General features: G+C 44.1%; 53 protein-coding genes (2 of these 53 cut by a window edge). 4 read left to right on the forward strand and 49 right to left on the reverse strand.

Going from position 1 to position 57,671, the window contains the following annotated elements; all coding sequences use genetic code 11:
• The 3 genes in view from NYE58_RS33600 to ftsE are tightly spaced (at most 28 nt apart) and all read right to left on the reverse strand, a layout consistent with a single transcriptional unit that may run on beyond the window.
• Positions 1–422, reverse strand: the start of a protein-coding gene (locus NYE58_RS33600; RefSeq protein WP_076123826.1) for a murein hydrolase activator EnvC family protein. 877 nt of this gene lie to the left of the window's left edge; only the first 422 of its 1,299 coding nucleotides appear in the window; its start codon is at positions 420–422; the stop codon falls past the left edge of the window.
• Positions 423–450: 28 nt separating this feature from the next.
• On the reverse strand, positions 451–1,365 hold the full coding sequence (gene ftsX / locus NYE58_RS33605; RefSeq protein WP_076182150.1) for a permease-like cell division protein FtsX: 915 nt from the start codon (positions 1,363–1,365) through the stop codon (positions 451–453).
• Complete coding sequence (ftsE, locus tag NYE58_RS33610; protein ID WP_036678556.1) at positions 1,355–2,041, reverse strand: cell division ATP-binding protein FtsE; 687 nt, start codon at positions 2,039–2,041, stop codon at positions 1,355–1,357. Before ftsE ends, ftsX begins: the two co-directional genes overlap by 11 nt.
• 342 nt (positions 2,042–2,383) lie before the next feature.
• On the opposite strand from ftsE, the gene NYE58_RS33615 reads away from it, so the two are divergent.
• Entirely contained in the window at positions 2,384–3,811 is a 1,428-nt protein-coding gene (locus tag NYE58_RS33615) for a VanW family protein (RefSeq protein WP_341004045.1), read from the forward strand.
• A gap of 153 nt (positions 3,812–3,964) precedes the next feature.
• The gene (locus NYE58_RS33620) at positions 3,965–4,372 is read left to right on the forward strand and encodes a CBS domain-containing protein (RefSeq protein ID WP_076221077.1); all 408 of its coding nucleotides are present in this window, start codon (positions 3,965–3,967) and stop codon (positions 4,370–4,372) included.
• 37 nt (positions 4,373–4,409) lie between these two features.
• Here NYE58_RS33620 and NYE58_RS33625 read toward each other — a convergent pair whose 3' ends face one another.
• The 8 genes from NYE58_RS33625 to NYE58_RS33660 form a co-directional block, all read right to left on the reverse strand.
• On the reverse strand, positions 4,410–5,012 hold the full coding sequence (locus NYE58_RS33625) for a DL-endopeptidase inhibitor IseA family protein (protein ID WP_076221075.1): 603 nt from the start codon (positions 5,010–5,012) through the stop codon (positions 4,410–4,412).
• Positions 5,013–5,207: 195 nt separating this feature from the next.
• Positions 5,208–5,807, reverse strand: a complete 600-nt coding sequence (gene pilO / locus NYE58_RS33630) for a type 4a pilus biogenesis protein PilO (protein WP_341004046.1) — start codon at positions 5,805–5,807, stop codon at positions 5,208–5,210.
• Complete coding sequence (gene pilM / locus NYE58_RS33635; RefSeq protein ID WP_076276897.1) at positions 5,791–7,392, reverse strand: pilus assembly protein PilM; 1,602 nt, start codon at positions 7,390–7,392, stop codon at positions 5,791–5,793. The genes pilO and pilM overlap by 17 nt, the downstream gene beginning before the upstream one ends.
• 15 nt (positions 7,393–7,407) lie before the next feature.
• On the reverse strand, positions 7,408–8,157 hold the full coding sequence (locus tag NYE58_RS33640) for a prepilin peptidase (RefSeq protein ID WP_076221059.1): 750 nt from the start codon (positions 8,155–8,157) through the stop codon (positions 7,408–7,410).
• 108 nt (positions 8,158–8,265) lie between these two features.
• Positions 8,266–8,748, reverse strand: a complete 483-nt coding sequence (locus NYE58_RS33645) for a type II secretion system protein (RefSeq protein WP_341004048.1) — start codon at positions 8,746–8,748, stop codon at positions 8,266–8,268.
• Between the two features lie 190 nt (positions 8,749–8,938).
• A complete protein-coding gene (locus NYE58_RS33650; protein WP_036678542.1) occupies positions 8,939–10,144 on the reverse strand; it encodes a type II secretion system F family protein in 1,206 nt (401 codons plus the stop codon).
• On the reverse strand, positions 10,144–11,193 hold the full coding sequence (locus NYE58_RS33655) for a type IV pilus twitching motility protein PilT (protein ID WP_076220376.1): 1,050 nt from the start codon (positions 11,191–11,193) through the stop codon (positions 10,144–10,146). Before NYE58_RS33655 ends, NYE58_RS33650 begins: the two co-directional genes overlap by 1 nt.
• A 43-nt stretch (positions 11,194–11,236) precedes the next feature.
• The gene (locus tag NYE58_RS33660; protein WP_076099665.1) at positions 11,237–12,901 is read right to left on the reverse strand and encodes a GspE/PulE family protein; all 1,665 of its coding nucleotides are present in this window, start codon (positions 12,899–12,901) and stop codon (positions 11,237–11,239) included.
• Positions 12,902–13,264: 363 nt separating this feature from the next.
• Here NYE58_RS33660 and NYE58_RS33665 point away from each other — a divergent pair, with 363 nt between their 5' ends.
• Complete coding sequence (locus NYE58_RS33665) at positions 13,265–17,836, forward strand: DUF5057 domain-containing protein (RefSeq protein WP_341004050.1); 4,572 nt, start codon at positions 13,265–13,267, stop codon at positions 17,834–17,836.
• A 76-nt stretch (positions 17,837–17,912) separates the two neighbouring features.
• Here the strand turns inward: NYE58_RS33665 and NYE58_RS33670 are convergent, their stop codons facing one another.
• The 3 genes from NYE58_RS33670 to NYE58_RS33680 form a co-directional block, all read right to left on the reverse strand.
• The gene (locus tag NYE58_RS33670; RefSeq protein WP_341004051.1) at positions 17,913–19,634 is read right to left on the reverse strand and encodes a hypothetical protein; all 1,722 of its coding nucleotides are present in this window, start codon (positions 19,632–19,634) and stop codon (positions 17,913–17,915) included.
• Positions 19,635–19,698: 64 nt separating this feature from the next.
• The gene (locus tag NYE58_RS33675) at positions 19,699–20,220 is read right to left on the reverse strand and encodes a PulJ/GspJ family protein (protein ID WP_076220211.1); all 522 of its coding nucleotides are present in this window, start codon (positions 20,218–20,220) and stop codon (positions 19,699–19,701) included.
• Entirely contained in the window at positions 20,204–20,731 is a 528-nt protein-coding gene (locus tag NYE58_RS33680; protein ID WP_076220210.1) for a type IV pilus modification PilV family protein, read from the reverse strand. The genes NYE58_RS33675 and NYE58_RS33680 overlap by 17 nt, the downstream gene beginning before the upstream one ends.
• Positions 20,732–20,919: 188 nt before the next feature.
• On the opposite strand from NYE58_RS33680, the gene NYE58_RS33685 reads away from it, so the two are divergent.
• Positions 20,920–21,708: an alpha/beta hydrolase gene (locus tag NYE58_RS33685; protein ID WP_076123851.1), complete on the forward strand. Its 789-nt coding sequence runs from the start codon at positions 20,920–20,922 to the stop codon at positions 21,706–21,708.
• Between the two features lie 113 nt (positions 21,709–21,821).
• On the opposite strand, the gene NYE58_RS33690 is transcribed toward NYE58_RS33685, so the two are convergent.
• The 35 genes from NYE58_RS33690 to NYE58_RS33860 all read right to left on the reverse strand — a co-directional run.
• Positions 21,822–22,658 carry a phosphoenolpyruvate hydrolase family protein gene (locus tag NYE58_RS33690; RefSeq protein WP_038573568.1) on the reverse strand — a complete coding sequence of 279 codons (837 nt, stop codon included), beginning with the start codon at positions 22,656–22,658 and terminating at the stop codon, positions 21,822–21,824.
• 43 nt (positions 22,659–22,701) lie between these two features.
• Positions 22,702–23,910, reverse strand: a complete 1,209-nt coding sequence (locus tag NYE58_RS33695) for a Tm-1-like ATP-binding domain-containing protein (RefSeq protein ID WP_076220518.1) — start codon at positions 23,908–23,910, stop codon at positions 22,702–22,704.
• Positions 23,911–24,010: 100 nt separating this feature from the next.
• Positions 24,011–25,210, reverse strand: coding sequence for a phosphoenolpyruvate hydrolase family protein (locus NYE58_RS33700; protein WP_076220519.1), 1,200 nt, complete (start codon positions 25,208–25,210; stop codon positions 24,011–24,013).
• A 136-nt stretch (positions 25,211–25,346) separates the two neighbouring features.
• A complete protein-coding gene (gene argH / locus NYE58_RS33705) occupies positions 25,347–26,762 on the reverse strand; it encodes an argininosuccinate lyase (protein ID WP_341004054.1) in 1,416 nt (471 codons plus the stop codon).
• Positions 26,763–26,856: 94 nt separating this feature from the next.
• Complete coding sequence (locus NYE58_RS33710; RefSeq protein ID WP_076305768.1) at positions 26,857–28,092, reverse strand: argininosuccinate synthase; 1,236 nt, start codon at positions 28,090–28,092, stop codon at positions 26,857–26,859.
• 292 nt (positions 28,093–28,384) lie between these two features.
• On the reverse strand, positions 28,385–29,353 hold the full coding sequence (argF, locus tag NYE58_RS33715; RefSeq protein WP_076220547.1) for an ornithine carbamoyltransferase: 969 nt from the start codon (positions 29,351–29,353) through the stop codon (positions 28,385–28,387).
• Entirely contained in the window at positions 29,350–30,636 is a 1,287-nt protein-coding gene (locus NYE58_RS33720) for an acetylornithine transaminase (RefSeq protein ID WP_076220546.1), read from the reverse strand. Before NYE58_RS33720 ends, argF begins: the two co-directional genes overlap by 4 nt.
• A 69-nt stretch (positions 30,637–30,705) precedes the next feature.
• Entirely contained in the window at positions 30,706–31,536 is an 831-nt protein-coding gene (argB, locus tag NYE58_RS33725) for an acetylglutamate kinase (protein WP_076220545.1), read from the reverse strand.
• A gap of 41 nt (positions 31,537–31,577) precedes the next feature.
• The gene (gene argJ / locus NYE58_RS33730) at positions 31,578–32,810 is read right to left on the reverse strand and encodes a bifunctional ornithine acetyltransferase/N-acetylglutamate synthase (RefSeq protein ID WP_036678517.1); all 1,233 of its coding nucleotides are present in this window, start codon (positions 32,808–32,810) and stop codon (positions 31,578–31,580) included.
• Between the two features lie 20 nt (positions 32,811–32,830).
• Positions 32,831–33,880 (reverse strand): N-acetyl-gamma-glutamyl-phosphate reductase, encoded by a 1,050-nt coding sequence (gene argC, locus NYE58_RS33735; RefSeq protein WP_341004331.1) that lies wholly within the window; start codon positions 33,878–33,880, stop codon positions 32,831–32,833.
• Positions 33,881–34,063: 183 nt separating this feature from the next.
• Complete coding sequence (locus tag NYE58_RS33740) at positions 34,064–34,948, reverse strand: YitT family protein (protein WP_341004055.1); 885 nt, start codon at positions 34,946–34,948, stop codon at positions 34,064–34,066.
• Between the two features lie 102 nt (positions 34,949–35,050).
• Positions 35,051–36,164 (reverse strand): peptide chain release factor 2 gene (gene prfB, locus NYE58_RS33745; RefSeq protein WP_139330096.1). Its coding sequence is split into 2 segments (ribosomal slippage): positions 35,051–36,091 and positions 36,093–36,164, totalling 1,113 coding nucleotides; the frame shifts between segments, so codons are not numbered across the junction.
• A 365-nt stretch (positions 36,165–36,529) separates the two neighbouring features.
• The gene (secA, locus tag NYE58_RS33750) at positions 36,530–39,037 is read right to left on the reverse strand and encodes a preprotein translocase subunit SecA (RefSeq protein ID WP_036678509.1); all 2,508 of its coding nucleotides are present in this window, start codon (positions 39,035–39,037) and stop codon (positions 36,530–36,532) included.
• A gap of 269 nt (positions 39,038–39,306) precedes the next feature.
• Complete coding sequence (gene hpf / locus NYE58_RS33755; RefSeq protein WP_036678506.1) at positions 39,307–39,855, reverse strand: ribosome hibernation-promoting factor, HPF/YfiA family; 549 nt, start codon at positions 39,853–39,855, stop codon at positions 39,307–39,309.
• Positions 39,856–40,084: 229 nt separating this feature from the next.
• Complete coding sequence (locus NYE58_RS33760) at positions 40,085–41,521, reverse strand: S-layer homology domain-containing protein (RefSeq protein ID WP_076276901.1); 1,437 nt, start codon at positions 41,519–41,521, stop codon at positions 40,085–40,087.
• Between the two features lie 317 nt (positions 41,522–41,838).
• Positions 41,839–42,036 carry a cold shock domain-containing protein gene (locus NYE58_RS33765; RefSeq protein WP_019915069.1) on the reverse strand — a complete coding sequence of 66 codons (198 nt, stop codon included), beginning with the start codon at positions 42,034–42,036 and terminating at the stop codon, positions 41,839–41,841.
• A gap of 235 nt (positions 42,037–42,271) precedes the next feature.
• The gene (locus NYE58_RS33770; protein WP_341004056.1) at positions 42,272–42,607 is read right to left on the reverse strand and encodes a flagellar protein FliT; all 336 of its coding nucleotides are present in this window, start codon (positions 42,605–42,607) and stop codon (positions 42,272–42,274) included.
• Positions 42,600–42,998, reverse strand: coding sequence for a flagellar export chaperone FliS (gene fliS, locus NYE58_RS33775; protein ID WP_076276903.1), 399 nt, complete (start codon positions 42,996–42,998; stop codon positions 42,600–42,602). Before fliS ends, NYE58_RS33770 begins: the two co-directional genes overlap by 8 nt.
• A gap of 28 nt (positions 42,999–43,026) precedes the next feature.
• Positions 43,027–44,526, reverse strand: a complete 1,500-nt coding sequence (gene fliD / locus NYE58_RS33780) for a flagellar filament capping protein FliD (RefSeq protein WP_256719004.1) — start codon at positions 44,524–44,526, stop codon at positions 43,027–43,029.
• A gap of 16 nt (positions 44,527–44,542) precedes the next feature.
• Positions 44,543–44,932, reverse strand: coding sequence for a flagellar protein FlaG (locus NYE58_RS33785; protein WP_076276904.1), 390 nt, complete (start codon positions 44,930–44,932; stop codon positions 44,543–44,545).
• Positions 44,933–45,148: 216 nt separating this feature from the next.
• A complete protein-coding gene (locus NYE58_RS33790) occupies positions 45,149–46,381 on the reverse strand; it encodes a flagellin N-terminal helical domain-containing protein (protein WP_076276905.1) in 1,233 nt (410 codons plus the stop codon).
• Positions 46,382–46,623: 242 nt separating this feature from the next.
• A complete protein-coding gene (gene csrA, locus NYE58_RS33795; protein ID WP_076276906.1) occupies positions 46,624–46,866 on the reverse strand; it encodes a carbon storage regulator CsrA in 243 nt (80 codons plus the stop codon).
• Between the two features lies 1 nt (position 46,867).
• Positions 46,868–47,314 (reverse strand): flagellar assembly protein FliW, encoded by a 447-nt coding sequence (gene fliW, locus NYE58_RS33800; protein WP_076276907.1) that lies wholly within the window; start codon positions 47,312–47,314, stop codon positions 46,868–46,870.
• A gap of 131 nt (positions 47,315–47,445) precedes the next feature.
• A complete protein-coding gene (locus NYE58_RS33805) occupies positions 47,446–48,012 on the reverse strand; it encodes a DUF6470 family protein (protein ID WP_076276908.1) in 567 nt (188 codons plus the stop codon).
• Between the two features lie 15 nt (positions 48,013–48,027).
• Positions 48,028–48,945: a flagellar hook-associated protein FlgL gene (flgL, locus tag NYE58_RS33810; protein ID WP_076276909.1), complete on the reverse strand. Its 918-nt coding sequence runs from the start codon at positions 48,943–48,945 to the stop codon at positions 48,028–48,030.
• Positions 48,946–48,960: 15 nt separating this feature from the next.
• Complete coding sequence (flgK, locus tag NYE58_RS33815) at positions 48,961–50,544, reverse strand: flagellar hook-associated protein FlgK (RefSeq protein ID WP_076276910.1); 1,584 nt, start codon at positions 50,542–50,544, stop codon at positions 48,961–48,963.
• 54 nt (positions 50,545–50,598) lie between these two features.
• Positions 50,599–51,099 (reverse strand): flagellar protein FlgN, encoded by a 501-nt coding sequence (locus NYE58_RS33820; protein ID WP_036678457.1) that lies wholly within the window; start codon positions 51,097–51,099, stop codon positions 50,599–50,601.
• A gap of 12 nt (positions 51,100–51,111) precedes the next feature.
• The gene (gene flgM / locus NYE58_RS33825) at positions 51,112–51,399 is read right to left on the reverse strand and encodes a flagellar biosynthesis anti-sigma factor FlgM (RefSeq protein WP_036678454.1); all 288 of its coding nucleotides are present in this window, start codon (positions 51,397–51,399) and stop codon (positions 51,112–51,114) included.
• Between the two features lie 103 nt (positions 51,400–51,502).
• Complete coding sequence (locus tag NYE58_RS33830; protein ID WP_036678678.1) at positions 51,503–51,913, reverse strand: TIGR03826 family flagellar region protein; 411 nt, start codon at positions 51,911–51,913, stop codon at positions 51,503–51,505.
• Between the two features lie 170 nt (positions 51,914–52,083).
• Positions 52,084–52,938 carry a ComF family protein gene (locus tag NYE58_RS33835; protein ID WP_076276911.1) on the reverse strand — a complete coding sequence of 285 codons (855 nt, stop codon included), beginning with the start codon at positions 52,936–52,938 and terminating at the stop codon, positions 52,084–52,086.
• Entirely contained in the window at positions 52,935–54,947 is a 2,013-nt protein-coding gene (locus NYE58_RS33840; protein ID WP_341004060.1) for a DEAD/DEAH box helicase, read from the reverse strand. Before NYE58_RS33840 ends, NYE58_RS33835 begins: the two co-directional genes overlap by 4 nt.
• A gap of 138 nt (positions 54,948–55,085) precedes the next feature.
• Positions 55,086–55,529 (reverse strand): glycosyltransferase family A protein, encoded by a 444-nt coding sequence (locus tag NYE58_RS33845; RefSeq protein WP_076123908.1) that lies wholly within the window; start codon positions 55,527–55,529, stop codon positions 55,086–55,088.
• A gap of 135 nt (positions 55,530–55,664) precedes the next feature.
• Positions 55,665–56,387, reverse strand: coding sequence for a response regulator transcription factor (locus NYE58_RS33850; RefSeq protein ID WP_036681509.1), 723 nt, complete (start codon positions 56,385–56,387; stop codon positions 55,665–55,667).
• A gap of 4 nt (positions 56,388–56,391) precedes the next feature.
• Positions 56,392–57,552: a sensor histidine kinase gene (locus NYE58_RS33855; RefSeq protein ID WP_036681511.1), complete on the reverse strand. Its 1,161-nt coding sequence runs from the start codon at positions 57,550–57,552 to the stop codon at positions 56,392–56,394.
• A gap of 57 nt (positions 57,553–57,609) precedes the next feature.
• Positions 57,610–57,671 carry the end of a stalk domain-containing protein gene (locus NYE58_RS33860; protein WP_081387502.1) on the reverse strand. It continues 2,671 nt past the right edge of the window, so only the last 62 of its 2,733 coding nucleotides appear in the window; the start codon falls outside the window, past its right edge; the stop codon is at positions 57,610–57,612.

Below are 57,671 nucleotides of genomic sequence, written 5' to 3' on the forward strand. Positions count from 1 at the left end.
AGCAAAACATCTAGGTAAGATACCGCTCCATCCGTGTACATCAACCGGACACGGGATCCTAAGAGTTCTTCTCTTGAGGCCACTCGTGCCTCTGCTTCATCCAATTCCGTTGCTGTAACATTAAGAGATTCTTCTGTGTCGGAAATTTTGTTAGAGATTTCGGTCATTTTGCCTTTAACTTGATCCACTTGCTGCAATACATATTGTAAATTGATATTTGTCTTATTCTTATAGTGCTGCGCTTCCTGCGTTTGGGACTCCGCTTTCTCTTGCTGCGCCTTAGCTTCCTGCACCTCTTGTTGCAGCTGCTTTAATTGCTTATCGATTTCGGCAACACTTGTTTTTTTGGCATATCCATCAGAGGGTTGGAATATAGTGACAGCTAGTAACATTACGGCTAGTCCGGCGGCAATCTTCTTCAACTCGCACTCCCCATCCTTCACTCTTAAATTAAACTTTCAAAAACTTACGAATAGAAACCGTACTTCCCCAGACGCCGATCAACACACCTAGTCCAACTAACAGACCTACGAGCAGCAGCCAAATATCACTGAAAGGGATCAGCTGCAATCCGAGCATTGGATCTCCCTGTATCGAAGATTCCAAACCCTTGTAACCGGCATATAAAACACCCGAAGTAATCAATGATCCAATGAGTCCAATTAATGCCCCTTCTATAAAGAAAGGCCAACGAATAAAATAATTTGTCGCGCCTACCAGCTTCATAATCCCAATCTCTTTACGCCGGGCAAGAATCGTTACCCGAATAGTATTGGAGATGAGGAACATAGACATAAGTGCCAGCCCCGCTACAAAAATAAAGCCAATGTTGCGTACGGCACGCGTGATTTTAAACAATGTTTCTATCGAGCCTTTGCCATATTTCACTTTGTAGATAGGCTGCTCGGTATGTGTCTTGTTAAGGGCTTGAATCTTCTCAGCCACAAAAGCAACGGTAGTAGGTTCAATAACCTCTACCTGAAGGGTATCTGGAAGCGGGTTATTGTCTTCATCGAACCCTTCCAGAAGCTCTGCTGCCTCCTCGCCCATATCTGCGCGAAGATCTTTAAGTCCCTGTTCCTTGGAGATGAACGTAATCTTGCTGACCTCCGGCATATTGCCAATTTCAGTCTGCAGGGTCTCGCGCATCTTCTGATCTGTATTCAAAGCTAGATGCACTTTGATCTGTACCTGACTGTCTGCCTCATCAGCTACAGAATTTACGTTAAGAACAAGAAGAATAAATACACCTAGAACAAAAAGAGAAACAACAATCGAAGTGATTGAGGCGATCGACATCCAGCCATTACGGAATACGCTTTTGAAGCCTTCCCGCACATGTCGCAAGAAGGTTTTAAAACTCATAACCATATTCCCCTCTCGCTTGGTCTCTGACAATGTTTCCATTCTCAATCGCAAGCACCCGTTTGCGCATTTTGTTCACAATATCTCTGTTATGGGTAGCCATTACAATCGTTGTTCCACGAAAATTAATCTCGTCAAGCAGCTGCATAATGCCCCATGAAGTCTCGGGGTCTAAGTTACCTGTAGGCTCGTCCGCAATAATAACAGAAGGATTATTGACGATAGCCCGTGCAATAGCGATCCGTTGCTGCTCACCACCAGAAAGCTGTGAGGGCTCACGATTCGCTTTACTTCTCAGCCCAACCAAATCAAGAACCTCATTCACACGTTTCTTGATGACTTTTTTCGGCGCTTCAATAACTTCCATAGCAAAAGCTACATTCTCGTATGCCGTCATTCTGGGCAAAAGCCGAAAATCTTGAAATACAACGCCGATATTACGGCGGACATAAGGGATTTTGCGTGGTTTTAGCTTTCCTATATTGAAACCTCCCACCGAAATCTGTCCTTTGGTAGGCACTTCTTCTCTATAAATCAATTTCATAAAAGTAGATTTACCCGCGCCGGAAGGGCCGACAACGTACACGAATTCATTGCGGTCGATTTTCACTGAAACTCCTTGCAGTGCGTGAGTTCCGTTAGGGTACGTTTTCCATACATCTTGCATTTCAATCATTTTCTCACTTCCCAATTATGACATTTTCCACTTGTGCGAATCGACATTGTCCACCTCAAGTTTCCATAAACTTCAATATTTCCGCAATGTATCTATTGTAACAAATCTGTAACTGATTGAGTACCCCGTAACTGCACGACTATTCGAAAGTTTTGTAGTGACTGGACATATACATATAAAAAAGCACCTAGCGGTGCCTGTTATCAGATGTCCTAACTCCCTTTATTAGAGACTACTTATTTCTTACTAATTTATTATCGGTATCCCACGAAGTGTTCTTTAAGTTCTGTTACAGGGCCGCGCCTGCTTAGCGCAATCCAAATCCCCAAAAGGAGATTAATCATGAAAAAAATCCATGCTGCCCTCATAGTGGTCATCGCACTCGTCCTTATCGGCTCCTGTATTTACGGAGGGCTTCATCTATATGGCAGCAAAACCACGCTTCCAAAGGGTACAACCCTTGCCGGCTGGCAGGTCGGAGGCATGACTCTCACCGAGGTCCGCTCCCAGCTGGATAAACGGCTGCATGCCCTCGAAACCGTCCCTCTAGTGCTAAAAGTGGAAGGCAATGCAGATCTCTCCCTAACCCTTAATAAGACTGGGTTGAGCTATGAAGCCTTTGCTTTTCAGCAGGGCTTAAAAGAGCTTGCCGAAGGAACGCTTTGGGAGCGGGTAAAGGCACGCTATAACTTCCCTAAGTTGTGGAAGCTTGAAACCCATCTGGAAATCGCACAATTTCAAAAGATTCTAAGTCCCACTTGGGAGAAGGAGTCCTTTGGTGAACCAGTGGACGCTACGCGACGAATTACAGGCGATGACCGAATCGTATATACTTCTGAGAAAACTTCCCTGGAGGTTGATTGGACAGCTCTGGAGACTTCCTTAGGAGCAGCTGCCCCCACCAGCTTTACTCATCTGAATGCCCTGCTGGAGAAGGGAATCACGATGGAGGTCCCTTTGTTAATCCTGCAGCCTGACATAACTTTAAAGAAATTAAAGGAACAAGGTATCGAGCGAAAAGTAATGCAGTTCAGCACCTCTCTAGGTGCAAGTGGACCTGGACGAAGCTACAACGTGGAAGCTGCTGCCAAAGCTGTGGATGGAACCATTCTCCCGCCTGGAGCCGTCTTTGATTATGGAAAAGCTATAGAAAAAGCAAAGGTAAATTACGGCTTCCGTGAAGCGCCGGTGATTGTGAACGGCAAGCTGCAAGCAGGTGTTGGTGGAGGGATCTGCCAAGTGTCGAGCACTCTTTACAATGCCGCACTGCGTATAGGGCTAGAAATTGTGGAACGCCGTAATCATTCCTTGCCCGTCAACTACTTGCCCAAAGGTCAGGACGCAACATTCGCTGAAGGTTATATCAACTTTCGTTTTCGCAATACGACTGGCAAATATCTCATAATTAAAGCAGCTGTGCAGGGTAAATCACTGACCATAAAGCTCTTCGGCACGTTTCCGCAAAATGTCACTTACAAAGTTCATTCAAAAACAGTAGAGGTGCTCCCACCAGTCGATAAATACGTAAATGATGCCTCACTGCCTCGTGGCGGCTCACGCGTTATTCAAAATGGGAAAACCGGATATATTGTAGAAACCTACATTACAAAGTATGTTGACGGTAAATCCACTGAGGTGAATAAACTGTCCCGCGACGTATATTACGCACAAAAACGATTAATCGCCATTAATCGTGGAGGTGTGAGCAAATCCATAATCCCGGATGTCCCCCGAAAGCAACTGGTGGAGGACGGCGTCCGCAGTGAATAGCTAACAACAAATAACCGGTCAGAGCCCCTAAGGTCTGATCGGTTATTTGTTCCAGCAATCTATTTTACCTGTAGCTTACGTTATCCGGCTTTGAAATTTACGATTCAGGGGTACATTAGAAATAGACCCATAATCAGAAAGGATGAACATCCTATGACAACAGCTCTTGTAAATGATCTTACTGGTATTGTCCGCTGTGCTCCTGCTATTTTTGCCTCACGCACTTGCAGAGAAGCTCTTCGCGTCATGTTTCAGCATCCAGAATCCAAATGTATCGTCGTCTGCAATGCTATGAATGAACCTCTCGGACTGTTGATGAGCGAACGTTTCTTTTTGAAAGCTACAGGAAGATCCGGAGTAGATCTGTTCTACAGAGAACCTGCCATGAAGCTTATGAACAAAACCCCGCTCATTGTTGACATCTCCACTCCACTCGATACGGTATTGAGCCTCGCTATGAACCGCCCAGATCCTATGAAAAATGATTGTGTCATTATCACTCGCAAAGGTAAGTTCGCTGGTGTTGCTTATACCTCTGACCTTATCCGCTCCCAAGCGTAGAACCTCTTTACCTTTCCTCTTCTACCCTAACCTTACCTCAAAAAAGAATATCCGGTGAAGTATCTATTCTCCAGTATCCATTCACCTTTTTCAGCTTCACATACACCGACTCACTGCCTTCCTGCCCGCTCGCATAAGGAACGGTTAAATCAAATTCAGCGGTTGTTGCAGTTTTGGAGAGCATTCGGGCGGTGGCTTTCTCATACATTAATGAGTTTCCAAGATCCGCATTCACTTGTGACATTCTACCTTCATGTTCCAAAAATTGAGTCTGCACATAATAAGCTGCTGCATTGTGCGTGTAGGCTTTTTTTATGTAATTCATCAGCTTCACCTTTGTCCCAATATCACTGGAAAGGTAACGGTACTCTTGCGTTTTGTACATGAAGGTTTCAATCGGAAAAAAGTTCCCTCCACGGTTAGTATAGAAATAGATTGCTCTAGCATGTACAACAAGCGGAACAACACTTTTTACCGTCAAATTGTTAATAGTAGCTGGACCTTCTTTTCCCGTGCCAATCACAGCCACATTTTTTATTGCCGAACTTCCCACTGATGATGAAGCTGCCATAACTCCACTACCTGCTGATAAAAGGCCTATGGAAAGGGCCAACGAACCAAGCATCCATTTTTTGTTCATCTAATGTTCCTCCTCTTTCATCTGAAAAATACAGGCAATAGCCACTGTTTCAGCTTATGCACCCCGCAAGCTAAAATACCCAATAAAGAGAGGAATGAAAACGTATTACAACTCTTTTGAAGTATAAAAAAACTCCACCCTCCTGATTTACAGGAAAAGCGGAGTAATATAATTAAACAAACTTGCACGAGAACCCTAATTGGATGCTGGTGCGGTGGTCTCATAATACGCTGTAAAAGCTACGTTAGCAGTCAAAATACTCTCCGTATTGTCCTTAGTACGCTCCTCGGAGGATTGCTGAAAATTGAAAGAGTCTACATTCACAATACGAGGTAAGGTTTGTAGTTCATCCATCCATTGTCGTATACCCGAATAAGTCCCCTCCACCACTGCAGTCATTTTGATCTGTTTAACCGCCGGGAATAACACCTCCGCTGAACCTGTCATTTGCTGAATCGGATTAGCCTCATCCAAAACAAAACTAAGATCCTTTAGCCGCGCTTGTGAGGACGTGCTAACTTCCTGCAAATCAAGAATCAGACCTTCGCTGTCATCGCCTTTTGGGAGTTCACCCAGTAATTCCTTCTGTTCTCCCTCAGTGCCGCTGCCCTTCAGCTCATTGATTTTGGTTTGGAGCATTTCTGCTTCCTTTTCCAACTGACTGATCTCGCTGCTCTGTGCGGAAATTTCCTTATTGGTCGGCTGAACACCCAGCATATAGAACGCAAACAATATCAGGAATAGAATTAACACCCCTAGTACGATGGGAGAGCGATATTTATTGATCTGTTCCATCGCTGCTCACCTCCCCATGGCTGGCATCCGTTTCACTGTTTTGCTGCTTAGCCGCTGCTAAGTTCACTTTATAAATAGCCGTATACGTATTGTATGAAATGGCATCTGCGGCTCCTTCAGTAAGCTTTTGAATAGAGGCATCAGCCGTAAAAGACATTTGGCGAAGTTGTCTTAAATAGTTGGACGCATCCTCCATAGTGGATACATTTACAGTCAGATCTATAGATGTCCGGTAGGTATAGTTAATATCACGGATTAGTGCCTCCTTAGGCAATCCTTCCACTAATTCGTCCAAGATAGGGACTGCAATCACCTTATTGTCCTGAAGCACTGTGATGGCGGCTTTCCGATCTAGCTGTCCAGGTCCGCTGTTCTTAAGCTTCGCGAGCTCTACTTGGAGCATTAAACTGCGATCCTGCAGGCCTTGCAGCTCTTCTTTACCATTAGAAATCTGACCCTTATTGGCTGAAAAATAAATCCCCGTTCCGATCATCCCCAGCAGCCAGATCGCTACAAGCCCCATCGTGACATAAGGAAATAGCAACGTCTCCCGATCTTCTCTCGGCAATAGATCAATCGTATCCGTGTTGATACTATTTTTTAGCGCGGTCCCGGCAGCTACACGGTAATCATTCAGCTCAGGGTCAGAAACAGCAGCACTTGCCATCTGTTCCAGATTTATTGGTGTTATTTCAAGTTCAGCTAGGGACTGCAGGAGTTCTAGGTCCAGTTGTTTACGAATCGAGGGAGTGCCCGTAATCACTAAATTGTTGATACGAGTGGAACCGTCATGCAAGCTGTATTGATAAAAGCTGAGCATACGTGAGATTTCCGCAGTGATTTCAACCATTTGTTCGGGTGATAAATATTCTTCTACAGCGACAGCTGTTTCTGCCAAGGCTTCACTGTCTGTCAAAAGATCCGTTCCCGCTAAATTTCTTCCTTTATGTAGATCAAGTAAGTTTATCGTACGAATGAAGACCGGATTCCCGTTTCTGAACATATAAATGTCCATTACCGATGGCTCCATATTAATCAGCATCGTCTCCGCAAAGCTCTCCCCGTGCCCAGTGGTTATAGCACGCGCCAAGGCGGTTGCCGAAATTTCGGCACTGCTTATCCGAAGACCCGCCCGCTCCAGTATATCTACGTAATCCTGAATCGATTTTCGCGGAGCAGCAAATACGAGCAGATGGCTTTGCTCCTCATCCACTTCGAGCGTTACATAGTCGTAGACAGGATTTTCAAAAGGTAAATGCAGTCCCGTCTCCACTTCCAGCTTCACCAGCTGTTCGACCTGTTTGTCATTGGTACTCGGTATACTCATTTTGCGGATAATGATCTGCGAAGGTGGAATGGACAAAGAAACCTTACTTCCCCTTAACCCTTCCTTCTTCACCCACTGCCTTACCCGATCATAAAGCGCCTCGCTATCCGCCACCTGATTCTCAATGATCATGCCTGGAAGAAGCGGGAGAAACCGTTTTTTACGGACTTCCCATGACTGTTTATTCTTAAAACTAATATAACGGATTCCGGCAGCTTCAATTGAAAGTCCAGCCACTTTGGGGCCTAATCCAAGCATATGCTCGATGTCCTCCTATCCGATAAGCGAGAGATACGCGCCGATGATGTGTGAACCATATCCAAAACTAATTAAAGCTCCTATAGCTAACCATGGGCCGAAAGGTACCGGCTGTTTACGTTTGATTACACCAAGCAGCATCAGCAGTCCGCCCACCACGCTCCCAAGCAGACAAGCCACAAAAAAAGCCAAAATCACATTCGGAAAGCCTATCACCAAGCCCAGCAGCGCAAATAACTTCACATCTCCAGCCCCCATTCCACCTAACAGAACAAAAGGGATAAGAACCCCTCCCCCAAGCACAGCTCCTAGCAGATGATGCCATAGCGGTCCTTCCGGAAATAGCAATACAAGAATCAGCAGCAGCGGTAAAAAAAACAACAATACCTTGTTGGGAATCAGCATGTACTTCAAATCCGCAACCGTCACGGTAACCGCTAAACTCACAAGAATGAACCCGATGATTCCCTTACCCGTCAGGCCAAATAGCAAATACACCCATAGAAAAAGCAAACCCGTTGCCGCTTCTCCAAGCGGATATAATGGCGATACTCTTGTGCCGCAGTATCGGCATTTTCCTCCTGACAGCAGGTAGCTTACCACCGGAAACAAATCCCGCGCTTTCAGCCGCGTGTTGCAGTTCGGACAATGTGACGGCGGATTAAGCAAGGATTCCTTGGCCGGCACCCGCAGCGCCACTACGTTATAGAAGGAGCCTAGAATCAGACCCAGTAATGTGATGTAACTTGCGATAAATATCGTCATGGCTGTCCTCTATTAACTTCTGGATTTTAAAAAAGGAATCGGGAAGTCCGATTCCTTAGGTTGATGAATTGTAATTTTGAATCTATAGATATTAATCAGATATTCATGTCAGCCACCAGGCACTGGTGTTGGCGTTGGTGACGCTGCTGGCTCTGCACTAAGCACCTTATCAGCTGAATATTCACCACTAACACTTCCCTCAGGGGCAGGATCTATTGTTACTTTCTGAAGTACTCCGCCCGAAGTATATACTATTGTTGTTTTTTTACCATCTAACGATTTTTTTGTACTAGGCAAAACAAGAGTCTGATCAATATATTTTTTATCCTTAAGTGCTTCAAGAGTTACTGTCTTATCTTTAAAATCACCATCTAATTCACCCATAATGTACATCCTGGAAGCATCATAAAGCTGTCGAGCAGTCGCCAAATCTGCATCTGTTTTTGATTTATTAATAATTCCACCAATCATAGGAATTGCAATAACCGCAATAATCCCTAAAATAACGATAACCGCCAGCAACTCAATCAGCGTAAACCCCTTTTGATTTTCCTCTTTACTTAATCTTCTTTTAATCGCTTGTGCTAACATTTGATTTCCCCCTCTAAGTGGTGTGTGAGTGATAAAACCTATATCCTTCATTTCAGTGAATCCAGCATCAGCTTTCTTGTGCTTACGGAAACAGCTCGTCCATCGTCGTCTAATCGCCAGCGTAAGTTCGTGGATCTTGCCCCGCCTCCCCGGCGTCACCCCTCTCAATATATACAAGGAACCAAGAGGTTCACATATTACCGTACAGACTGAACATCGGCAGCATAATGGCGGCCACAATGACACCTACAACTGCGGCTAGAAAAGCGATCAATAGTGGTTCAAGCAGCGATTTCAGACGGTCAACGGTATTCTCCACGTCCATTTCATAAAAATCAGCTACCTTGGACAACATCGTGTCGAGCGCCCCTGTCTCTTCGCCAATCGCTATCATCTGCGTAACTAGTGGCGGGAAGACCCAGGCTTTTTTTAGCGGCTCAGATAGTGGATTTCCTTGTCTCAGCGAATCCCCTGCACTACGGATGAATTTCCCGATGACCTTATTTCCTGCTACCTCCTCAACAATCACCAAGGACTGTAGGATCGGTACAGAGCTGGCATAAAGAGAAGAAAAAGTGCGCGTAAACTGAGCAATCGAGCCTTTTTGATTCAGCTTGCCGAACACAGGAATTTTTAACTTGGCATAATCAAGGGCGTAAGCACCCTTTTCCGTACGTTTTGTAATCTGAAAAGCTATCACTAGGAGAAGTACTCCGAGTATCCAGAAATACCATTGACCTTGAATGCTTTTGCTAAGTGCCAAGACCATCTGTGTAATTGCCGGAAGCTCGGCATCCATCGATTCAAACATCGTTACAAACTGCGGCACAATCGCCCAAAGTAGATAGATAACCGCGGCAATCGCCATAACCCCTACGGTAATCGGGTACGTAAGCGCTGATTTTATCTTCTCTGTCGTGGTGTGCTGTTTCTCAAAAAACATTGCCAACCTGTCCAACGTCCCCTCAATATCACCAGATTCCTCACCGGCACGGATCATGCTGACAAATAGCTGCGGGAAGATCTTTTTATGATCCTGAACAGCTTGTGAGAACGATATCCCCCGCATCAGGCTAGAGTTAACATCTACTAACGCTTTGCGCAGTGGTTTACTCTCGGTCTGCTCTGCCAAAATACGCGTTGCATCCACAATCGATACCCCCGCCCGCATAAGCGTGGCAAACTGCCTGCAATAAATGATGAAATGAAGCGGCTTAACGGGATTACCAATATAAATGTCCATCGATAAAATTGTGGTTTTGCGTTCAATCAGTGAAAATACCGTAAGTCCCCGCTTGCGTAGCTCCTCCATCGCCGTAGGTTTATCGGTTGCCGTTAGTTTCCCTTTGATAGATTTGCCTGCGGATGTCTTCACCTGATATTCAAAAAGAGGCATCAGCTGCTCACCTCCGCCATAAACGCCTTAGCTGCTGTTGGATCAATAAGCCCCTGCGATAAATAGTCACGGATGCTCATGTCCAAGGTGTGCATGCCTTGTGAGCGTCCGGTTTGCATCACATTTTTGATCTGATGTGTTTTTTCGGTACGAATAAGATTGGCTACGGCTGGTGTATTGACCAAAATTTCCGTTGCGCATAATCGCCCCCGACCTCCAGCCCTTGGGAACAACCGCTGACTGACTACTGCCAGCAGCACTGATGCTAGTTGTGAACGAATCTGTCCCTGCTGATGGCCCGGAAAAGCGTCGATAATTCGGTCAATCGTCTGTGGTGCGTCTGTTGTGTGTAAAGTTGCCATCACAAGATGGCCTGTCTCTGCGGCCGTAACCGCTGCTGAAATGGTCTCCAAATCCCGCATCTCACCAACGAGAATAACATCCGGGTCCTGACGTAAGGCAGCACGTAATCCATTAGCAAAACTAGCCGTATCACTTCCCACTTCACGTTGATCTACTAGACAGGTTCCATGGTTATGTAGAAATTCTATCGGATCTTCCAACGTCACTATATGCTTGCTCTCCGTCTGGTTAATATAATTCAGCATAGCTGCAAGCGTAGAAGATTTGCCGCTGCCTGTGGGTCCTGTAACCAAAATTAGACCTTGTGGCTTAAGCGACAAAGTAGTTAAAATCGAAGGCATCGACAACTGTTCCAGACTCGGAATCTCTGCAGGAATGGCCCGGGCGGCGATACTAACCTCGCCCCGCTGACGATAAACGTTCACCCGGAATCTTACCCCACCATCAAGCGGATATGAAAAATCCAACTCGCCCGCATTCCGAAATGCTTCAATTCGTTCACTACCAAGTAGCATTTTGGCCATATCTGCCGCTTCTTCAGCAACCACGGACTCTCCCTCAAGCGAGTGCAGCTTTCCATCCATCCGAATAACCGGCGGTGATCCTACGGAAATATGTAAGTCAGAAGCTTTGGAGGAGTAAGCCGTTTGTAATAGTTGTCTAATATCCCGCGTATACGTTGGCATTAGCCGCTCCCCCTAAGTTAGAATGCTAAATCGCTGTTAACCTCTAATGTGAGACCGTCTCGCGCATGACTTCTTGAAGCGTTGTAATTCCTTGACTGACCTTGAGTAGTCCGTCATCCATCAGTTGAACAAGCCCTCGCGCTTTACCTGCTGCACGCAGTTCCTCTACTGAGGCAGTGTTTGTAATGAGCTGCCGTAAGTGATCATCAATACTGAGTACTTCATGAATCGCTATTCGTCCACGATAGCCAGAATTGTTACAGCTACCACAGCCGCGTCCACGCTGTAACTCTTCCGCAGGTAGTCCTAGGCTACGTAGCATAATTGCTTCCTGTTCAGATGGTTTGTAGGTTTCTTTGCAGTCAGTGCAAATTTTGCGCACCAGCCGCTGTGCTACCACACCAATCAGCGAAGAAGCGATCAAATAAGGTTCTACCCCCATATCCCGCAATCGGGAGACGGAGCTAATCGCATCGTTTGTATGTAAAGTAGACAACACTAGATGACCCGTTAATGAGGCGCGAACAGCAATTTCAGCAGTTTCAGCATCCCGTATCTCACCGACCATTACGATATTCGGATCTTGTCGAAGAATCGAACGTAGCCCAGCTGCAAAGGTTAGTCCAATAGCCGAGTTTACGTGCACCTGATTTACTCCTTCAAGCTGGTATTCCACTGGATCTTCGACTGTGATAATATTTGCGCTTTCTACATTAAGTTGATTTAACGCTGAATATAAAGTTGTTGTTTTTCCGCTACCTGTAGGGCCCGTGATTAGCAAAATCCCATAAGGACGAGCTATCATCTCCTTAAAAGCTTCTGCATTCCCCTCACTGAATCCCAAAGCATCTACGGATTTGACCCCTGTGCTTAAATCTAGCAGCCGCAGCACAATCTTCTCTCCGTGCATCGTTGGTAATGAAGACACACGAATATCTACCATTTTGTAATCGAACTGCATTTTGATCCGCCCGTCCTGCGGCAAACGCCGTTCTGCGATATTCAGGCGGGCCATTATTTTCAGACGGGCGGTGATAAAGCCCTGCATCTGCTTAGGAATAATCCGCTCTGTCCGTAAGGTTCCGTCAATGCGGTAGCGGATGGTTAAATTATTTTCACCTGGATCCATATGTATATCAGACGCCCGCAGGGCAACTGCCTGCTGAATCATCTGGTTGACCAAACGTACGATTGGAGAGTCCTCATCTGTAATCTCGGTCTCCTCTATTTCTTCCTGTGTCGGAAGTTCTACCAGCATCTGATTCATAGAATCGCGCATGCCATAGTGACGCGCAATCGCCCGCTGCAGCTCATCTCTCGTAGAAATAGCGGGTTCGATCCGAAAACCAGTACTCATTCGTAAATCTTCTATCGCAAAATAATCCAGCGGATCCGCCATCGCAACCATCAGCTTACCACCCTCTTTTAAGAATGGAAGCACCTGATATCGCTTAGCCATACTTTCAGGGATAATCTGCGTGATTGCGGGATCTATCTGGTATTTAAATAAACTGACATGCGGGATGCCGAGTTGAAATTCAAGCACTTCAATCAGCTGCTGCTCCGTGATATAACCTTGAGAGATTAGCAGATCGCCGAGCTTACGTTTACTCTTACGTTGTTCCGCGAGAGCCTCAAGCAACTGGTCCTGCGAAATAATATTATTTTCTACCAGCAAGTCGCCCAGTCTCTTTTTCGCGATAGCCAAGTCTATTCATCTCCGTATGCCGTTATTATGCCGGCTGAAATAATGGATATTTTTTATAGAAATAGAAATCAAACTGCCAGCAAAATTCGCTCAAAAACGAAAGATATAATTACCATAAATAGACCTTCCATAAATTTGTCAATTTTGAGTATTTTTCAATCTAACTAGGACTTTAGTTATAATTTAATAGGTATATTTCAATAGATTTATGTTGTCTATCAATGCTGAATGTCCTAGAATGTATATAACATAGATTGGATAATTTTACAACGACACGGAATGAAAAAGGCTGTCGGAATCTAGCATATACGAGACGGAATACGACCATATCTGCCAATAGTTAACAATCAGGGAGAGATGACAATGAAACTTGCCAGCAACAAAAAAGTTTTTATTTTTACAGTAACTACCCTGCTTCTCCTTCTGCTTGTTCTGCCAATCAAAAATCACTTTATGAATGTCGATGCCAGTTCTAATGAATACCAAATTCGTATGCTGGAGGTTACAGAGAGTGGGGTTAGTGAGCTTGCGTCTCTAAAAACGGGAATATCTAACCTTACTGTTGACACGATGAGTATGAAGCGCTTTGTGGCGCTGCGGGATGATCTGGACGGGAGATATGATGCGGTATATATCGGGAAGGGGACTTACAGTACAAGTGGGGTCTCCGGAAAAGATCATAATACCAAAGCAGTTATGAATGACATAACTGCCCTGAAAGCCAAAGAAATTACCGACTATTTTATTAATAAAGGACTTTACGTATTACTCAACAAAGAGCCGTTTGATACGCAAACAACTAACCAGCGAGGAATATTGTACAACACCTTCAATACCTACCGGACATTAACACCAAAATCAAATGTTAAGTTCGTCGATAACAATGAGTTAAATACATGGATCGAAAATTTGAAGAAAGAGCCTTCTGCTCAGAAGGATCTTTTAAAGCAACGTCCTCGTATTCAAATTACTAATAAAGCTAACATTATTGATTACAGCCAGAACCAGGAACATGTTTATAAACCCGGAAATAATCTTAGTTTTAAATTCAACGTTTCAAATGTAAATAATCTCAACGATCGTCCCATTCTAGCTAAATTGTATGTCAGTGTAGATAAGTCGATTAAAATGACTGAAAATGACGTCGTAGCTGTACAGACTTTAAATCAAGATCCTAATGGTGAAATTGTATACAAGCTTCCTAATACATACTCCGGGCTTCTATATTGGAAGCTAGAAATCGTAGATAACTTAAATCCGAACAAATTAAAAGACTTTGATAGCGGTACGATTCAATTCCTTGGCAAGAAAACAATCGTTAATATTCTTCAGGTGTTGCCTACTATCGCTGCTAATGAAAGAAGCAGTAGTTTACGCAATCCTGAAAATATGACGCAAAGCTTCCTAAGTAATAGCAGCTACGAGTTAAAAATTACAACCAAGACCATTTCCGAATTCAACACCGATATTACGGCTCAGTATGCCAAAGATAATAAATATGGATTAAACGGTGTATATGATATGCTCATTTTTGGATTTCGCGATGTTTATAATGACAAAGCCCCGTTAAGTGACCTTGCAACCCAGGCTGTTATTGATTTTACCGAGGTTACTAAACAAAGCGTTATGTTCACACATGATACGGTATATCAAAATAAAAGTAATTGGGTTAAAAATTTCAAAAAAATCACGGGTCAGATCGACCCGGAAACAAATTTAGGTTTAAACGCTCCTAGTCCCTCAACTACAGTCAAACCAATCAATGATGGTTTGCTGACCCAGTACCCTTTCTACTTAAGTACTATTAATGCAAATAATGAGCAGACAAATATTATTCCACCACAAGTAGCAACTACACATAATCAATACTACACTTTGGATCTGGAGGATGCTTCGGTCATCCCATGGTATAACATAACCGGGAGTTCGCGCGATATCGATGATAGCTGGAACCACTATTACACATACTCAAAAGGAAATGTCACTTACTCAGGTACCGGTCATGTATTCGGAACATCCAGCATTAAATTTCCGGAATGGGAGCAAAAGCTCTTCGTCAATACAATGTATCGCGCGTATATTGGTGCAAATCATGCGCCAGAGGTCACTGTATCAACACCTCAGCAAGGTGAAATAAAGCCTTCTTACCAGAATGAACTATTAATAGATTATATTGTCGAAGATCCTGATTTAAAAGATCGTGATTTATTTACAACTATTCGTTTTAAGTCCGGGGATACTTATCTACCTAATACAGGGATGGCAGAGAAGGCAATTCTTTCAGGAGAAACTATTCATCAGGTATTTCCAAACCCTCTGCCGAGCGGTGGTGAACTCACAATAGAAATTACAGCGCGTGATAAGCAAGGCGCTTATGCAGCTCCCAAAAATATTGATATTACCATTTCGGAGGCAAGATCGAATCTTGAATTATCACGGGAATTGTCAACCAATGTTAGCACTAGCGGCGAAGTAGCAAAAAACGAACCTTTTACTATCACTTATATCATTCAAGCCAAGCCTATTCCTTTTGATCAAGTAAGTACTATCGATCAAGCCTACGATCATCAAGTAATTTCTAATATTATTTTCCGTGATACTCTACCAGCGAACATTAAACTTGAAGCATCAGGTTTACCTGATGGGATGACTAATCCTTCTGGTAGTGTAGAAACAGGACTAACATTAGAGAAGCCGCTTAATAACATTACTTATACATTGAAGAACGTGAATGGGATGAAGACGTTCCAACCCGATTCTAATGAACCCATCAAATTCACTATTAATGTATCAGCAAATGTAGCAGCAAGATATATATTCAATAATGCCTTAGTTGACTTCGTAGATATTCATGCTGTTCCTTCTGCATCTCCTACTCCAACGGCGACAGCAGTTGTTACGGCTAGTCCATCACCTAGCGCTACTTCTAATTTTAACCCATCGGTTTCTGCAACTGGCTCCGGGCTTGGAATTGCTGGTGATTATAATGCTTTTATATTTGGAAAAGCCACAGTGACTGCTTCTTTGAGGGGTAATCTGGCAGCTGGGGGTGATACTACTACCAGTAGCGTGGACATTAACATGTCCAACGGCAACAAAGTACCTTATGCTATAGTTACTGGTGGTAACCTAGATTTCACCAATGGTACTGTATATGGAAATATCATTCACCAAGGAGAATTCAATAAAGTTGATAGTGGCAGCATCATCTCAGGAACATACAGGAAGGTTACCGATACACTTATCGATTTTGCGTCAGCTCAACAATATTATGTGAATCTATCGAATCAACTAGCCACGGTTCCGCAAAATGGAACAACAGAGCTAAAATATAACGGTTTATATATTAAAGGAGATCATTCAGTCAACATATTTAACCTTACAGCAGATTATTTTAATCAGGCAGGATGGACTAATGTTACTGCTTCTTCAGGCTCTACTATGATTTATACTATTACTGGTTCAACTGTTAATGTTCACAAAGCCTTTGATCTGCCACAGAATACAACAGGTAACAACATCCTATATAACTTTCCAGATGCAACAACGGTCAATATCTCGGGGGTAGAAATAAAAGGTTCGATCTTGGCTCCTAAAGCAGCACTAAACATCAGCAATGGGAATGTATATGGCAATGTAATTGCCGCTTCTCTGAGTACTGCATCATGCTATATTGCTATCCTGCCCTATACGGGACCAGTTCCTGTACCAACACCAACGCCGACACCGTCGCCGTCTTCTAATCCGCTAGTGCGTACGATCATTAAATTTTCTGAGATGACGATTACTGCCATCGACAGAATAACTACTTTAGAGTTAAGTGGAGCACAACTTTTATTAGGAGATAGCCAAATGCTTTCTCTGATTATTAAGCCCTTGGAGAAATTCAATCAACTGATCTGGACATCAAGCAACGATAATATTGTTAGTGTTAGTCCATTAGGCGTCGTGTCTGGTAAAAAGGTTGGCTCTGCTGAAATTACAGTAGCTGCTAACGATGGAAGTAATCTTATTAGTAAGGCTACTGTTACTGTTCTCGATCCACAATTAAATATTGTTGGACCTAACAGTGCTCTTGTAAATGAGAAAATAGATTTCAACGCTACTTACTTAACAAAAGAAACGGGAACCCAATTTTCATGGAGCGTCGTGGATGCAAATGGATTACCAACTAATGATGTAGCTCTTAATAGTGATAACGACCAGGCTCATCTTACAGCAACAAAATCAGGGGTATATACTGTAAAACTTACTGTAACTACTGATTTGAATACAGGTGGCGTTAATACCTTCAAAACAATAACTGTTGGACTTAAGTCCTTAACAATCAAAGGATCTAAGAGTGTTTTCCAGGAAGAAACAATTAATTTAGAGGTAATTACTGATCCTGACAGCGCAAGTAAAGAGCAGTATGAATGGAGTTTGGTTAACCAGAATGATCTTGAATATGCTGGATTTGTCGCAGCGGATAATCCTACTCCTGTCTCAACTATAACAACTTCCACGAAGAACGTTATATTAAAGGGCTTAAGTTCACATGAAAATATCCAGATCCAGGTCAAAGCCGCTGGTACTATCAGTAATATTCATACAATAAGTGTGCCTCTTGATCCTGGACTATTATTCCACCCGGAATCAGGAAAAATCACAGTCGGAGAATCCCTTAATTTGCTACCCTGCTTATGGATAACTCCTTATGGAAATCTACCTGATAGCATTTTACACAAACTACAATGGGAGATAGTAAGTAATAAATCAAGTGAGGATGCTTCTAAGCCAGTTGTTCTGCAAGAACAGAATGGAGTCTATCGTGGGCTCAGTAAAGGAGAAGCTGTTATTAGAGCTTATTATTTTACCCAAAGTAAGAAGACAATTGAAGCGTTTTATACGATAACGGTTATTGGAACACAAGATACTATAGAAAATCGCTACTAGATCACATCAAAATCTATATTATGTAAAAGCAGCCGATCAGAAGTTGATCGGCTGCTTTTATAATTCATATTATCCTTTAATTTCCAGAGATCAACAATTCGATGGGACCTACATTAATGTTTATTTGATTCACACGTGGAAGTCCCACATTTTGATCTTCGAATACTTGTTCATTATAATTAACAATAAAACGAGGAGACTCAACCTCCGTCTGGATATCAAAATTAAAGTTTGCGGATCCTGTCTCCTTCTTGACTTTGCCAACAACCGCGTTGATTATCAAATCTCCTTTAGCAAAAAAGCCACCATCCAGTGAAAATATAGAGCCCACACCGTACAACTCTGCCGTACTATCCGTATAAAAAAAGGCTCTTAATCTTGTAGCCTCATTTTTAAACTCTTCAACCCGATTAATAAGTATAGCTCCCTTTGAGATCAATACAAGTTCTTTACTTCCGCTACCTGGAGTTGGTATTCCTGATATCGTGGCATCCACAATATCAGTTTTTCCAAGCACAAACATAGTAGAATCAAATTCAGCTTTTCCTCTGATATATAAATTCCCTGTCACCAGAATGTTGCTTTGGACAATGGCCGTTGAATAACTATCTATTGTTAAATCACCGTTTACAATAAGCCAATGAGCCCCTGTGCTTAGATTAAGCTTAGAAGTATCCCTTATCTGATTTAACATTACTCCATCCAACTTTAGATTCCCTATAAAGATCGTGCTTCTCTCCAATCTCTCAAGGTTTTGCTTCAGTGATAGCTTCGCTTCTTCGAAAAGTCTATGTTTCTCCTGCTCCTTCTCTTCATCTGTATCACCAGTTGCAATGTCCTCAAAATCTTCTAACATAGGCATCCATAAGGTGGAAATGCCTCCGGGTTGCTGAAGCGTGTTAATTAATCTTGTTCCTCTAGCAGTGGGTTCTTCACTACTATTTGATACAGCCACTCCATAATATCTATCGCTGAATACCTTCTTATTTCCAGCCGACCCTGAAGCTTCAGCAACTTTATCTAGGAAGGAATCCTCCACATTCACTTGGACAAACGTCGTTTTCTTTTTGATCTTTGCTTTTTCAACGATCGTCTTCACCCTATTATCTAGTGAAGAATAGTCAGCATCATCAATTGTCGGCACCTTTTCAAAAATATTACCCGTTCTGGAATAAAGCAGATCGTTCATTGATTGAATATGAGCTTCTCCATCGACTAACGGAAATAGACTGCGTTTTTCCAAATCTGCGTTATGTCTATACTTAGCCACTTGGCTAACTTTTAATTGATTTCCAGCATAAATATTCCCCTGAATATAAGGAGCACCATTCAAATAGATCGTTCCCTCAGAACCCAATGAATAATTCAAAAAATCTGGGAATGTCGTAATCACAACCTTTTGTTGCAACGTCCTTAACACGCCGTTTACTGTTGCATTGGCCTTAATCGTAACTACATGCTTACTACTTGTAGAACTGCCATCGAGAGTTATTCCCGTGATTTCATTGCTAGCTCCCTGTAAGCTTGTATCGGTAACAAAAGCTCCTTTATTAGAATTGAGGTTCCTTAAAAATGTCTCTATTTCTTGATCAAACTGTGCCTGAGTAGTATTACTACTAACTTGTATTTTCTGGTTTAAATCTGCTGTAATATAGGCAATCGCCTCATCAATCGATTTCTGTGCTAAATGAAGGCTTTGTACATCATTCTCACGAGTTTCGGTACGCCTAGCTCCTCCAATCGTAGCACTAAGCACCGTAACTCCTAAAATAGTGAGCAACAGGACGATAAACATCACAAGTACCAAAGCCGAACCTCGTTCCGATCGAAGGCTTGCCCGCCTCAACATCTCTGTTTTCCTCCTAAAATCCAAATTGGCTTTCCAATTCCATCCTATCCGTTTCATTTCCCTTATACTTTAATACCAACTTAATCTGGATCAGACCAGAATTACATAGCGAGGCTACATTACATGATCTACCATCTGATGTGGAAGCAGTTATGATAGAACCTGCCATATTCGATTGTACCGCGATAGGAGAACCAGATTCTGCTCCACTTTCCTTACCATTTATAACAATTTCATTTCCTGATACCCGAATCACACGCGGAGAACTCCCGTCTTTTATTAGTTCAATTCCTCCAGATATATTTTGTAGCCGTTCAGGACTATATGTATAGAGTTCAGTAATAATAGAGGACATGATCAGATCCGCCTCGTCCCGTAAAGCGTTCTGAACTGAGATTTTATGATAGCTGCGAAATCCATACATAGTAACTCCAGAGATTAGACCGACTATCATAGCAAATACAGTCAGTGCCGCAATTAATTCCACCAAAGTAAAACCTTGTTCCGACCTAAGTCGTTTAGCGAATTTTTTCATCAGTTATGTATCCCTCCAACATTACGTTATAAGCAGGCTGTTCATTATTTTCTACTCGTCTTACCTCAACTTTAACGGGTATTAAATAATCCTTTACAGCTGATTTATCAATCGGAGTAGTGGACGGATGATCGACTAATTCCGGTTGATAGATAATATTGATCTTATAACGGATATCATTAACTGTTGGATTCAGAACATTTGCCAAAGCTGTCATGTTTGAGAATAGATTACTATAGCTGCAATTAACTATGGTGCATTTTTCAGCCTCTATCACATCTTTCTCTTGCGTAAAAAATTCCTTCATCGCCTTAAAATCCTGCTTCTCCACATAAAACAGCGCGTTCCGCGCCAGATTGACCATAATCGTTTTGTTCTGGTTCGATTTAGAGTAACTCATGGCGTTAGTAAAATAAGACGTAAGCACCAGTGAAACTATCGATAAAATAACTATAGCTGCCAGCACTTCGATTAATGTAAATCCTTTTTCCTGCTTTAGGCCCGGTTTCATCCTACTTTCCGCCTCTCGCCTATGAAAATACTTTTCGTATTTGCACGTTTTTCCTAAATTTTCTACTTCCATTATATTCTCTCATATCCAGCTACAGCAATCCTCAAAACCCTTATAATTCAGATATTTCTACAATATCTCTCACTTTAGGTCTATGCTATGATTTGGAAAGAGAGGAGATGAATGAAATGGCTTTAATAGAGTGCAAATTTTATTCTGAAGTACTAGGTTTGAATACCTCAATGACTGTAATTTTGCCGCAAAAAACAACTACACAAATCGGGATGAGTAATGTAACAAGAGGTGATCTTCACCCTACTTTGTATTTACTGCATGGCTTGTCTGACGATGATTCGATCTGGCTGCGCCGGACTTCCATAGAACGGTATGTAGCGGAGATGGGGATAGCTGTGGTAATGCCGAATGTGCACCGCAGTTTCTACACAGATATGGCGATGGGAGGCCGTTATTGGACCTTCATTAGTGAGGAGTTGCCGATGCTGGCGCGCTCATTTTTCCCGCTTTCCGATAAACGCGAGGAGAACTTTGTAGCCGGGTTGTCGATGGGTGGTTATGGAGCAATTAAGCTGGGACTGCGTAAACCCGAGTCTTTTGCAGCGGCAGCGAGTTTGTCTGGAGCACTTGATATGGCGCATAATTTCTTGAACGGGGAAGGTGCTACCACTAAAAGTAAAGAATACGAAATGATCTTCGGAAAAGAAGATACCGCCGGAACGCCGGAAGACCTTCTTTGGCTGCTTGAGGAAGTGAACCGCTCCACGGGACCAAAACCAGCGTTGTATCAATGCTGTGGCACAGAAGATTTCCTATATACCGATAACTTGAGATTCCGCGATGCCTGCCAGGCAACCTCACTTTCTTTAACCTATGAAGAAGGTCCGGGGACACATGAATGGGGATACTGGGATGCCAAAATCCGCGATGTGCTGGCATGGCTACCTTTAAAAAGTAACTAGCTGTACTTAATAGACAACAAAAAGATGCAGCCATAAGCTGCATCTTAATATCTGTTCTACTCAGATTGCCCTCTTCGGAGGGTTCTTTTTAATTATAAGGACGCCGAAGGCAATTATGCTTGTTTGGTGATATTTTTAAATAATCCAGTCTGTTCTGTGATTCCTTTTTCAGCAGCAAATCTTTCAATACTCGATGCACCAAAGAATCCGTCTATGCCTTCTGTCCGTTCAATTACGTACGCCGCATCTTCCGGCTCTGCAATCGGTCCACCGTGACAAATCACCATAATATCTGGATTTACTGCTTTCCCTGCTTTAATAATCGCTTCAATTCTTTCTACACAATCATCCAATGTCAGAGCGGTCTTAGCTCCAATTGTACCTTTGGTAGTCAAGCCCATGTGTGCCACCAAAATATCTGCGCCTGCTTCTGCCATGGCTTTTGCTTGCTCAGGATCAAATACATAAGGAGTGGTGAGCATATCCAATTCATGCGCAGCTCTAATCATATCTACTTCTAAACCATATCCCATGCCGGTCTCTTCTAGATTCTGTCTGAACACGCCATCGATCAAACCTACGGTTGGGAAGTTTTGCACGCCGCTAAAACCTTGTTCCTTAAGTTGTTTTAAATAAACTTCCATTACTCTAAAAGGGTCCGTTCCGCATACGCCTGCCAATACAGGGGTGTTTTTAACAACAGGCAATACTTCCGAGCCCATTTCGACTACAATTTGGTTGGCATCCCCATAAGATAATAACCCTGCCAGTGATCCACGGCCTGCCATTCTGTATCTTCCTGAATTATAAACAATCAGCATATCTGCTCCGCCAGCTTCACTGCTTTTTGCAGTAATCCCTGTGCCGGCTCCCACGCCTAAAAGAATCTTTCCATTTGCCACTTCTTCTCTAAACTTCGCCATGATTTCAGTTCTTGTATTTTTGTTCATGTGTAGCGCCTCCATTTAAATATTTATTTATCTTATAAAAGCCTTATTTGCTCATGAGATCTATTAGCTTCTGCGCTGCTGCTTCTGCAAACTCCATATCATTAATGGCACAATCCATTTCGATAACCTCGACAACATTTCTGTTTACACCATTTCTTAAGGTATCAAATAACATTTGATCTTCCTCTACCCCATAAAAAGCTTCCCCTGCAACATCAATGCCGGATATCCCTTTAAGCGGCAGCATTAACACCGTTTTCTCTTTGGCCATATTTAATTTCTCGACAAGCTTTTTGCCGATGGCTTCATTTTCTTCTACCGTTGTTCTCATCAGAGTAACTGTTGGATTGTGTTTATAAAACTTATGCCCAGCAAATTTCGCTGGTACCGTATCATAAGGGCCAAAGTTGCACATATCAAGCGCGCCTACCGATACAACCTGTGGAATATGATGTTTACCAGCAGCTTCTAACCGATGAGGTCCAGCATTCAGCACACCGCCAATAATTTCGTCCGCCCATTCTGTTGTGGTCAGATCCAATACACCTTCAATAAAACCAGCCTCGATTAGCGCTTCCATGGACTGGCCACCTACACCTGTTGCATGGAATACAAGCACTTCATATCCTCTAGCTTCAAGATAGTTACGGGCTGCCGTCACACAGGGGGTTGTTACCCCAAACATCGTTGTAGCTATTAATGGTTTTTTCTCTATCACTTGTTTATTCTCAAATTTAAGCATACCGGCGATGGCGAAAGCTGCATTGGTAAAAATCTTTGTTGAAATAGAGTTTAGTCCAGCAACATCCACTACGGATGGCATCATGACAATATCACTAGTGCCTACATATGGAGCAGTGTTCCCTGAAGCTACGGTCGAAACCATCACTTTAGGTACACCAATAGGTAATGCCCGCATACCCGGGGTTACAAGTGAAGTGCCTCCAGTGCCCCCAAAGGAGATAATTCCATCAAATTTGCCTTGCTTATATAATTCAGGTACTAATTTTTCCATACCTTTGGCTAATAATTCTGTTGCTAGTGCTCTATCTTTTTTGGCAACGAGCTCATCTATACTTACACCCGCGGCTGCTGCTACTTCTCTATTAGAGATATCCGGTGTAAAAGTGGGCTCAAACACACCCGTATGAATCGTAAACGTACCTAACTCCAAGCTTTCCAGTAAATTTTTAATGTAGAGATATTCTTCACCCTTGGTGTCAAAAGTTCCGGCAATAGCAATCGTCTTCATTTCTTCAACCTCCTCTTCAAATATCTACAACAAAAAAAGCATGATCAACTTATGAGTTAATCATACTTCTTTGATTTATCGATGAAAACGCTTTTATGTCTTATGTTTTTGTGTTTATGTTAGATTTATATTGTTTTGGAGAGAACCCTTTATACTTCTTGAACATTTTGCTAAACTGCGCATAATCCTGGTATCCAACTAATGGCGCTAGCTCAGATAACTGGATAGGGTCTCTATGTAATATTTCCGCCGCCTTATCCATCCGAAATTGCACGAGATACGTTTGGAAGCTGCAGCCTACTTTTTTGGTGAACAAACTACTCAAATAACTTCGGGATACATGCGCCACCTTAGCTAAATCTGCAAACAAGATCTCATTCCTATAATTTTGAGCTACGTATTCTTTTACAAATTCAACATAATCATAGTGCTTTGTGATGCCGTCTAACATTTTGACCATAAAATCATCTTCATCCAGCGTCCCCGACACTTTAAAAGCTTTGGTTATATTCGTAATGGACTTCTCCGAGGGAATTCTTTCAAAAGCAGAGCCTCCGATATATCCCATCAAGTTTTGATTATTGCTGTACATATATTGCACATCAATTGGCGTTTTCACCGGACCACCGTAAACCAGCTTAATTAAATCTGGCTTTAGCTCATTGCATGTATTAAATATCTTGTCCGCTTTAACCTTGGCAGCTTCCAGAGAGAATACTTTTTTAGCGCCTAATAACCCGCCTTCTGTTAGACCTAGATGTACACAAATAATGTCCGCTCCAGCCTCAATCATCTGTGCTGCCTGGATTTCGTCAAATACAAAAGCAATGGTAAACAAATCCTTCTCATGGGCTATTCTTATGGCTTCTACTTCAAGTAGATAACCATTCCCCTCTTCTTCGAGCGCTTCTCCAAATTGACCATCTATTAAACCCACCGTGGGGTAATTATTAATGCCGGCAAAGCCTCTATTCTTTATTTCACTTATATAGGATTCCATATCTTTGGTCGGATCAGTTGCATTGAGGCCAAAAATAATAGGGATATCTCTGACCAACGGTATGATCTCTCTAGATGCAAAGTCCATCACCATATCATTGCTATTACAAAATGGTAAAATACCAGCGAGAGAGCTCCTCCCCATCTGGCGAAATTTACCCGAGTTTAACATCAGAATGAAATCAGCTCCACCTTGCTTCGCATACTTTGCCGTTATACCAGCACCGGTGGCTACTCCAATAATATGATTGCCTACTTTTAATTCCGATCTAAGCTCGTCTAGGATTTGCTCTCTGTTCATACCTACGAACCCTCCTATCCTAACCTAAGGATAACCGTAAAGAACACTGCTAATCCAGTCATAGTTCGTTTAGATAATAAAAAAATCCCGCCTGCCACCTATAAAGGTCTGAGGCGAGATTTGATATTGATACGGTTTACAATATAGCGTCTCCGTGTTGTACAACCCATTCATTAGCTTCGTGCAATGCCAGCTCTGCCCGTTCAATTGCAGCCTTCACCTGAACGGTGGCTGTGCCGCCATAAACGTTACGAGCGTTAACTACAGCTTCCGGTTGAAGAACAGCATAGATATTCTCGTCGAAAAGCGGTGAGAATTGCTTGAACTCTTCCAGCGTCAAATCCAACAAGAATTTGCCTTCGTTGATGCAGTAGAGTACCGTTTTCCCGATTACCTCATGCGCTTGGCGGAAAGGAAGCCCCTTGCCTACCAAGAAGTCGGCGATATCCGTTGCATTCGAGAAATCCGTGTTCACAGCTTCACGCATACGACCTTTGTTCACTTTCATAGTGGAGATCATCGGCGCGAACAATTGCAGTGCACCAGTCAGCGTAGTAACCGTATCGAACATGCCTTCTTTGTCTTCCTGCATATCCTTGTTGTACGCCAGTGGCAATGATTTCAGCACCGTCAGCAAGCCAATCAGGTTGCCGTAAACGCGGCCTGTTTTGCCCCGTACCAGTTCTGGTACGTCAGGGTTCTTCTTCTGCGGCATAATGCTGCTGCCTGTACAGAAAGCATCATCCAGTTCTACAAAGCTAAACTCTGTGCTGCTCCACAGCACCAGTTCCTCACTGAGTCTGGATAGATGTGTCATGATAAGGGAAGCATTCGCCAAGAACTCCACGATGAAATCGCGATCGCTGACAGCATCCAGACTGTTCTCATACACACTGTCAAAACCCAGTTGTTCCGCTACAAAATGACGGTCAATCGGGAAGGTCGTTCCAGCAAGCGCTCCTGCTCCGAGTGGCAGCACGTTGATCCGTTTGTAGCTGTCCGTCAGGCGTTCTGCATCGCGGCGGAACATCGATACGTAGGCCAGCAAGTGATGAGCAAACAGGATCGGCTGTGCCCGTTGCAAATGCGTATAACCAGGGATGATGGTCTCCACATTGTCTTTTGCTTGTTCGATCAAAGCTTCCTGCAGCTCATGCAGCAAACTAACTAGCTCAACTACACGGCCACGTAAGTAAAGGTGCATGTCCGTCGCCACTTGATCGTTACGGCTACGTCCTGTGTGCAGCTTACCACCAACTGGACCGATTTCTTCGATCAGATGTTTTTCAATATTCATATGGATGTCTTCATCCGATACTGAGAAAACAACCTCTCCAGCATTAACCTTGTCCAGCACTTTGTTCAGACCTTGTTTGATTGTTTCCGCGTCTTCTTGTGGAAGGATTCCGCATTTGCCCAGCATCGTGACATGTGCCAGACTGCCTTGCACATCCTCTTTGGCCAAAGCCTTATCAAAGCCAATGGAAGCCGTATATTCCTCAACCAGCTTGTTCGTTCCTTTAGTAAACCGTCCGCCCCAAAGCTTGCTCACCTGTTGTTTCCTCCTCTTGGACGCCAGAGGGCCGCTCCTATCCTGACGGGAGGAACGGCCTTCGGGGTTGCCCGTTTAAGTTTATGTTATCGTACTATTTAGAAGCTCCATTTACACCTGTAGAAACTTTAAGGCGCAATGCGTTCAAGTGAATAAAACCAGTTGCATCCCCTTGATCATAAGCTTGTGTAGGATCAGCTTCCATCGTTGCAATCTCTGGATTGTACAGGCTGACTGGGCTCTTCACTCCAGCGCCGATGATGTTGCCTTTGTACAGTTTAAGACGAACAGTACCCGTTACATTTTGTTGGCTCTGTGTTACCAGAGCTTGCAGTGCGATACGCTCTGGAGCGAACCAGAAACCGTTATACACCAAAGTGCTGTAACGAGTGATCAGGCTGTCACGCAGGTTCATCACTTCACGGTCCATCGTGATGGATTCCATTTTGCGATGAGCGACGAACAGGATTGTTCCACCTGGAGTCTCATACACGCCGCGGCTCTTCATGCCGACAAAACGGTTCTCAACCATATCCACACGCCCGATACCGTGTTTACCACCTAGCTCATTGAGTTTCTCCATCACTTGAAGTGGGTTTAAGGATTCACCATTCAGGGCTACGCAGTCTCCCTTAACGAATTCGAGCTCCAAATATTCCGCTTCATCCGGAGCATCCTCAGGAGCGTTGCTCAGCAGGAACATTCCTTTGTTCTCTGGTGCACTTGGATCGAACCAAGGATCTTCCAGTACGCCGCTCTCATAGCTGATGTGCAGCAGGTTACGGTCCATCGAATACGGCTTCGCCGCAGAGGCTTGTACCGGAATATCATTAGCTTCCGCATAAGCGATCATTTCCGCACGACCTGGGAATTGATTGCGGAACTCTTCCAGACGCCAAGGTGCAATCACCTTGATGTTCGGAGCCAATGCAGCTACGCCAAGCTCGAAACGGACTTGGTCGTTCCCTTTGCCTGTCGCGCCGTGCGCGATAGCCGTTGCGCCCTCAGCGATGGCGATATCTACCATGCGCTTGGCGATCAATGGACGAGCAATACTAGTTCCGAGCAAGTATTGGCCTTCATAAAGGGCACCAGATTGGAACATTGGATAGATGAAATCGCTAGCGAACTCATCGCGCAGGTCGTCAATGTATACTTTCGATGCGCCAGTAGCGAGTGCTTTTTCCTCCAAACCGTCGAGCTCTTCCTTTTGGCCGATATCAGCAGTGAAGGCAATGATCTCCGCGTCATAAGTTTCTTTAAGCCATTTTAAAATAACAGATGTATCCAATCCGCCGGAATAGGCGAGTACAATTTTTTCTTTAGCCATGGTGTGGCAACTTCCTTTCGTGTGGGCTATATAAATTAAAATAAACGTGCCTTTGCCAGCACTCTGACGATAAATCGCAATTACACTGAATATTTGGTCTTCCGGTCGCTGTTATCATCAGATTTCTTTTATTTCAAACCGCATTGTGCGGATAAAATCTGATGATAAAGGCGAACGCTACGCTCCTACAGTTCCAAAAATTCCGCTCCATTACTCCATCGTCCAAAGTCTAACTTCGCCCAACATTAATTCAATTTATATAGTGATTTATATTTTATATTTTTTAAATTCCTTAACTCATCAACGCAGCCATTAAAGCTTTTTGCGCATGCAGGCGGTTCTCAGCCTGATCAAAGATCACCGAGTTAGGGCCGTCAATCACGCCTGTGCTGACTTCTTCCTCACGGTGGGCTGGCAGGCAGTGCAGGAAGAGATAATCGCTCTTAGCGCCTTTTACAAGCCCCTCATTAACCTGATAGTCCTTGAATGCCGCTTCACGTGCCTTTTGCTCCTCCTCGAAGCCCATACTCGCCCATACGTCTGTATAGATGACGTCAGCGTCTTGTACAGCTTCTTGCGGGCTGCGAGTGACCACAATCTTCGCTCCGGTTTCTTTAGCGATCTCACGAGCTTCTGCGACAACCGCTGCATCTGGCTCATAACCTTCCGGTCCGGCGATAGATACGTCCACGCCCAGCTTAGCTCCGCCAATCATTAAGGAATGCGCCATATTGTTGCCATCGCCGATGTAAGCCAGCTTCAGGCCCTTGAGCTTTCCTTTGTGCTCATAAATCGTTTGATAATCGGCCAGCACTTGGCAAGGATGTGCCAGGTCACTAAGACCGTTGATTACGGGAATAGAAGCATAACGAGCGAGATCTTCAACCTTGTCATGGCCGAAGGTACGGATCATAATTCCATCGAGATAACGCGACATTACTTGCGCGGTATCTCCAACAGTTTCTCCGCGTCCAAGCTGGATATCATTTTTGCTCAAGAAAAGGGCATGCCCTCCCAGCTGATACATTCCAACTTCAAACGACACACGTGTACGTGTAGAGGATTTTTCAAAAATAAGTCCAATCGTCTTTCCCTTCAGCGGCTGAAATTCTTCGCCATTTTTCTGCTTCTTCTTCAGCTCAATCGCCGAATCAATCAGATACGTAATTTCTTCCGGGCTGTAGTCGTTCAGCTCCAGTAAATCACGGCCTTTCAGTTGCTGCGCAATGGTGTGTTTGTTACTCTGTATGCCCTGACTCATGAGCTTACCTCCCCGTTTGCTTGTTTAGCATAAGTATGAATGAGTTCGCATAGGATGTCCACCGCTTGGTCGATCTCCTCTTTGCTTACATATAGATTAGGCAGCAGACGAAGGACATTAGGACCGGCTGTCACGAACAACAGGCCTTTCTTTTGTCCAGCCAGCACAATATCGCCCACTGGAGTTTGACATTCAATCCCGATCAACAGTCCTTTACCACGGATATCCTTCACAAAAGAACAGTCCGCCAGCTTCTCTTTCAAAAGACCGGTCAGATACTTACCCATATCTTCGGCGCGCTGTGGAAGCTCATCTTCCAGCATCGTCTCAATCGTCGCTGCCATAACAGCTGTTGCTAGCGGTGTTCCCCCGAAGGTGGACGCATGGCTGCCCGCTGAGAAGGCTTCACGCAAATACCCTTTGCCAAGCATTAAACCTGCCGGGAACCCGCTAGCAATCCCCTTAGCCAAGGTGAAAATATCCGGTTCAATTCCATAATGCTGATGAGCGAACAGCTTGCCTGTACGTCCCATGCCTGTCTGTACTTCATCTACAATCAGAAGCAATCCGTGTTTCTTACACAAGGCCACTACAGCGTTCAAGAACTCAGGTTCTACCTCAAGCACGCCACCCTCTGCAAGCACCATCTCCAGCATGATAGCAGCTGTATGATCCCCGATAGCAGCTTCTAACGCTGGGAGATCATGCAAGGGTACAGTCTTGAAACCTGCTGGAAGCGGCAGGAAGCCTTCTTTCACCTTTTGCTGGCCTGTAGCTGTTAGTGTTGCCAGTGTACGTCCATGGAAGGATTGTTCGAATGTGATAACCTCATAACGGTCGACACCTTTAATCTTCTGATGGTAACGACGGGCCAGCTTAATAGCAGCCTCATTCGCTTCTGCCCCGCTATTGCAGAAAAACACTTGATCAGCGCAGCTATTCTCTGTCAGAAGGTTGGCAACTTTGTCTTGTCCCGGAATATGAAACAGATTCGAGACATGCCAGAGCGTATCAATCTGTTCCTTCAGCTTAGCGCCGACTTTTTCAGGAGCATGACCTAGACTGGTCACAGCCAATCCACTGGTGAAATCGAGATACTTATTGCCTTTATCATCCCATACCCAGGTACCCTTGCCTTTAACTAAGCTGAGATCATATCTGGCGTAAGAAGGGAACACTGCACTCAGCTTGCTTGTTGCAACATCCGGTGTACCTGATCCTACTGTATCAGTCTGCTGTGCCCCTGCTTGCGAATCCAACTCTGCTTGTGTAAGCTTGCTCATTCTAAGTCACTCTCCCATCGGCTGCTCCTGTGAACAGGCTGCGCCTCTAATTTGTATTCATCTATGATTCTACGAACGAATAATACGTGTACCTATCGCTTCACCTTGCAGTACTCGACTAAGCACCCGCGGTTCTTTTCCATCCACAATGATAACCTCTGATACGCTGCCCTGAATGCAATCGATAGCTGCCCGCACTTTGGGGATCATGCCACCGTAGATTTCCCCACTTTCGATCAAGGCTTCGATTTCCTGTACAGTAACGGAGGGAAGCACAATCTTTTCACCTTCCACTGTACTCATGATGCCTGGCACATCTGTGACGACGATCATTTTGGGAGACTCCACGTAGGAAGCAACTGCCCCTGCTGCCGTATCTGCATTAATATTGTAGCGCTGGCCTGCCGCATCTACTCCGATAGGTGCAATGACAGGAATATAACCCATCCCAACAATCCCAGTTATGATCTCAGCCTTAACTTCCATTACTTCTCCTACCAAACCTACTTCGGCACTGTTCGCCACTGGTTTAGCAATAATCATATTGCCATCGATGCCCGAAAGCCCCAGAGCCAGACCGCCACTCCCTTGAATTCTCCGGACAATCGCCTTGTTTATACTCCCTGCCAGCGTCATCTCTACAACATCTAGTACTTCCTCGGTGGTTACTCGCAGGCCATTCACAAAGCTGCTTTCAATGCCCAGTTTCGCTAGATTCTCGGAAATGGCTGGCCCTCCACCATGAACAATTACTGGCTGAATGCCCTCCTCCTGCAAATCTCGCAAATCCTCAAAAAAAGAATCAGGTAGAGCGGCAAGCGTACTGCCGCCGCATTTCATTACAAACAATCCACTACCATCTAAAGCATCTATAAGTTCAAGCTCGCTATTTAGCGTCATATGATCGGTATCCTTCCCTTATGGGCTTAACACGCCATAAATTAAGTGCGATATGCGGCGTTAATACGCACATAATCGTAAGTTAGGTCACAGCCCCAAGCCGTTGCTTTTCCGCTTCCATCATGCAGATCTACAGTGATCAGCACAGTTTCACTTTTTTGCAAATAGGCCAAAGCCTTTTCCTCGTCAAAAGCAACTGGCTTCGAGTGCAAAAGCACCTCAATATCCCCTAACGAAATGTTCACATGCTCCGGCGATACCGGAACACCCGCGCGTCCAACCGCAGCAATAATCCGCCCCCAGTTCGCATCCGCTCCAAAAATAGCAGATTTCACTAGACTAGAACCAACCACTGTCTTAGCAATCGCTGCCGCCGCCTCATCATGAACAGCCCCATTCACTTGAACCTCAATCAGGTGAGTTGCACCTTCGCCATCTCGAGCAATCGCTTTGGCAAGCGTCTGGCACACATAAGTGAATCCAGCAGCAAAAGCGTCCCAATCCGGATGCAGCCGTGTCAGCTTCTCATTACCGGCAAGCCCACTCGCCATCGACACTAACATATCATTGGTGCTAGTATCTCCATCGACTGTAATCATATTAAAAGTAACATTCGTAGCTGAACGCAAAAGACTAAGTAAATCCTCCGCTGCAATATCAGCATCCGTAGTCATAAAGCCAAGCATGGTAGCCATGTTAGGATGGATCATTCCTGAGCCCTTTGCAGCTCCGGCAATTGTAACTTCTACACCGCCAACGAGCACCTTCACGGCGATCTCTTTTTTAACTAAATCAGTGGTAAGTATAGCTTGGCAGAATTCCTCCGCGCCAATAGCTCCTCCATCCAGCTTCTCTGGTATTGCAGTAATTCCGCTACGTACGCAGTCCATCTTCAACAGTTCACCGATAACTCCAGTCGAAGCAACAGCCACATCATTAACGGCCACACCTAAATGCTGAGCCGCAGCAGCGCGCATCTCATAAGCATCTGCTTCGCCTTGTTCACCTGTGCAGGCATTGGCATTCCCGCTGTTCACGATAACCGCCTGCAATACTCCGTTCGAAAGGCTTTCCCGAGTCACTTTAAGCGGAGCCGCTTGAAAAACATTCGTCGTATACACGGCCGCAGCCGTTGCCGGAACTTCACACAGAATCACTCCGAGATCGTTGCGATCTGTTTTTTTCAATCCACAATGCAATCCTCCGGACTTAAAACCCTTAGGTGAAGTGATGCTTCCACCCTCCAAGGTGGTAAATAACTCAATCTCGCTCATATTATTTGTACCGCTGATCCTTATGGATACACAGGTGTGTAGCCGAGGCCAAGGGTTTCCTCCCATCCCATCATTAAATTAAGGTTCTGTATTGCCTGCCCTGCCGCACCTTTTACAACGTTATCAATAACGGAAACTATGGTCACCCGCCCTGTACGAGCATCTGTTGCAAATCCGATATCACAATAGTTAGAGCCGCTAACTTCTTTTGTCGCCGGAATCACACCTACATCACGCACCCGCACATATGGCCGGCCCGCATAATATTCACGGTATAAATTCACAAAATCCTGCTCCGTATAATTGTCCGTCATCCCTGCATACATCGTACTCATAATTCCCCGGCTCATCGGCACGAGATGTGTGGTGAACGTTACCGTTACCTTTTCTCCAGCAACCTCTGTGAGTGTCTGCTCAATTTCTGGTATATGTTGATGCTTATTGATTTTATAAGCTTTAAAGTTCTCATTAATCTCTGCATAATGTACCATCAGGCTTGTTCCGCGTCCTGCTCCAGTAACTCCTGATTTCGCATCAATAATAATACTGTCGTGCTTAATCCAACCTGCCTGAATTGCAGGAATTATTCCAAGAAGTGTAGCTGTAGGGTAACAGCCTGGATTAGATATAAAATCAACCCCAGCCGCACGCTCTCCAAACACCTCACAAAGTCCGTATACAGCCTGCTCTAGATATTCATCAGCCGGAGCGGGATGTTTATACCAGTGCTCATACTCTGCACCATCCTTCAATCGGAAATCACCGGACAGATCCACGACCTTAAGTCCAGCTTCCAGCAGCTGCGGCACCAGCTTTGCGCTCACACCCGACGGCGTTGCCGTAAATACCACATCCGCCCGCTCAGCCATCTGAGCCGGGTCAACGCCATCCAGCCTTCGATCAATGATGCCCGTCAAATGCGGAAAACCTTCCTCTATAGCATCCCCTGCACTTGATGAGGAAATTACCGAAGTAATCTCTACCTTAGGATGACTTTGTAGCAGCCGAATCAGCTCTACGCCCCCATAACCCGTTGATCCAACAATCGCCGCTCTCAGCTTGCTTTCCACTGTCATCCCCACTTCCTGCTTATCATGAATTATAATAAATAATATAATGCATACCGTCTTAGAAATATGTATTATTATACGACTCAATTAATATAAATACAACACATAGTGTTAACTTTCTTTATTCTTAAATATAATTCTATTTACAAAAAAAGAGAAGCGTAGCTTCTCCTTTCGGAGAAATTACACTTCTCTTTTAAAGCCTTCACCCAGCACCTCATGCGCCTCAGTTATAATCACAAAAGCACTAGTATCTACCGATTGAACAATCGCTTTTAATCTGGAAACCTCATTCTGACCTACTACAACCATTAGCACCGTACGCTCATCACCAGTATAACCGCCATGTGCATCCAGCTTCGTCAGACCCCGATCCAGATCATTCAAAATCGCCTCAGATATTTCTTCCGTCTTGTCCGAGATTATGTAAGCCACCTTTGTATAACGGAAGCCTACCTCTATCGCATTAATGGCCTTACCTGTAACAAACAGACCGATCAGTGCATACAGTGCTTGTTCCATACCGAGTATAAAAGCAGCCAGCACAATGACCGTCCCGTCCAGCAGTACTACAGAAATCGAGAAGCTGAGACCGGATATCTTTTGAATAATCTGCGCCAAAATAGTAAGTCCACCTGTCGAGCCCCGTCCGCGGAACACAAGACCTAACCCCACCCCCACACAGATACCGCCATAAATGGAGGCTAAGAGTGGATTGGTGGTAGGTGCAGGCAAATCTTTTGTTAACAAGATAAAGAGCGGCAACACAAAGCTCCCAAGGAGCGAGCGAACTCCGTATTGTTTACCCAAGAAGATTACCCCGAGTATAAACAACGGAATATTAAGCGCCCATTGCGTAAATGCCGGTTCAGCTCCAAACCAAGCTTCAGCCAATACCGACAGACCGGATACACCACCAGAAGCAATATGACTAGGCAGAAAAAAAAGATTAAACCCCAGCGCTGTAACTAGCGATCCGAGCAAAATTAACATCGTATCCACCACATGTCGGAGTGGCCCATTCAGAGGAATCAGTGGGGGTTTATTACGTGAATTGACTTTTTGCATTTCAAAGGCTCTCCTTAAAGTGTCATCTTGCTCTACGAAAGAAGAAACGGCCATCCCATCCTAATCCATGAATGGTATCCGTTTCCCCCGAAACTCTCTCTTTTATTCTGCCTCAATCTTGATCTGGCTACGCAAGTAACCATCAATGAATACATCAATATCTCCGTCCATCACAGAACCCACATTCCCCGTTTCCACGGAAGTACGGTGATCCTTAACCATATTATACGGATGGAATACATAGGAACGGATCTGACTGCCCCAAGCAATATCGGATTGCTCGCCGCGAATCTCATCCAAATGCTGTTGCTGTTCTTGCAGTTTACGCTCATACAACTTGGAACGCAGCATCTTCATTGCTTGCTCGCGGTTTTTGATCTGTGAACGTTCGTTCTGACAGGTTACCACCACACCCGTAGGTAAGTGGGTAATCCGCACCGCAGAGTCTGTGGTATTAATATGCTGTCCACCCGCGCCGCTCGCCCGATACGTATCGATCTTCAAATCCTCAGTACGAATTTCAACTTCTACATCATCGGCAATTTCCGGAACGACATCACAGGATACAAAAGAGGTATGCCGTCTGCCCGAAGAGTCAAACGGAGAAATCCGTACTAGCCGATGTACACCTTTTTCAGCTTTCAGATATCCGTAGGCGTTGAAGCCTTTAATAAGTAATGTGACACTCTTGATTCCCGCTTCATCACCCGGTAAGTAGTCCAGCACCTCAACCTTGAATCCACGTTTTTCAGCCCAACGGGTATACATCCGCAGCAGCATCTGGCCCCAGTCTTGGGATTCCGTACCGCCCGCACCCGGATGGAGCTCAAGAATAGCATTCAGCTTGTCATACGGCTGGTTAAGTAGCAATTGCAGCTCGAATTCATCCACTTTGCTGCCTAAACTGCTGATCGTCTCCCCAATCTCTGCCGCAAGACCTTCATCGCCCTCTTCATCCGCAAGCTCCGCCATCATCGCAGCATCGTCGTATTCTTGTTGCAGCTTCTCGTATTGATCCACGGACGATTTCACAGCATTCATCTCGCCGATCACACTCTGTGCCTGCTCTGGATTATCCCAGAAACCTGGAGCAGCCATTTTTTCTTCAAAGTTCGAGATCATCTCTTGCTTAAGATCTAAGTCAAAGAGACCCCCTAAGGTCAGTTAGTTTCTTGCCTATTTCACGCAGATCCTGCTTTACATTAGCTTCAATCATATGGTCACTTCACCTTTCAAAATAGGTTGTTACGGTCGTCGCTATTGGAAAGTTAGTAATGAGTGAATGTTCAGCCATTCCGAGAAGGATTGGTCTTCCGATCGCTGTTGTATCCAGATTCCTTGAATTGATAACCGCATAACGGTTGGAATCCCGAAACAAAGGCGAACACTCCGTTTCTCCAGTTCCAAACCTTCTTTCCATTCCACATTCACTCAAGTACTAAATATCCAAAAAAGCGACTGGGCCGTAAACGGGGGATACCCCCGGGCCCAGCCGCTCTTTATGGTTAGTATACCCATAGAGATCAGGGCTAAAGACTTACATCTTCAACACCTGAATATGAGCGCTACTAAACGTTTGTCTTATGCGTTTTGACCGTGGCAGTTCTTGTACTTCTTGCCGCTTCCGCAAGGGCAAAGATCATTACGACCAGCTGCCGCCTCAACATGTACCGGACGTTTCTCAGCAGGTTCGCTGTTAGTGGAAATTTTATTTTCCTCTACCACGGATTGACGCTCCTGATTTGTCTCGATGTGAGCCTTCATAATATAAGTAGCTACTTCTTCTTGAATCGTAGCCGTCATAGTATTAAACATTTCGAAACCTTCGAATTGATACTCGCGAAGTGGATCTGTACCACCGTAAGCACGCAGGTGAATCCCTTGACGCAATTGATCCATCGCATCGATATGATCCATCCACTTGCTGTCCACGGAGCGCAGCACAATTACCTTCTCGAATTCACGTACCAATTCTGAACCCAGGCGTTCTTCACGAGCAGCATATTTCTCAAGTACACGTTCGAAGATGTACTCAATGATCTCTTCTGCTTCTTTGCCCCACAGAATATCGCGAGTCAAAGCACCTTCTTCAAGCAGCTTGCTGTTTACGTAATCAGCAACTTCTTGCAGCTCCCAGTTTTCAGGAATATCGTCACTGCAGTGTGCGTGAACAATACGTTCAATAACCGGCTTGATCATCTCAAGTACGATATCTTTAATATTTTCAGACTCCAGAATCTCACGGCGTTGTTTATAAATAATTTCACGCTGTTGATTCATAACGTCATCATATTGCAATACGACTTTACGAATATCAAAGTTATTACCTTCAACACGTTTCTGAGCAGATTCCACAGCACGCGTAATCATGCGGCTCTCAATCGGCTGATCTTCCTCAAACCCAAGGCGATCCATCATACTCAAAACGTTGTCAGCGCCGAAACGCTTCATCAATTCATCCCCAAGGGATAAGTAGAATTGTGTAGAACCTGGGTCCCCTTGACGACCCGCACGACCACGCAGCTGGTTATCAATCCGGCGCGATTCATGACGCTCTGTACCAATAATATGCAGACCACCAAGATCTGTCACACCTTCGCCCAGAACGATGTCCGTACCACGACCTGCCATGTTGGTAGCAATCGTAACTGTACCTGGCTGACCTGCATGTGTAATGATTTCAGCTTCCGCAGCATGATGTTTCGCGTTAAGCACTTGGTGTCTAACGCCTTTGCGCTTCAGCATTTCAGATACGAGCTCTGAATTCTCAATCGACACTGTACCCACAAGTACAGGTTGGTTCTTTTTGTGACGCTCTACAATTTCTGCCACAACAGCGTTGAACTTACCGTTCTCACTCTTGTAGACAACATCCGGCATATCTATGCGCTGATTCGGTTTATTCGTAGGGACTTGAAGAACTTCAAGACCATAAATCTTCTTGAACTCTTCTTCCTCAGTTTTAGCTGTACCTGTCATACCACCCAATTTGCGATACATACGGAAATAGTTCTGGAAAGTAATCGTAGCAAGCGTCATGCTCTCATTCTGTACTTCGATTTCTTCCTTCGCTTCAATCGCTTGGTGCAAACCGTCACTATAACGACGGCCTGACATTAAACGTCCCGTAAATTCATCAACAATAACGACCTCACCCTCGTTAACAACGTAATCTACGTCACGACGCATAATTACGTTTGCTTTCAGGGCTTGGACGATATGGTGATTCAAGGTTACATGACTGTGATCATACAAGTTCTCAATCCCAAAAGCACGTTCAGCAGTAGCTACACCTTTTTCAGTCAAGGCTACGGACTTCACTTTGATATCAACTGTGTAGTCTTCTTCAGCTTTAAGCTTTTTCACAAAACGGTCTGCTGCAAAGTACAATTCAGTAGACTTCTCAGCTTGTCCGGAAATGATAAGAGGCGTACGTGCTTCATCAATAAGAATGGAGTCCACTTCATCAATAATACAGAAATAAAGAGGGCGCTGAACCATTTGTTCTTTATAAAGCACCATGTTATCACGCAAATAATCGAAACCAAATTCGTTGTTCGTGCCATACGTAATATCGCAGGCGTAAGCATCTTGTTTATCAGCATGGTCCATACCGCTTAGGTTAACCCCAACCGTCATGCCCAGGAAGTTATAGATTTGTGCCATTTGTGCGCTGTCGCGCTGAGCCAAATAGTCATTGACCGTTACTACGTGTACGCCTTTACCAAGCAAAGCATTTAAGTACACCGGCAATGTTCCTACTAGAGTCTTACCTTCACCAGTCTTCATCTCGGAGATTCGGCCTTCATGCAGGGCCATACCACCAATTAACTGTACATCAAAATGCCGCATGCCAAGCGTCCGTTTGGAAGCTTCACGTACGGTTGCAAACGCCTCAGGAAGAATTTCTTCCAAGGTTTCGCCTTTCTCAATACGGGCGCGGAACTCTTCCGTCTTAGCTTTTAAAGCTTCATCGGATAGTGCTACAAATTCCGGCTCCAATCCATTAATTACATCGACTGTCTTCATGAGACGTTTAACGTCACGATCGTTTGTGTCTCCGAATATTTTCTTTACAAGTCCTAGCATGGTTAACCCCTTTCATGCAACACAGATGGTGGAACCGAGCCCATCCTCACAAAATTGAAAGGGCCATTTATAAATTCGATTCCGCTGCTTCATAAATTGTAACAGTTTGTAAGAGATGCCGCAATACAAGGTGTAACAGCCACATTTTTCATATATACGCACAAGAGCCCTATTCGCTATAAGCGAATAGGGGCTCGGTTTAAAATTCTTAAGTCCTGACTAACTCTCGAGGCCCTTTATACTTAGAGCATAACTGGCATCATCGTATCTTAGCCCTGTTCAATCAGTCCATATTTACCATCATCACGTTTGTAAACTACGCTAACTTCCGAGGTGTCGATATTGGAAAACACAAAGAAATTATGTCCTACCATGTTCATTTGCAGAATCGCTTCTTCTACATCCATCGGCTTCATCGTAAAGCGTTTGTTCCTCACTACTTCTAAATCATCATAATCTTGTTCTTCTACAGCAACAGCGGCACTAGCTCCATCCACAAACAGCGTCTTGAGTCCCTCTTGACGGAACTTCCGATTCAGCTTCGTTTTGTGTTTGCGAATTTGGCGTTCCAGCTTGTCCACAACGGCGTCTATGGAAGCATACATATCATCGCTGCGATCTTCCGCACGAAGCGTCACGCCAGCAAGCGGAATGGTTACTTCCACCGTATGAAGGCCGCGAACTACGCCAAGCGTCACAGACCCTTCAGAGGTAGGGGGTGCTTCGAAATACTTCTCAAGTTTGCTGAGCTTCTTATCAACATACTCTCTCAAAGCGTCGGTCACGTCAATTTGTTGACCTCGAATGGTGAATTGCATGGCCACTCCTCCTTTAGTTACACCTTCATTATACCAAATTGTAAGCGCTAAGTAAAAAGCAATTCCTTACAGCCCTTACATTTAGATAACAAATGTTGTCATAGCGTTCACAAATAAAACAAGTCCGGTAAGAGCAACCCATCGCCCTACCGGACCAAAAGTAAACCTGTCGTTATTATAGTACGAATCCCACTCTTATATTCTCCGAATGAAATCACATAAGGTCAGGCTATTTGGTATGAATTTGAATGATTTCTACAGGGGACCATTGTGAATCAGATCCTGCAATAACATATACCTTATAGGCAGTATTTGCTGCTAACCCAGTTAAAGTCTGTGTATGCTTTACACCTGGAGTAAACGTAAGCGTGTTAGTCCATGGAGCAGCCAATGCAGTACCGCTACCATTTTGACCTAAAGCAATCTGCGTTGCAGTAGGTGCCTTTTCATTTGCTGGCAATACTACATATCTAACTGGAGTTGTATCGCCACCTGTCACACCATATTTAACATATACATCTGCTGTAACTGTACCCACTTGTCCCGGTTCAAAAAGCGAAATCGAACTCGTTGTAGCTTGAGCAGTAGTTAAGCGAACTGTCGTTACAGTAGACAAGTTACCAGTTGCATCCGCAAGCGCGATATATGTTGCATATTCTGTGCCAGGATTCAATCCATAAACAGAGAATGTAACCTTTGTGTTGGCTACAGTCGCAACACTACCATGAATACCACTTGCAGTCCCGTTACTAATTTGTCCTTTTTCCACCTGCAATGCAGTTGGAGCAGTTACATCAGCATTATAAGGAGCTACAACATAGTACACGGCACCAGTTACGGAAGGGGTCAGATATACATCCGCTGTAACCGAACCAACGTTACCATAGGTTGCCCCACTTACTGTTGGCGTTATGACAGTTCCGCCACCACCGTTACCACCACCAGAACCTCCGCCAGTACTCCCACCTGGAGCAGCAGTTGGGGTTGGTGTAGCTGTTGGTGTCGGAGTAGCCGTTGGAGTTGGTGTAGGTGTTACACCACCACCTGTGCCGCTACCAGGATAATAAACAGCTGAAGTATTGATAATGCCTACAGCCTCAGCACGTGTTAACGATCTCTTAGGACCAAAGGTTCCATCTGGATAACCGTTAACAATCTTCTTTTCCACTGCAGCTGCTACAGCACCTTTTGCCCATGCTGCAATTTGTGCATTGTCTTTAAATTTGTTCGAAGTCGTATTAGTGCTCAATTTAAGTAATTTTGCAGTAATCACAGCTGCCTCTTGTCTTGTGAGCGGATTATTAGGACGGAACGTATTATCCTCGTATCCTCCGATATATCCAGCTTCCACGGCTTTAGCCACTTCACTGTAATTCCAGTTTGTGCTTTTCATATCTTTAAAAGTTACTGTTGCTTTAGATGTAAACCCTAACAGGCGATTTACCATAGTCACATACTCACCACGCGTAATTGCCTTATTTGGTTTCACCGTTCCATCTGGGTAGCCTCCAAGGTATCCTCTATCTAGCCATTCCTGCAGCTGACCTTGCGCCCAGTGGCCTTGAATATCCTTAGGTACAGTTGCAGCAGATACGCTGCCGAGAGACCCTAATAACATACTAGTACCTAATATTCCGGTCATAAGACCGCGCCACATCTTCTTCATCCTGCTAATCACCCTCCTAATTGTTTTGATAGCTTAGGCTATATTGAATTTGTTGGTGAATGTAATAACCTAGGCTAACATAGTGTGTGTCGAGGTAAGATAAACAGCTCAACGTATATCTATTACCCACCTTTCGCAGAGTTCTAACATTTTCCATAAAATGAATTTACAAAGTATGCTATTTTCTTTACTAGGATTGGCTATACTAGACACATATGAACGCACAAAAAAAGGATCCTGGAAGATTCCAAGATCCCTGCTAGCGCTGTCTAAATTGCTAACCATCTACTTATATGTAGTTCGGCTTCGCCGGATGATTATAATTTGATTACGTTAGCTGCTTGTGGTCCACGTGCACCTTCAACGATATCGAATTCTACGGATTGACCTTCATCCAATGTCTTGAAACCATCAGTTTGAATCGCGGAAAAGTGTACGAATACGTCGCCACCGTCTGCAGTCTCGATAAAACCATAACCTTTTTCTGCGTTAAACCATTTTACTTTACCTTCCATTGATTAAACATTCCCTTCGTCATCAGATGAACGTGAGTCTTGCTCACAATTCGACTATACCACCGTAACTTATTTATTGTCAATTGGAAAAGAAAATGTTTACATTCAATAATTTACCACGTAAAATAAACTATTAAATTTTCCATAAACAAGAAATAGATTCGGTACAATGATCAAAAAAAGGAGCAGACGGTATTTAATACCCGTCTACTCCTATAGTGAAACACCGATAAAATTATTTTTTGCGATCCATAAGAAAACTGTCTGGAGTGTAGGCGGCCTCGTAGGCGTTGCGTTGGGCTTTGGCCTGATTCCGCTTCTGTAGCCAGTCTTGAGCTTCCAAACGTAAAGTGTTCATTCTATCTAAGATCACATTATCATGTTCCAAGATTCGATTTATTTCTTTCTTCTGTGCAAGCGTCATTCGACAAATCGTTGCTACTTCTGCAATAGAATCGACAAGTTCCTGACGTTCGTCTACAAAAGCCTCCAACTCCTCATAGGTAGTCTCTTGAAGACGCTCTTCGATCTCCCGGGTGAGTTGATCTAAGCTCCGGATTAATTCATCCATGAGCACTTTCAGCCTGTCCCTGACCCACAGCGATTTTGGATGCCTGTAGCCAAGTTTCCCGAAGGTCTGTTAAATAGCCAATGGCCTCTTCCGCTTTTTCTTGGCTTTTACGTATGTTGGCTTCTACTAGCAAGAAATTAGTATATTCGTAAAGTGAATAGAGGTTTTTTGATATCTCATAAGAGTAATCCAATGTGCTCATTAATTCACTAACTATAGATTGGGCTTTGCCAAAATTAAGACTTGTCTTCTCGTAGTCCTGTTTACTGAGTCCATCCATTGCTGTTCTCACGAAGCGAATGGCTCCGTCGTACAACATAATTACTAATTGAGCAGGTGTCGAGGTCTGAATAGAAGACTGGCGGTATTTCTCATAAGGAGATGTAATCAATAATCTCACCCTCTATTTTATTATTATCTTAGCTGGAAGTGGAGAAGAGACTGTTCGACTGTGACTGTAACTTGTTCATGGCTGTTTCCATTGCTGAGAATTGCTTGTAGTAGCGTGTTTCAGCATTGTTTAACATGGTCAACATATCACTTATACGAGCGCTATATTCCTTTAGTTTCTTCCCCATAACGCTTTCTTCTTTAAAGGTACTAGTCAGGTCTGTTGAGAACTTATTAGTCCCTACTCTTTTTACCAAGCTATCCAAACTATTATCTACTTTGGTAGCCATTATAGAAAAGATACCCGATTTAGGTGCACTTTCAGTACCCTGAAATAGTTCGGTGACTGCCTGTGGATTATTATTCAGTGCTTTTGTTAATTTCTCCTCATCTACATACAACTTTCCATTTTCAAAATATTGTCCGGTAGTGATTCCAATAGAACTAAGACTTCCTAATTTCTCGGAAATGACAGCACGTAAAGATGAAATAGTTTGTGTTAGAATATCATCATTTTTCAGGAGACCACTTTTTGCTTTTTCTGTCCAGGCTGTGATATCTGCTTCTTTCATATCAGCCTTTTGCTCATCAGTCAATGGAGCAAAATCACGATATTTTGCTTCTGATGTTTTACTATTCAATAAACTCACAAGGCTATTATAATCTTCGACAAAAGCTTTAATCGTATCTATTGCTTTTGTTGGATCAGATTGAATAGATATATTTACAGGAGTATCTTTGTCTCCTGAAATAGCAGGATCGATCATTGGTGTAGATGTTGTTGATGTAGTTTCTGAGAGAGTAAGTATAACCCCATTTACTGTGAAAGAATTAGTATCTTTTATAATTTGCGTATTATTAATATATACTACTGCATCCTTTCCCATATCATTCTGTTTCATACCACCAAAGACATCCAGTAAAGTGTTATCTCCAGCAGTTGTTCCAAGCTTAACTTCACTTTTTGAACCCATCGTATTAGATGTAATAATGAGTTTACCTTTAATTTCATCAAAACTCGCAGTGACCTTTGCATCTGTATTGGCATTTATTTTGGATATAATCGTAGAAATTGCTGTATCTGAGCTAAAACTGAAAGTCTGGTCATTTACTTTAAGTTTATATGGGTCGGTTGAAGTCCCCCCCAAGTCGGCAAGTGTTGATAATGTAGTGAACTTAGACCCAGCACCATTAGTTTCTAGTTTCCCTTTGGATGCCAATTGGGTAATACTTACCTTCATATCAACTCCGTTTGCATCAGCATTAGCAACAGCCTTAAGTGCATCTGTATTACCAGTTGTCACAGCTTTATATGCATTCAACGCTGAGGAAGTTCCATAAGTTTTAGTAAGCTTATTCGACTTGAAATCAACAAGTTTACTGTTTATTTCACGGTAGCTGTCTCTTTGCCATTGTACTAATTGCTTTTGCTGAGTCAATTTATCCATCGGAATACGTTTGGCTGCCATTAAATTCTTTACCATAGTATCGATATCCATTCCTGAAAATCCGTTAACTCTTGTTACCAAAGAAGCACCTCCGCTCTTAAATTTTCTCGTCTATTAATATCCCAGCAATTTCCATCATATTAGCTACTAAATCCAACGTCTTTTCAGGAGGAATCTCACGGATAAGCTCACCTGTGTCCTTATTAAGGACCTTGACCATAATATCATGTGTTTTCTCATGGATGCTGATTTGCAGAGTGGTCTGGGGTCCTTGTAGAGATTTAACTGCCCGTTCTATCGTACGAATGAGCTGTTCCTCCGCAACAGATACATTGACTCCCTGATTCTCTTTGGAACTCATATCCTTAGCAGTTCGAATAGTAGCCGTCTGACTTACAGGCGAAACAACTTCAGTACTTGTCGACACTTCATTTTTGCTTTGTCCGTTTGTTGTAGAATTAGCTGTAAGTGACAACTGTATATTCATATACCCCGACCTCCACCAACGCTCATTTTATAATGTATATATCGGTTAAACTCAAGGATAATTTAGGAATAGTCAAAGATAAACTGAAAAAAATCCTGATTTCTCTAGGGATTTCCGACAACACATTAAATTTCCCTGTTTCTAAATATAAAAAAAAAAGGCCTTGGATAATTCCAAGGCCTTTTCTTTACGAAACTATAGGTAATCTTTTTAAAATTAACGAAGCAATTGCAGAACACCTTGTGGTTGTTGGTTAGCTTGTGCCAACATTGCTTGGGAAGCTTGAGCAAGAATGTTGTTCTTAGTTTGTTGCATCATTTCCTTAGCCATGTCAACGTCACGTACACGGGATTCAGCAGCAGTCAAGTTTTCTGAAGATGTGTTCAAGTTGTTAATTGTGTGCTCAAGACGGTTTTGTGTAGCACCCAATTTTGAACGTTCTGCAGAAACTTTTGTCAAAGCTGCGTCGATAACTTTGATAGCTACGTTAGCTTGACCTTGGTTACCCACTTTAAGATCCTTGATACCTAGAGCAGATCCACCCATATCTTTAATAGACAATTGAATATTTTGACCAGTGTTAGCACCGATTTGGAAAGTTGCTTGTCCATCAGCATGGTTTATTGTAGCTTGTGTAGTTTCTGTGAAACTCGACAGTGCATTTGATGCACCAGACTTAACAACACCATTGGCATCTTTAACAGTGAAAGTTAGACCATTGACCGCACCAGTATGACCGTCAGCAGTAGCTGTGATGGAAATTGCACCACCAGCTACAGATGCAGGGCCAAAATCACCAGCAGCTGTGATATCAGCAATAGTTTTGTCACCTGCTAAGGTGAATGATTTAGTAGTACCATCCACTACATAAGAAACCTCGATAGAATCTCCAGCAAGAATACCAAGACTATTACCATTGGCATCAGTCAATGTGTTAAATGCTTCTGTACCAGCGGCGATAGCTACTCCACCAGCACCTTTTAGTGAAGTGTTTTGACTGACATTCTTGCCTGCAACAGTTGTTTTATCCATCGAACCATCAAGCAAGTTCTTAGTATTAAATTGAGTAGTCTCACGAATACGATCAATTTCTTTACCCAATTGGTCTACTTCGTCTTGAATGTTAACACGATCTTGGGCAGTATTAGTATCATTGGCTCCTTGAACGGAAAGCTCACGCATACGTTGCAGAATGCTATGTGTTTCGTTCAATGCACCCTCAGCAGTTTGAATTAAAGAGATACCATCTTGCGAGTTACGGGAAGCTTGATCTAGACCGCGGATTTGACCGCGCATTTTTTCGGAGATTGCCAAGCCAGCAGCATCATCACCTGCACGGTTGATGCGAAGACCCGAAGACAATTTTTCAATATTTTTACTAGTTGCTGCAGTGTTACTTGACAGCTGACGGTGAGTGTTAAGTGCTGTAACATTGTGGTTAATAATCATTTGAAATTTCCTCCCTGAAATTAAGTTAGTTCCACATCCATGTGGTAAACGCCAAGCCATTAAGGTCGGCCGCCCTGCCGGCTCAGCGTCTAATACATATATCGACGGTATGCACCCAACTGTTTAGAGCAAATCGAATTTTTTTTGAAATTTCTTGGTTAAATTCTCCAAAATAAAATAAAAAACCCGAGTTCGCGATTAAGCGATCCCAGGTTCTGGATTATGTGTATGCTATATGTCAATTATTCATCCTTATTTACACCACGAAGTCGATGGATCAATGCATTTAGATCAGACTGCTGAGGAGCGACGGACTCACGGTTAGTCTCTTGGATCGAGAGGTATATTTCTTTGCGAAAAATATCGACATGCTTTGGTGCAGTAACCCCAACCTTTACGGTATCACCATCCACGCTTAAGATTGTCAGCTCGATCTGATCTTGGATGACGATGGTCTCACCTTTTTTTCGGGAAAGTACGAGCATATTATCCACCTTCCTTTCCATCGATACACTTCCGCTCTTGCAGTAAGCTATGCTTGGTATGATAAGGTGCTTTATGCAGCACGATTTGTTTGCCAGTATGCCCTATAGGATTCAATACAATAGGAGCAAGAAGATTAATCGTGGACTGTTCGGCATGTTCCTTTAGTGTAATAACACAACAAACGATAACCTCACTATCTATACCTAGTTCTTCAGCTTCATCATCTGGCAACTCAAACTCATAAGAAGGATTAAACATAAACGGATCACCCAAAAGAAACGATAGTCCCTCGCTTTTTATTGACTGCAGATACCAAAATGGTGTCTCTACCATTGCGATCAAAACAAAATCTGTTTCTTCATCAAAACCGGGTAATCCTTTAGGAAAATGATATAACTGTTCTTTATCTATTTCTAGTTTCCCCCAAGACAGTGTTTCTATAATCAAAATTATTCACTCCTCAAAAAGTTAAGCTGGAAAAACTAACTTCTTATGAAACTCTCCTAAATTATATATAGACAAAAATTATATATAGACAAAAGCTATAGAGGCGCTTAGCACATCTATAGCTTAAAAAGCTACAATTGAATATTCAATTCTGGTGGAATAAACTGAATAGAAGCGTACTGCTGCATATAAATATTTAACTTACCAAGAGTATATTCAATCTCCGGATTATGTCTATCCACCCGAATATTGACTTTCGCAGCTCGAAAATCGATTTGTGGAGCTCTCGTTTCGATGTGAATTTCAACATTGTCGTAGGATGCCGGACCTCGAATCTCTGGAAACGAATTTGGCTCGGTATCCATACCGTATACTTCCGCAATTGTATTTCCAGGTCTAAAAAACTGTGCCATCCGATTCCCTTGTTCAACCTTTCTCGCAATCGACTGAAGATATAATTGCTGAATGCCAGAATAGATACGCTTGTTCATATCTAGCATTTTCCCACCATTATATGCTTCCCACGCTCTTGATTGATCTACGGTAAGCTCAGGCCTAGTCGATTGAACCGTTAATTGCCCCGGAGTGGTTGTTACATTAACCTCAGCCTTGGGTTGGGTAATCGAATATGTTCCCGGGTCAGCATCGATTCCAATCACAGCAGGCGTCTGACGAATTTGCAATATCGGCTGTAACAACGAGAACCGCCTCCATTATCTTATAAAATCCACGAGAGTTGTGGAAATAATCTTTGCACCCACCGACAAGGAAGCATTGTAGATATTCTCTTGAATCTTCGAGTTCATAATCAAACCTTCATAGTCGGCATCTTCTGTCTTGGCTTGAAGATCCGTTAAGTTTACATTCAAATCACTAAGCCGATCTTGCATTAATTCCACACGATTAGTTTTAGCCCCTATCTCAGAGCGAGCCGTCAGAATTTTCTCCACCCTTGTATCAATTGTATCAAGTTGTGCTGATATCCCTTTGAAATCACCGGACTTTAAGGCACCCGATAATTGATTAATGATTGCAAACAAATTATCTGCATCACCAGTATTACCGAATACATCATTTCCGGTAGTACTGATTGGCATACGTACATCTTCGCCTACGATAAACTGAATCTGCCCTGAATCCGTAGTAATCGGCTTAGATACATCATATGTACCGTCTACACCTTTAGCAAAATTATAAGGTTTGGTGGTATATTGCTCACCATTAAAGATATATTTACCATTCAATGTACTGTTAGCGATATCGACAAGTTGCTCTTTTAACTGCATTACTTCTTCATTAATACTATCGAGTGCGGACTGTGGATTACTACCTGTCGCAGCCTGTACGGACAGTTCGCGAATCTTCTGAACAACATCTCCGGCCTGACCGAGTACCGTATCATTATAATCAAGCCATGAAATGGCACTATCTACATTCTTGGTGTACTGCTCGTTAGATGAAAGCTCAGCACGGTAGCGGAGAGAATAAGTAATACCCACTGGATCATCGGATGCTTTGTTGATTTTACGTCCTGTGGCAAGCTGTAACTGTGTATCGTTCATTGTACGTGCATTACGGTTTAAGTTAAGTAGAAGCTGTGAATTCATCATGTTAGAGGTTACTCTTAGCATACGCTATATCTCCTTTTATCTGCCGACTGTGCCGGTGGAATTGATCAATTTGTCGAGCAGTTCATCAAAAGTAGTCATAAAACGCGCTGCGGCACTATAAGCATGCTGGAATACTAGCATATTCGACATTTCTTCATCCAGTGATACACCGCTGACTGATTGACGACGGGAGTTAACTTGCTCTACGAGATAATCTGAGTTATCCGTCTGACGTGCAGCCTCTTGGGATTGAATACCCAGCTGACCAACCATAGAGCTAAAAAGCCCACCAACAGTGTTGCTCACACTACCGTCTGGCTTAGTAAATTTACTATCCTTCAGGTTCGTCAATAAAAGAGCCAAGGTGTTGTTTCCTTTAACGACTTGCGTATTTCCGTTCGCATCAACAGTTGTACGTAACGAAGTTGCAAATAGGTTTACGTCAGCTGCAATTTCCGGATTCAGCTTGATCGTTCCAGCCTCACCTGAGGTTACAAAGAAATCACGTCCGACGCTTCCATCCATCGCATAACCTAACTTGTGAAGTCCGTTTAACCCTTTGACAATGGTCTTGGCGTCTTCATACATTGTTGCGCCCTTAGGCATAGCCTGACCAGCAGCCAAGGTAACAACGGTACCGTCAGCTTGTGTAATCTTGACATCACTAGTCAACACTGTGCCCTCAGGAAGATTGGAGCCAGCTGGCACTGTAATTTCAACGTCACCTGTAGCAATAGTGCTCGCCAAATCATTGAGCTGTTTCTTATAATCGGCAACATAGGTATTATTGGAAAAAATCATTCCGTAAGCCTCGCCGCCCTTCAAGGTTCCGGAGGCATAAGCATTATTAAGAAACGCGCCATCTACGGTTGCAGTAACTTCTCCACCCTCTACGAGAGGTTGTCCACCCAAAGAAATGTTATAACCCGCTTCCGTCTCTACAACAGTAATATTAGCAATTTTGGAGAGTTTGTCCGCCATCAGGTCGCGTTGATCACGTAGATCGTTCGCATGATCCCCCATACCCTCAATCTTATAGATGGATTTATTTAAATCTGCGATCGCGGTTAGGTAACCCTGAGCTTCTTTTGCCTTAACATCTATATTAGTGGTTAGATCCCGCTCCAGATTATTCAGTTGCGTGCTCATATAGTTCATGGCATCTGTCAAAGATTGTGCAGTTTGCACTACAATCTTACGGGCCGTTGGATCTTCAGGGTTCTTACTCAGATCCGACCATGATTTCCAGAAGTTATCCAGAACTGTACGAATGCCTGTATCCGATGGTTCATTAACGATAGCTTCCAGCTTAGAGAGCGTATCTGCTTGAAGACTCCAGTTGCCGAAAGCAGAGTTCTCGCCACGGTACTGATCATCCAGAAACATTTCTCGAATCCGATCGATAGATGAGAATTCCACCCCTGTACCCATTTGACCTGGAACGGTAGATTTAAACAACCCGTACGCTTCAATAGGTAAAGAGGCTTGCATATTAACACGTTGACGAGTATAACCTTCGGTATTCGCATTAGCGATATTGTGTCCAGTTGTATTAAGAGCTGCGGTCTGAGTAAAAAGGCTGCGTCTCGCCGTCTCTATCGAGTGAAATGTGGATGTCATGCTTCTTACTCCTCCTTATGTTCTGCTCTGGCAGAACACTTCATCAGTACAATTCTAACCTCGTGCATCAAAAATCCCCGACCGATTTACGTTGTTGCCTTTGTCGGACGGACGATGATAAGTAATATCCTGATTTGGTCTTCCGACCAACAGATCCAAAGAATAATCTATAAATGTAAGCGACTGCTCTATCAGCTTCTGATTTAGGTCATTGGCTTCTTTCAGGCGATGCAAAGTGCCCGAAAGCTTCTGCTGAATATGCAGCAGTCGTGCCTTGTCTTCAGGGTCAAATATAAGCCTGGAAAGCTCCGTTAGGTTCAGGTTCAGGTTGGAACGAATACCCACACCTTGTAAAACGGTATATGCGGCTAATATTCGCTCTTCCTCGAGCTGCCCAATTACCTTCATTAGTTTGGACTCACGGTTAAGGATGTCTATTAACGCATCCACCTTGTTATCCATAATCGTCTGTTTCTTCTCAGCGGCCAGATCCAGCATTTGAACATGCACTCCATCTAGCCGCTCCAATAGTTCTATTAATGTCGTCAATGCCATGGATGTTTTCACCTAATTCTCGGAGGATTGCTTAAAGTAAGGGGCGAGTTTCTCTGCTAGCTTAGATGCATCAACTTGATAGGTACCTGCGGAGACCTGCTGCTTTAGATTGTCGATCTTAAGTGCGCGTTCTGGATCATTCTTGCCAGTGTTTTGTGCTTGCAAGAGTTGAATCGCTTCATCAGAGATCGAAACCTCATCCTTGCGTGTGCTTTTCTTCATTTGTTCCTGCCTTTGCGCTTCCGCGCTGCGTTGATACGGATTAATCGCGTTAATTCGTCCGGTCTCGTTAATTTTCATAACTTCCACCTTCCTTCTAATATAAAAAAGCCGATAATCTTTACTAAGTTTATCGGCGTAGACTGAAACATTCTTTATAGCTGCAAACGTTTTTTTGCAGATTTTATAGGTCACGCAGCTTATCTATGGCACGATATGCACCATCAGATGTCTTTTTGGTAGTATCCTCAGCAGAATTTTCCTTGACAGCATTCGTTAGATCTTTCCTGAGCCGACTACGACAGCTGTCACACATATGGCCATCCCGAATCAGTGTACCACACACTTCGCAAGGGTACATCATATTGGGTGCATTAGCTATAGAAATCCGGCCTTCTCGAATAAAGCGGGTAATCTCTTTAATAGAAATCCCCGTAGCATCGGAGAGCTCCTGAATGTTGGTTCCTTTGTTCTCCCGTAAATAATTCACGCAGATCTCATATTCATGCTCCAGCTCTTTGATACAGGACTGGCACAACCCCATAAGATTCTTGACAAACAACCGGCCGCACCTTGGACAATTGTCTAGATTCATAACAAGCAGCCGCTCCTCTCCGTACATTCTGTGCAATGCATAATATTCTTATGCTCCTAGATTACATGATTGCAAGGAATTCGTCTATGGGACAGAAGAAACGCTACCAACCGTAACTAATCCTTAATGGAATGGATATAGCTATTCACAATCATGCATTTTTTCGTTTTTTAGGAACGCGCCCAGGTTAGGCTATAGATTTCTGCAGCATAATCATAGTTTGAAACCATTTGTTTTAGAATTTCAGCGCAAGCACGAATCGTGCTCCCCGTTGTGTAGATATCATCAACAATAATGATTCGGATAGGACGGCTTAGAGGTGAGTTTTCTTTCAGCCAATCCTTAAATGGTATGGAGACTGCCTGATTCGCTCCAAAAGCATGTTTCATATCCGCCAGTCGCTCTGCACGCCCTTTAAAGCTCTGCTTACCCGTGTGATGCGTACGAATCAGTAGCGGTAGCTGAGGAATCTTCCTATGACGAGATAGAACATCGGCCAATCTTTCGGCTTGATTGAAGCCCCGTTCTAGAAGCCTTGAATCACTGACAGGTACCGGAACTAATAAATCAGCTGACCAAAGGCTGTTTTTTATGTACCTTTTATGTTGAATAAGATGAAAAAAAGATGCTTTCTGAGATAAAAGAGCCCCCTGTTGCTTTTCCTCCTTTAGGGTTAAATATGCCCTATCCAGCATGAGTCCAAGCAGAGGGGCATATCGTTCATTCCCGCGATATTTATATTGACCGAGCCATTCTCTCATCTCATTAGTGTAGGCTACCGCACTCCGGTTACATACAATGGGGGAGGGCTCAGCGCTGCGAGTGCAGTCTGGACAACCTACATGCCGCCCACATATCAAGCAACGTGGAGCGCGTATCCAAGGAATGGATTCCGCACAATTCTTACAGATACCCGGCAGCTGTGAGGACTGTGGGCTGTGCTTCCCGCAGGTTAGACATTGAGGCACGGAGGGGGTAAGGAGGAAAGACAGAGATTTTGGGAACCTTGTAAGCTTGGTATTCATATAGCCCCACCTTTACGAATATATCCTTGGCGGCGAGCAATGATATTCATAGTACGAATCTGAGCAATCGCTCCACGCTGGGATCGGCTCCACTGAGGGGAGGCAAATACAACATGGCCATCAGGATCATCTTTAGAACGACCAGCACGTCCTGCCATCTGTACCAAAGAGGCTTCGTCAAAAAGACCACTGTCTGCATCCAAAATAAATACGTCACTGCGTGGCACGGTAACTCCCCGTTCCAGGATCGTAGTAGTCACTAACAAAGAGATGATACGGTTGCGAAAAGCAGTCACCTTTTCTGCCCGAAATGAATCCTTGGACGAGGTGCCTTCAATAACCACGCCGGGAAAGCTACGACGAAGTAGTATCAGCAATCCTTCGATATGAGCTATTCGAGACACAAATAGAAAAATTTGTGCTTTTCGCTCCAATGACTTTTGAAGATTTTGTATAAGCGATCTTGGCAAACTCCCACGCTTTAAACAGGTTAGAACCGAGGGTATACTCAAATGCTGCGGGATAGGCAAGGGATGACCATGGAAGCGGACAGGCACTCTGGCATGTGGAAGTTTGCCTAACCGAACCAAACGCTGCATTTCTTGTGGCGGCGTAGCTGATAAATAAATGAAAGAGCCGTCCACTTTACAGGCTTGTTCAGCAGCATAGGCCAACATAGGATCATTGTGGTATGGAAACGCATCCAGCTCGTCGATGATTACGAGATCAAAACCTTGATGGAAGCGCAGGAGCTGATGGGTGGTTGCGAGCGTTAAGCGACCGCTCACCCAGCGATCTGTGCTGCCTCCATAAAGTACGGCGATGACCTCCGCCGGAAAAGCCCGGGCGAGCCGCGGCGCGAGCTCAAGTAAGACGTCGCGGCGCGGCGTCGCTACCAGCGCCCGCCCTCCGGCGGCGAGCACAGCCTCTAGGAGCGGGAAGATCATCTCCGTCTTCCCCGCTCCCGTTACCGCCCAGAGCAGAAACCGCTCTGGGCATGAAGTGGCGGAGCGCTTGCGCGGCTCCGCCAGAAAACCCAGCGCAGCGCCAGCGGCTCCCGCCTGCGCTGGGCTCAGCCCCCACCGGCCTGCGGCCGCGGCGGGGTCAAGGGCGGCCGTGCACCGCACGGCCGGAAGTGCTGCGCTGCGCAGCAGCAGCGCACAAGCCCGGCTGCGCCCAAGCGCGAGGCAGGCCTCGCAATAGGCGCAGCCCATAAGCCCGCACGCAGCGCATGCCGTGCGGCCGGTGGGCACGCTGCCGCAACGCAGGCAGCGCGAAACCGCGCGGCGAGCGACAGCGCCGCGCCGCAACATGTGCGGCAGCTTAGCCGCCGCACGCATCATAACGCCAGCACCCGCAGGGAGCTGGCGGGCCCGCGCCCCGTGCGTAGCCGGGGTCGCAATGCCTACGGCGGCTGTAAGCAACAGCCGCCCCTGCAGATACGCCAGTTGTGCCGCCTGGCGCCAGCAACCCCCTAGCTCTGGCAATTCTTCTGCCAGCAGCGCTTCTACTTCCGGCTCCAATAAAGAGCGCCCGGCCACAGCCCGCAATAATTGTTCTGAATCCGATTCTAGTAATCCAGATTCAAAATCCTCTTTTTCACACCAATCGTATCTTTCGTTCTTCTTATTGTCCTGTTCTATTCCGAAACTTGATTCATTAGGCTTCCATATGAATATTCCATCATTTAACCACTGTGCCTCCCACAGTCCCCCTGCCTCTTTCTCCTCTCTCAACTCAGCCTCAAGCATACTATTAATATATTGCCCCCACTCCTTAATCCCCCAGGTGCCCATTGCGCTTCTTTGTTTAAAGTTGTCCCGGAGCTTCACAGCCCAACCTAGCGGCAACGCAGAAGAAAGCAGAACCAAACTATTCGCCGCTAAGGAACTCCCAGCTTTCTTCTCCGGTCTAGCTACAGACCACCACCATCTATCCACGCTAAGATCTAATGAAATTTCAAACCTCCAGCTCCCCTTGCATTCCACAGCATATACAGCGACTTGCATAATAATCCCTCCTACCTCTCGCTTGTACTTAGCAACTCCATATTTGATCCCAAATTCACGAATCCGTCTCCCCAAACGCAAAAAGCACACTCCCCCAGTTCTTGGAGAGTGTGCTTCACCCGTTACTTACATATTTACTTAAGATCTGTTGCGCTTTGATTCGCATCCCCTACTTCCTGCCATCCCCATAAAAGGCAGCGATACAGACTGCCCTGACAGCCGCAAGTCTACTACAATTCCTTCATGCTGCAATTCTTCACTCATCTGAAGAGAGTACATAGATGTTGCAAGATCGATAGAGCAGCCGCTAGCGGCCATTTTGGAAACAATCCCAAGTGTTCCATCGCTCGAACCATCATCCATGAACGTTACTCGCAATCGTTTTCCGGTTAGAAGAGCTTGAAATGTCAGTGCCCGAATGTACCATTCCACAACAGATTCATGATTGCGGGTAATAAAAATATAATGAATCCATTTTCCGGACTGCGGTGTTTTACGCACCTTCTGCCGGTTATGCAACATATGAATCATCACTGCAGCGGATACATAAACAACCGCAATCCATATCAACTGGGCTACCATGGAGATGCACCTCCTCTGTATACCAACACTATATGCCGGCATTAAAAGGTCGGTGACTGCCTAGAACACCCATCAGGGAAGCAAGCTGTGTCTACTTAATTTCTTTCCTATATGTAACGTATTACTGTGAAGCTTCTACAAGGTTACCCAGCCATATTTAATCGAATTAATAACGGCTTGAGTCCGATCATCCACTTCCATTTTTTGCAATATACTGCTAACATGGTTTTTAACTGTTTTTTCACTAATGAATAAATATTCACCAATCATTTTGTTGCTCTTACCTTCAGCCATTAGACGCAGCACTTCTGCTTCACGACGGGTTAGAGGATTGTTGTCGCCAGCAATAAATTTAACACCAGCTTCCTTCACCACTGTATCTGTAGTTACACCAGTCTCGTTAAGGTAAGTCATACGCCGCAATTGATTGATAAGCTTTCCAGTAACCTTTGGATGGATAAAGGCATGTCCTTCACAGACCGAACGAATGGCATTAATAAGGGATTCGGCCTCCATATCCTTCAATAAATAACCATTGGCGCCCTTACGAAGGGTCTCAAATACATAACTCTCATCATCATGAATGGATAAAATAATTACCTTAACCTCCGGGAACATTTCCCGAAGTTTTTGAGTGGCTTCTACGCCGTTCTCAACAGGCATATTGATGTCCATCAATACGATGTCCGGTTTAGTCCCGTTACAAAACTCTAATACCTGAATACCGTCGCCGCACTCCCCTATGACCTCGATATCCTCCTCCATATTCAAAATGCGTTTCAGCCCTTCACGAAAAAGCTGATGATCATCCGCCAAAAGAACCTTAATGGGCGTTTTACTAGAGTTTAAGTTCTCCATCACACTACTCCTTCCCCTTCTCCACATTCGTCGGAATATGGATCACGATTGTTGTCCCCTGATTCTCGGCTGATACAATTTCCATTCTTCCTTCAAGCAGTTCTACACGTTCCCGCATACCTACTAGCCCGAAGCTTTCCCGATTACCTTGCTGATTTTTTAACTTTTGTACATTAAAGCCTAATCCGTTATCTTTAATCACAATCTTAATTAACTGCGCTTGGTATGTAATCTCCACCAATACGAAGCTTGGGTAGGCATGTTTTGCTGCATTAGACAATGCTTCCTGAACCAGACGATATACCGCCGCCTCCATCGCTGAGGATAGTCGGTGTTCCTGTCCCCGGGTTTCCAGAGTCGTCCGCAGTTTCGTCTTCTCTTCAAAATCATGCACATATTTCCGCAAAGTCGGAATCAAGCCCAAATCATCGAGAGCCATCGGTCGTAAATTAAAAATAACCTTACGCATTTCTTCCAGGCTGTTACGAACCTGCCCTTTTAAATCTACTACTTCGTCCTGCACCAGCCCAAATTCCTGCTTTACCAGCATTCTTTCTACAATTTCCGTCCTAAGGACTAGATTTGCCAGCATTTGAGCGGGACCATCATGAATTTCCCGGGCAATTCTCTTCCGTTCTTCTTCTTGAGCCAGGATAATTTTGAGTCCGATCATCTGTCTGTTCTTCGCAGATTCGACAATTCTCGTCACTTGGCCTAGTTCTCCCGACAAATATTCGAGCACTACGCTCATTTGCGAACCAATTGACTCTGCACGCTCTACAGAATTTTCGACACTGCGCACTCGCATTTGTAATTCATCACGTCTGCTTCGAAGATAGACCTCTCGCTCACGCGTCATCATGAGTTCGAGCTGAAGCTCCGTAGCCTTCTCATAAGCAATACGGATATCCTTCTCTGAGTAGCGGACAAAGTCCCGGCTGACCTCTGTCAGCCGGATTCTGGAGCGGTGATACTGTAGCTCCAGCTTGTCTACCTTTTTCAACGTTTCATCCGTTTCGTCCATGACCCGCTGCAGTTCCTTGTTGAGTGCAGCAAGTTCATCACGTGCAACCTGCAATATTTCAAAAATCTGATACTTGCTGCTCTCCATCACGTCGATGGTATTTTTAATAACGCGATCAATCGCATCGGCTTGAAATTCCACGGATGCTTGCCCCTTTTCTATCGGATCGTATTAAGGTTTTCCTTATATATTAACATATCACGATTCGATAGTTACGGTCTTCGTTTTCTGTTCCCATTTTACAGTTAATCCTAACTGTT

The organism is Paenibacillus sp. FSL L8-0708 (assembly GCF_038009325.1).
Classification (GTDB): Bacteria; Bacillota; Bacilli; order Paenibacillales; family Paenibacillaceae; genus Paenibacillus_AQ; species Paenibacillus_AQ odorifer.

What these genes read in the sequence shown, in the direction of transcription:
- ftsX (WP_076182150.1), bottom strand. Translation starts at nt 1,365, where the DNA reads ATGAGTTTTAAAACCTTCTTGCGACATGTGCGGGAAGGCTTCAAAAGC.
- ftsE (WP_036678556.1), bottom strand. Translation starts at nt 2,041, where the DNA reads ATGATTGAAATGCAAGATGTATGGAAAACGTACCCTAACGGAACTCAC.
- NYE58_RS33615 (WP_341004045.1), top strand. Translation starts at nt 2,384, where the DNA reads ATGAAAAAAATCCATGCTGCCCTCATAGTGGTCATCGCACTCGTCCTT.
- NYE58_RS33620 (WP_076221077.1), top strand. Translation starts at nt 3,965, where the DNA reads ATGACAACAGCTCTTGTAAATGATCTTACTGGTATTGTCCGCTGTGCT.
- NYE58_RS33625 (WP_076221075.1), bottom strand. Translation starts at nt 5,012, where the DNA reads ATGAACAAAAAATGGATGCTTGGTTCGTTGGCCCTTTCCATAGGCCTT.
- pilO (WP_341004046.1), bottom strand. Translation starts at nt 5,807, where the DNA reads ATGGAACAGATCAATAAATATCGCTCTCCCATCGTACTAGGGGTGTTA.
- pilM (WP_076276897.1), bottom strand. Translation starts at nt 7,392, where the DNA reads ATGCTTGGATTAGGCCCCAAAGTGGCTGGACTTTCAATTGAAGCTGCC.
- NYE58_RS33640 (WP_076221059.1), bottom strand. Translation starts at nt 8,157, where the DNA reads ATGACGATATTTATCGCAAGTTACATCACATTACTGGGTCTGATTCTA.
- NYE58_RS33645 (WP_341004048.1), bottom strand. Translation starts at nt 8,748, where the DNA reads ATGTTAGCACAAGCGATTAAAAGAAGATTAAGTAAAGAGGAAAATCAA.
- NYE58_RS33650 (WP_036678542.1), bottom strand. Translation starts at nt 10,144, where the DNA reads ATGCCTCTTTTTGAATATCAGGTGAAGACATCCGCAGGCAAATCTATC.
- NYE58_RS33655 (WP_076220376.1), bottom strand. Translation starts at nt 11,193, where the DNA reads ATGCCAACGTATACGCGGGATATTAGACAACTATTACAAACGGCTTAC.
- NYE58_RS33665 (WP_341004050.1), top strand. Translation starts at nt 13,265, where the DNA reads ATGAAACTTGCCAGCAACAAAAAAGTTTTTATTTTTACAGTAACTACC.
- NYE58_RS33675 (WP_076220211.1), bottom strand. Translation starts at nt 20,220, where the DNA reads ATGAAAAAATTCGCTAAACGACTTAGGTCGGAACAAGGTTTTACTTTG.
- NYE58_RS33680 (WP_076220210.1), bottom strand. Translation starts at nt 20,731, where the DNA reads ATGAAACCGGGCCTAAAGCAGGAAAAAGGATTTACATTAATCGAAGTG.
- NYE58_RS33685 (WP_076123851.1), top strand. Translation starts at nt 20,920, where the DNA reads ATGGCTTTAATAGAGTGCAAATTTTATTCTGAAGTACTAGGTTTGAAT.
- NYE58_RS33690 (WP_038573568.1), bottom strand. Translation starts at nt 22,658, where the DNA reads ATGAACAAAAATACAAGAACTGAAATCATGGCGAAGTTTAGAGAAGAA.
- NYE58_RS33695 (WP_076220518.1), bottom strand. Translation starts at nt 23,910, where the DNA reads ATGAAGACGATTGCTATTGCCGGAACTTTTGACACCAAGGGTGAAGAA.
- NYE58_RS33700 (WP_076220519.1), bottom strand. Translation starts at nt 25,210, where the DNA reads ATGAACAGAGAGCAAATCCTAGACGAGCTTAGATCGGAATTAAAAGTA.
- NYE58_RS33710 (WP_076305768.1), bottom strand. Translation starts at nt 28,092, where the DNA reads ATGGCTAAAGAAAAAATTGTACTCGCCTATTCCGGCGGATTGGATACA.
- argF (WP_076220547.1), bottom strand. Translation starts at nt 29,353, where the DNA reads ATGAGTCAGGGCATACAGAGTAACAAACACACCATTGCGCAGCAACTG.
- NYE58_RS33720 (WP_076220546.1), bottom strand. Translation starts at nt 30,636, where the DNA reads ATGAGCAAGCTTACACAAGCAGAGTTGGATTCGCAAGCAGGGGCACAG.
- argB (WP_076220545.1), bottom strand. Translation starts at nt 31,536, where the DNA reads ATGACGCTAAATAGCGAGCTTGAACTTATAGATGCTTTAGATGGTAGT.
- argJ (WP_036678517.1), bottom strand. Translation starts at nt 32,810, where the DNA reads ATGAGCGAGATTGAGTTATTTACCACCTTGGAGGGTGGAAGCATCACT.
- NYE58_RS33740 (WP_341004055.1), bottom strand. Translation starts at nt 34,948, where the DNA reads ATGCAAAAAGTCAATTCACGTAATAAACCCCCACTGATTCCTCTGAAT.
- secA (WP_036678509.1), bottom strand. Translation starts at nt 39,037, where the DNA reads ATGCTAGGACTTGTAAAGAAAATATTCGGAGACACAAACGATCGTGAC.
- hpf (WP_036678506.1), bottom strand. Translation starts at nt 39,855, where the DNA reads ATGCAATTCACCATTCGAGGTCAACAAATTGACGTGACCGACGCTTTG.
- NYE58_RS33760 (WP_076276901.1), bottom strand. Translation starts at nt 41,521, where the DNA reads ATGAAGAAGATGTGGCGCGGTCTTATGACCGGAATATTAGGTACTAGT.
- NYE58_RS33765 (WP_019915069.1), bottom strand. Translation starts at nt 42,036, where the DNA reads ATGGAAGGTAAAGTAAAATGGTTTAACGCAGAAAAAGGTTATGGTTTT.
- NYE58_RS33770 (WP_341004056.1), bottom strand. Translation starts at nt 42,607, where the DNA reads ATGGATGAATTAATCCGGAGCTTAGATCAACTCACCCGGGAGATCGAA.
- NYE58_RS33785 (WP_076276904.1), bottom strand. Translation starts at nt 44,932, where the DNA reads ATGAATATACAGTTGTCACTTACAGCTAATTCTACAACAAACGGACAA.
- NYE58_RS33790 (WP_076276905.1), bottom strand. Translation starts at nt 46,381, where the DNA reads ATGATTATTAACCACAATGTTACAGCACTTAACACTCACCGTCAGCTG.
- csrA (WP_076276906.1), bottom strand. Translation starts at nt 46,866, where the DNA reads ATGCTCGTACTTTCCCGAAAAAAAGGTGAGACCATCGTCATCCAAGAT.
- flgL (WP_076276909.1), bottom strand. Translation starts at nt 48,945, where the DNA reads ATGCTAAGAGTAACCTCTAACATGATGAATTCACAGCTTCTACTTAAC.
- flgK (WP_076276910.1), bottom strand. Translation starts at nt 50,544, where the DNA reads ATGACATCCACATTTCACTCGATAGAGACGGCGAGACGCAGCCTTTTT.
- NYE58_RS33820 (WP_036678457.1), bottom strand. Translation starts at nt 51,099, where the DNA reads ATGGCATTGACGACATTAATAGAACTATTGGAGCGGCTAGATGGAGTG.
- flgM (WP_036678454.1), bottom strand. Translation starts at nt 51,399, where the DNA reads ATGAAAATTAACGAGACCGGACGAATTAACGCGATTAATCCGTATCAA.
- NYE58_RS33830 (WP_036678678.1), bottom strand. Translation starts at nt 51,913, where the DNA reads ATGAATCTAGACAATTGTCCAAGGTGCGGCCGGTTGTTTGTCAAGAAT.
- NYE58_RS33835 (WP_076276911.1), bottom strand. Translation starts at nt 52,938, where the DNA reads ATGAATACCAAGCTTACAAGGTTCCCAAAATCTCTGTCTTTCCTCCTT.
- NYE58_RS33840 (WP_341004060.1), bottom strand. Translation starts at nt 54,947, where the DNA reads ATGCAAGTCGCTGTATATGCTGTGGAATGCAAGGGGAGCTGGAGGTTT.
- NYE58_RS33845 (WP_076123908.1), bottom strand. Translation starts at nt 55,529, where the DNA reads ATGGTAGCCCAGTTGATATGGATTGCGGTTGTTTATGTATCCGCTGCA.
- NYE58_RS33850 (WP_036681509.1), bottom strand. Translation starts at nt 56,387, where the DNA reads ATGGAGAACTTAAACTCTAGTAAAACGCCCATTAAGGTTCTTTTGGCG.